This is a genomic window from Mycobacterium sp. MAC_080597_8934, assembly GCF_000523975.1.
Taxonomy (GTDB): Bacteria; Actinomycetota; Actinomycetes; order Mycobacteriales; family Mycobacteriaceae; genus Mycobacterium; species Mycobacterium avium.
Map to the genome: position 1 here is coordinate 226737 of NZ_JAOS01000031.1, position 55951 is coordinate 282687.

The following is a 55951-nucleotide window of genomic DNA, read 5'->3' on the forward strand; positions in this document are numbered from 1 at the left end:
TTGAGCGTCTTGCGGGAAAAGTTTTCCAGCAGACGGATTTTCGCCTCGTACGACGCCGGCAGTGCGACGCCGCCGTCGGCCAGCTCGGCCTCGGCGTCGCGGAAGAACTGCCGGGCCCGGTCCATCCGACCGCGGGTGCCCATCAGCACCGCGGCGCTGACCAGCTCGGGCCGGGCCAGCATGAGCTCCTGGGCGATGAAGGCGCCCATCGACATCCCGACGATGCGCGCCGGGGCCGCATTCAGCCCCTCGATCAGCGCCGCGGTGTCGGCGACCATGGTCTCCGTCGTGAATCCCTGCGCGTTCTCGGTGGCGCCGATGCCGCGGTTGTCGAAGGTGATGACGCGGTATCCGGCGGACAGGAAGGCCGGGACCTGATAGGGGTGCCAGGTCCGTCCGGCGCCGCCGTGGCCGGCGATAAAGACCACGGGCTCACCGGAGCCGCGGTCGTCGTAAGCCAGGTTGATCACCCGGACGACGGTACAAGCAGCCCGTGGCAGGCCGTGACCCGGTCGATCCACCACTGCCGCCGCTGCGGGGGCGCGGCCAGGGCCCGCAACCGGGCCGGGTCGGGGGTGACCGGCCCGACCGGCAGGGCGCCGTCGACGGGCGCGGCGACGTCGGCCACGTCCTCGACGAACAGCCCGCCGGTGCCCAGCCCGCACGCGTGACCCAACATCGGCAGCGCCGCCGCGGCGGTCAGCCCGGCCGCGATGCCGACGGCCGAATCCAGCGCGCTGGAGACCACGACCGGGATGTCGATGCGGGCGGCGATGTCCAGCAGGGCCGAAATCCCGCCCAGCGGAGCGACTTTGAGCACCGCGATGTCGGCGGCCCGGGCGCGGACCACGGCCAGCGGGTCGTCGGCCTTGCGGATGCTCTCGTCGGCGGCGATCGGCACCTCGGGCATGTCCGGCCGGCGGCGCAGCTCGGCGAGTTCTCCGACCGTCGCGCACGGCTGCTCCAGGTACTCCAACGGGCCGTCGGCGCTCAGCGCTCGAGCGGCGCGGGCGGCCTCGTCCACGCTCCAGCCGCCGTTGGCGTCCACCCGCACGGTGGGCACCAAATCGCGCACCGCATTCAGCCGGGCGACGTCGTCGGCCAGGGTTTGGCCGGGCTCGGCGACCTTGACCTTGGCGGTGCGGGCGCCGGGAAAACGGGCGAGCACGTCGGGAACCGCGGCGGCGGGGACGGCGGGCACGGTGGCGTTGATCGGGATCCGGTCGCGGCGCACCGGCGGCGCCGGCCGGTAGGCGGACTCGACGGCCGACGCCAGCCAGTGCGCGGCCTCGGGCGGCCCGTATTCGACGAACGCCCCGAACTCGCCCCAGCCGGCGGGGCCGTCGATCAGCGCGACCTCGCGGGTGGTGATGCCGCGGAATCGCACCCGCATCGGCAGCGCGACCACGTGCAGCCGGTCCAGCAGGTCCTGCAGCGGCGGGATCACTGTGGGTACACCCGGCGGCCGGCCAGATACGTCGCCCGCACCTGCAGGTCGGCGATCCGCTCGGGCGGCACCGCGCGCGGGTCGGCGGACAGCACCACCAGGTCGGCGTATTTGCCGACCTCGAGCGAGCCGATCACGTCGTCGGCGAACAGCTGCCAGGCCGCGTCGAGGGTCTGCGCCCGGATCGCCTGCTCGACCGTCAGCCGCTCCTCGGGCGCCAGCACCCGCCCACTGGGCGCCTTCCGGGTGGCGGCGACGCTGATGTTGCGCAGCGGCTCCTCCGGGGTGACCGGCGGGTCGTTGTGCAGCGAGATGCGCATGCCGGTGGCCACCGCGGAACCCGCTGGCATCCAACGGGATCCGCGTTCCTCGCCGAACAGGCCGTCGACGAGGACGTCGCCCCAGTAGTGGATCTGGTCGACGAAGATGCTGCAGGTGACGCCGAGGTCGGCGGCCCTTTGGAGTTGATCGGGCCGGATGGCGCCGACGTGCTCGAGCCGCAGCCGGTGGTCGTCGCGCGGATGGCGTTTGAGGGCCTCCTCGTACACGTCCAGGATCGTGTCGACGCCGGCGTCGCCCTGCACGTGGCAGGCCAGCTGCCAGCCCAGCGGGAAGTAGGCGCCGACGATCTCGTGCAACTGCTCCGTCGTGTAGTTGGCGCAGCCGCAGGAGCCGGGGATGACGCCGATGGTGCGGGTGGCCTCGGTGTCCAGGTAGGAGAACGACAGCGCGATGTTGCCGATCCAGGGCGAGCCGTCCACCCAGATCTTGATGCCGACCTGGCGCAACATGTCGTCGCCCTCGCCCGGGGTGGCGTCGGTGCGCAGCTGCGGGTTGGAGATCTCGTAGCTGCGCAGCCGCACCGTCAGCTGCCCGCGCAGTTGTTCGACCAGCGGCCGGAACCGCGGGTCGAACGCCATCTCCGAACAGGTGGTCAGCCCGGCCCGGTTCAGCCGCGCGCACTCGGCGTGCAGCATCCGCGGGTAGCCGGCGGTGTCGATGGCGCCGTCGAGTAGCGGAAACACCGCGCCGGTCTCCTCGGCGGTGCCGTCGAGTTCGCCGTCCGCGTCGCGGCCGTAGCGGGCGCCCTTGGGGTCGGGGGTATCGCGGTTCAGGCCGTGCCGCTGGGCGGCTCGGGAGTTGAAGAACGCCTTATGCCCGGAGTTGTGGATGATCACCAGCGGGCCGTCGGGCGCGATGTCGTCGAGCCAGGCCAGCGTCGGTTGCGGAAGTCCCTGCTGCAGCAGCGGATCCCAGCCGTTGAGGTAGGCACCGGCTTCGCCCCGCTTGCCGACCTCACTCTTGACGGCGGCGACGACGTCGTCCGCGTTGGCCAGGGTGACCGGGCGGATGTCCACGATGCGTTCCGACAGCGCGACCGCCTCCATCAGCGGATGCCCGTGCGCCTCAACGAATCCCGGCATCACGCAGCCGTCGCCGATGTCGACGGTTTGGGTGTGCGGGCCGACGTGCGCCGCGATTTCGGCGCGGGTTCCCACGGCGACGATGCGGCCGTCGGCGACGGCCAGCGCCTCGGCGGTCGGCCGCGCCTCGTCGACGGTCAGTACGGTTCCGGTGAGGACTAGATCTGCCTGCCCCATGTGCACGGATGCTATCGGTCCGAGGGTGCGGCTGACCGGAATTGCAACACGTTCTAGTCTGGCCCCATGAGTCGCGCCGGCGACGATGCAGAGCCAAGCGATGAGGAGGAGCCACGCCATGGGTGACGAGCTGCTGCGCCATCCCATTCATTCCGGACACCTGACCGTCGGTGCGCTCAAGCGCAACAAAGACAAGCCGGTGCTGCATCTCGGCGACACCACGCTGACCGGGGGTCAGCTCGCCGAGCGGATCAGCCAGTACATCCAGGCGTTCGAGGCGCTCGGCGCGGGCACCGGCGCCACCGTCGGGTTGCTGTCGCTGAACCGGCCCGAGGTGCTGATGATCATCGGCGCCGGCCAGACCCAGGGGTATCGGCGCGTGGCGCTGCACCCGCTGGGCTCGCTCGACGACCACGCCTACGTGCTGGACGACGCCGGCGTGACGTCGCTGATCATCGACCCGACCCCGGCATTCGTCGAGCGGGCGCTGGGCCTGCTGGAGAAGGTGCCCGGCCTCAAGCAGATCCTCACCATCGGTCCGGTGCCCGAGGCGTTGAGCGGTTCCGCGGTGGACCTGGTGGCCGAGGCCGCCAAGTATGCGCCGAAACCGTTGGTGGCGGCCGATCTTCCGCCCGATCACATCGGCGGGATGGCCTACACCGGCGGCACCACCGGCAAGCCCAAGGGTGTGCTGGGCACCGCGCAGTCGATCACCACGATGACCACGATCCAGCTCGCCGAATGGGAGTGGCCGGAGAACCCGCGCTTTTTGATGTGCACCCCGCTGTCGCATGCCGGGGCCGCGTTCTTCGTGCCGACCATCATCAAGGGCGGCGAGCTGGTGGTGCTGACCAAGTTCGACCCGGCCGAGGTGTTGCGGGTGATCGAGGAGCAGAAGATCACCGCGACCATGCTGGTGCCGTCGATGATCTACGCGCTGATGGACCACCCCGATTCGCACACCCGCGACCTGTCCTCGCTGGAGACGGTCTACTACGGCGCCTCGGCGATGAACCCGGTGCGGCTGGCCGAGGCCATTCGCCGCTTCGGGCCGATCTTCGCCCAGTACTACGGGCAGTCCGAGGCGCCGATGGTGATCTCGTACTTGGCCAAAAAAGACCACGACGAGAAGCGGCTCACCTCCTGTGGGCGGCCCACCCTGTTCGCCCGCTCCGCGCTGCTGGACGCCGACGGCAACCCGGTGCCGCAGGGCGAAGTCGGCGAGATCTGCGTGTCCGGGCCGCTTTTGAGCGGCGGGTACTGGAACCTGCCGGAGGAGACGGCCAAGACGTTCAAGGACGGCTGGCTGCACACCGGCGACATGGCCCGCGAGGACGAGGACGGCTTCTGGTTCATCGTCGACCGGGTCAAGGACATGATCGTCACCGGCGGCTTCAACGTGTTCCCGCGCGAGGTGGAGGACGTGGTCGCCGAGCACCCCGCCGTCGCGCAGGTCTGCGTGATCGGAACGCCGGACGAGAAGTGGGGCGAGGCCGTCACCGCCGTGATCGTGCTGCGGCCCGACCATCCCTCCGACGAGGAGTCGGTGGCGAAGGTGACGGCCGAGATCCAGGCGGCGGTCAAGGAGCGCAAGGGTTCGGTGCAATCGCCCAAGCAGGTGATCGTCGTCGACTCCGTGCCGGTGACCGCGCTGGGCAAGCCCGACAAGAAGGCCGTGCGCGCGCGGTTCTGGGAGGGCGCCGGCCGCGCCGTCGGCTAGGTGGCGTGTGGCGTGTGGGCTCGCCCGGGCTATCGCCCGGCGCCCGTCGCGCCGGCCCCGCCCGTCGCGCCGGCCCCGCCCCGCCCGCCGAGCGTGAAGTTAACTTCACGCTCGCGTGCGAACGTGAAACTAGCTTCACGTTCGGCAGGGGGACGCCGCGGGCGGGTAAGGCCGAGGCGGCTGAGGACGCCCGGCGAGTGGAAGTCAGCGCGTGACCCCGGCGACCAGCAGGTCGAGCATGCGTCCGGTCTGCTCCGGTGAACCGCTGACCAGGAAGATGCCGATCAGGCTGGACACCACGTCGTCGGCCTGCACGTCGGCGCGCAGGCTGGCATCGTCGGCGCCGGCGCGCAACAGCGTCTCGACGGCGCCGACGATGCCGTCGCGGGTCTGGCTCGGCACCAGAGCGCCGGACTCGAAGATCGCCTGCAGGGACTCGGCCATGCCGCGCTTGGTGGCGACGAAGGTCGCATAGCGGTCCATCCAGCGCCGCAGCGCGGTCTTGGGGGGATGACGTTGGAGCAGCTGCGCGGCGGCCGCGGCCACCTCGGCGAGCTCGGCGCGGTATACGGCCTCGACGAGGGCCTCCCGGTTGGGGAAATGGCGGTAGAGCGTGCCGATGCCCACCCCCGCGTCGCGGGCGATCGATTCGAGCGAGACCGATGCGCCGTGTGCCGTGAACGCCGCGGTGGCCGCCTCCAGCAGCCGCTGGCGATTGCGGCGCGCGTCCGACCTTCCAACCAAAGCGGAGGCTCCTCCGTTTCTGCTAGGCTGCGAATGCGGAGGATCCTCCGCTTTCTCCAGTGTCTCACCGCATCCTTCAGGAGCCACCATGACAGACAAACCACGCCCCGGCGGTATCGGCGATCTCGGCGGCCTGCCCGTCGCGCGCGTCGGCTACGGCGCCATGCAGCTGTTCGACACGTCGCCCGACGAGGCGGCCGCGGTGCTGCGCCGCGCCGTCGAACTCGGCGTCAACCACATCGACGCGGCGTCGTTCTACGGCCCCGGCGAGGTGAACCGGCGCATCCGCGCCGCGCTGGCCCCCTACCCCGACGACCTCGTCATCGTCAGCAAGGTCGGCGCCCGTTACACGGGCGAGCAGCCGATTCCGCTGGCCTCCGCGCAACGACCCGCCGAGCTGCGCGCCGCCGTCGAGGACGACCTGAGCCAGCTCGGCCTGGATCGCATCCCGGTGGTCAATCTGCGGCGGATGGACCTCGGCCCCAGCGCGGCCACCGACGGCGACCAGGACGTCGACCTCGACGACCAGCTCGCCGAGATGATCGCCCTGCGCGACGAGGGCAAGATCGGCGGCATCGGGATCAGCAGTGTGCCGCTCGAGGTGCTGCGGCGCGCCCTGCCCGCCGGCATCGTGTGCGTGCAGAACGCCTACAGCCTGCTGGACCGCTCCCAGGAGGCGATGGTCGACGTCTGCGCGGCCGAGGGGATCGCATGGGTTCCGTATTTCCCGCTGGGGTCGGCGTTCCCGGGTCTGCCGAAGGTCACCGACAACGCCGTCGTGGTGGACATCGCGGGCGAACTCGGGGTCACACCGGCACAAGTCGGGTTGGCCTGGATCCTGGCGCGCGCCCCCCACACGTTGCTGATCCCGGGCACTCGATCGATCACCCATCTCGAGGAGAACATGGGCGCGGCCGGCGTCACGCTGAGCGCCGAGGCGATCGCCCGGCTCGACGCCGTCGGCTCGGCGGCGGGCCATGACTACGCTGTCACGGGTGGGCACCAGTGAACACGTCCGGCCACCCTGGTGGCTGAAGCCGGCCAACAAGCTCTTCATCAGACTGTCGCGGCTGGGACTGAGTTTCGGCGGCGAGAGCCCGGTCGTGTTGACCGTGCCGGGCCGCAAATCCGGTGCGGCACGGTCGACCCCGGTGACGCCGCTGACCCTCGACGGCCGCCGCTACGTCGTGGCCGGCTTTCCCGGCGCCGACTGGGTGGCCAACGCCCGCGCCGCCAAACAGGCGACCATCGCGCGCGGCCGCCACGTCGAGCGGGTGCGGATGACCGAGCTGTCGGCGGCTGAGGCGCGGCCGGTCCTGCGCGCCTTCCCCACCGAGGTGCCCACCGGCGTCGGTTTCATGAAGCGGGCGGGACTGGTCACCGACGGGCGGCCCGAGGAGTTCGAGGCGCTGGCCGGCCGCTGCGCGGTGTTCCGGCTGGACCCCGCGTAATCCGATGAGCGACAACCCTTTTGATTCCGGCCAGTGGCAACCCGTGGCCGGCTTCGACGACCTGACCGACATCACCTATCACCGGCACGTCGACGACGCCACCGTGCGGGTGGCGTTCGACCGGCCCGAGGTGCGCAACGCGTTCCGGCCGCACACCGTCGACGAGCTCTACCGGGTGCTCGACCACGCCCGGATGTCCCCCGACGTCGGGGTGGTGCTGCTGACCGGCAACGGCCCCTCACCCAAGGACGGCGGCTGGGCGTTCTGCTCCGGCGGCGATCAGCGCATCCGCGGGCGCAGCGGATACCAGTACGCCTCCGGCGAGACGGCCGACACCGTCGACCCGGCGCGGGCCGGCCGGCTGCACATCCTCGAGGTGCAGCGGCTGATCCGGTTCATGCCCAAGGTGGTGATCTGTCTGGTCAACGGGTGGGCGGCCGGCGGCGGGCACAGCCTGCACGTGGTCTGCGACCTCACCCTGGCCAGCCGCGAGCACGCCCGCTTCAAGCAGACCGACGCCGACGTCGGCAGCTTCGACGGCGGCTACGGCAGCGCCTATCTGGCCCGCCAGGTCGGGCAGAAGTTCGCCCGCGAGATCTTCTTCCTGGGCCGCGAATACACCGCCGAGCAGATGCACCGCATGGGTGCGGTCAACGCCGTCGTCGAGCACGCCGAGCTGGAAAGGGCGGGCATCGAGTGGGCGCGCGAGATCAACGCGAAATCGCCTCAGGCGCAACGCATGCTGAAGTTCGCGTTCAACCTGCTCGACGACGGCCTGGTGGGCCAGCAGCTGTTCGCCGGCGAGGCCACCCGGCTGGCCTACATGACCGACGAGGCCGTCGAGGGCCGCGACGCCTTCCTGGAAAAGCGGCCGCCGGACTACAGCCGGTTCCCGCGCTACTTCTGAGGCGCCGCGCTGGCGCCGCGCTGGGGCCGCCGCGCCCGCGCGCCGCGCTCGGCGCCGAGCGTCACGCTGGCGTGACGCTCGGCGCCCGAGCGCGGCGCGCTGGCGTGACGCTCGGCGGCGTACGGGCCTCACGCTGGCACCGCCTAGACTCGCGTCCCGTGAGCAAGAGTCCGCTTCGCCGGTTCGCCGACCAGTTGGTGCTGGCCACCATGCGACCGCCCATGGCCCCGCAGGTGCTGGTCAACCGGCCGCTGATCAAGCCGGTCGAGCTGGCCGGCAAGCGCGTGCTGCTCACCGGCGCCTCGTCGGGGATCGGCGAGGCGGCGGCCGAACAGTTCGCCCGCGAGGGCGCCGGGTGGTCGTCGTCGCCCGCCGCAAGGACCTGCTGGACGCGCTGGCCGAGCGCATCACCTGGGCCGGCGGCGAGGCCATCGCGATGCCCTGCGACATCTCCGACCTGGACGCCGCCGACGCGCTGGTGGCCGACGTGCAACAGCGGCTCGGCGGCGTCGACATCCTGATCAACAACGCCGGCCGGTCCATCCGCCGCCCGCTGGCCGAGTCGCTGGAACGATGGCACGACGTCGAGCGGACCATGGTGCTCAACTACTACGCGCCGTTGCGGCTGATCCGCGGCATCGCCCCGGGCATGATCGAGCGCGGCGACGGCCACATCATCAACGTCTCGACGTGGGGGGTGCTCTCGGAGGCCTCGCCGCTGTTCGCGGTCTACAACGCCTCCAAGGCCGCGCTGTCCACCGTCAGCCGGGTCGTCGAAACCGAGTGGGGCGACAAGGGGGTGCACTCCAGCACGCTGTACTACCCGCTGGTGGCCACCCCGATGATCGCGCCGACCAAGGCCTACCAGGGGGTGCCGGCGCTGACGCCGGAGGAGGCGGGCCGGTGGATGATCACCGCCGCGCGCACCCGGCCGGTGCGCATCGCCCCGCGGATGGCGATCGCCGCCAAGGCGCTGGACACCTTCGGCCCGCGCTGGGTCAACGCCGTCATGCAGCGCCAGACCGTCCAGCCCAACCGCGAAGCCGGGGCCTGATTCGGCGCGTGTGATAGACACGAGGCTATGGAGATCCTGGCCAGCCGGATGCTGCTCCGGCCGGCGGACTATCAGCAGTCGTTGACGTTCTACCGCGACCGGATCGGCCTGGCGATAGCCCGCGAATACAGCGGCGGCACAGTCTTTTTCGCGGGGCAGTCGCTGCTGGAACTGGCCGGTTACGGCGCCCCGGACCACTCCGGCGGCCCGTTTCCCGGCGCGCTGTGGCTGCAGGTCCGCGACCTCGAGGCCACCCAGGCCGAGCTGCGCGGGCGCGGGGTGGCCATCGCCCGCGAGGCGCGCCAGGAGCCGTGGGGCCTGCACGAGATGCACGTCGTCGACCCGGACGGCATCACGCTCATCTTCATCCAGATCCCCGCAGATCACCCGCTGCGCCGCGACACCCGAGGTGAACGGCAAGCGAAGCCCGGTTAACTGAGAGGTAACATCTGGCGACGACTCAAGGTACACCCGCGTTTCGGGTCATGCCGCATTCGACAATGGATTGCCCCTACCACCAGAATCAGGCGCTGTGAACATCCAATTGTTCCTCTTGATCATTGTCGTAATCACGGCATTGGCTTTCGATTTCACCAACGGCTTCCATGACACGGGCAACGCGATGGCCACCTCGATCGCCAGCGGTGCGCTCAAGCCCAAGACCGCGGTCGCGCTCTCGGCGGTGCTGAATCTGGTGGGCGCCTTCATGTCCACCGCCGTCGCCGCCACCATCGCCAAGGGCCTGATCGACTCCAACATCGTCACGCTGGAGCTGGTGTTCGCCGGCCTGGTCGGCGGCGTGGTCTGGAACCTGCTGACCTGGCTGCTGGGTATCCCGTCGAGCTCGTCGCACGCACTGATCGGCGGCATCGTCGGCGCCACCATCGCCGCCGTCGGCGCGCACGGGGTGATCTGGAAGGGCGTGATCTCCAAGGCCATCATCCCGGCCATCGTCTCGGCGATCCTGGCCATCCTGGTCGGCGCGGTCGCCACCTGGCTGGTCTACCGGATCACCCGAGGCGTCCCGAAGAAGCGCACCGAGGCCGGTTTCCGACGCGGCCAGATCGGCTCGGCGTCGCTGGTCTCGCTGGCGCACGGCACCAACGACGCGCAGAAGACGATGGGCATCATCTTCCTGGCGCTGATCTCCTACGGCTCGGTCAGCAAGACCGCGGCCATGCCGCCGCTGTGGGTGATCGTCAGCTGCGCGCTGGCCATGGCGACCGGCACCTACCTGGGCGGCTGGCGGATCATCCGCACCCTGGGCAAGGGCCTGGTGGAGATCCAGTCGCCGCAGGGCATGGCGGCCGAGTCGTCGTCGGCCGCGGTGATTCTGCTGTCCGCCCACTTCGGCTACGCGCTGTCCACCACCCAGGTCTGCACGGGTTCGGTGCTGGGCAGCGGGCTGGGCAAGCCCGGCGGCGAGGTCCGCTGGGGCGTGGCCGGCCGGATGGGGGTGGCCTGGCTGGTCACCCTGCCGCTGGCCGGGCTGGTCGGCGCCGTCACCTACTGGATCGTGCACCTGATCGGCGGCTACCCGGGCGCGATCATCGGCTTCGCGTTGCTGGTCGCGGTGTCGGCCACCATCTACCTGCGCTCGCGCAAGGTGAAGGTGGACCACCACAACGTCAACGCCGAGTGGAAGGGCGACCTGACCACCGGGCTGGAAGGCGCCGACGACCACTCCCCGCCCCCGGATGCCGGGCCCCCGTTCGGCGGGCCGGGCGACCGGTACCAGTCCGACGACCCGACGCTCAAGGCGAGCGCGTCATGAGCCACATCGGCGACTGGTTCAACTACCAGGCCAGCCTGAAGATCCTGCTGTTCGCCATGCTGGCCGGCGCGGCGCTGCCGGGGCTGTTCGCCCTGGGCATCCGGCTGCAGTCGGCCGGGGCCGGTGACATCACCCTGGACGGCGCCGAGGGCGGGCCCGCGCGGCGCAACCCGCTGCTGACCGGGTTGGCGTGGGCGATCTACGCGCTGGTCATCGCGGTGATCACGCTGGCTTTGCTCTACATCGCCCGGGACTTCATCGCCCACCACACCGGCTACCCGTTCCTCGGAGCCAAAGCCAAGTAGCATCGATAGGTGCCCACCGAGTTGCTAAGCCACACACCGGGGGGTGTTGTCAGAGCGTGAACGGATTTCTCAGTTCGATCGTCTCCTGGCTCCGCGCGGGATATCCAGAGGGCGTGCCGCCGACCGACACCTTCCCGGTGCTCGCGTTGCTGGCGCGCCGGCTGTCCGGCGACGAGGTCAAAGACGTTGCCAGCGAGCTGATCCGGCGCGGAGAGTTCGACGACGTCGACATCGGCGTGCTGATCACCCAGATCACCGACGAGCTGCCCACCCCCGACGACGTCGAGCGGGTCCGGGTGCGGTTGGCCGCCCAGGGCTGGCCGTTCGACGACGCCGACCAGGCCGGGGACCCGGCATAGCCGCACTGCGCGCGCTGCACGTCCCGCCCGGCGCGGCGGTCCCGACGCTGCTGCCGGCCCTGCGGCGGGTGCTGGACGGGCGCGATCCCGCCCTGGTGGTGCTCGGCCCGCCCGGCGACCGCGAGTCCGCGACGCTTCGGGCGGGGCTGCGGGTCGGCGAACCCGTCGACGACGACGTGGCCCTGGTGGCGGCGACGTCGGGCACCACCGGTGCTCCCAAGGGTGCGATGCTGACCGCCGCCGCGCTGAGGGCGAGCGCGACGGCCACGCACGAGCGTCTGGGCGGGCCGGGCAGCTGGCTGCTGGCCCTGCCGGCACACCACATCGCCGGGGTGCAGGTGCTGGTGCGCAGCCTGCTGGCCGGCTCGACGCCCGTCGAACTCGACGTCTCCCGAGGCTTCGATGTCACCCAATTGCCCGCTGCGACAAGGGCATTGGGCACCGGCCGCCGGTACGCGTCGCTGGTGGCCGTGCAGCTGGCCAAGGCGCTGGGTGACCCGGCGGCCACGGCCGCGCTGGCCGAACTGGACGCCGTGTTGCTGGGCGGCGGGCCCGCGCCGCGGCCGGTGCTGCAGGCGGCCGCCGCCGCGGGCATCACGGTGGTGCGCAGCTACGGGATGAGCGAGACCGCCGGCGGGTGCGTGTACGACGGCGTCCCGCTGGACGGGGTGCGGGTGCGGGTGAGCGACGGGCGCATCGCGCTGGGCGGCGCGACGTTGGCCAAGGGCTACCGCAATCCGGTCGATCCCGATCCGTTCGCCGACCCCGGCTGGTTCCTCACCGACGATCTGGGCGCCGTCGACGACGACGGCGTGCTCACCGTGTTCGGCCGCGCCGACGACGCGATCAGCACCGGCGGGCTGACCGTGCTGCCGCAACCCGTCGAGGCGGCGCTGTGCACGCATCCCGCGGTGGCCGACTGCGCGGTGTTCGGGCTGCCCGACGACCGGCTGGGGCAGCGGGTGGTCGCCGCGATCGTGCTGCGCGACGGCCGCGCGGCGCCGAGCCCGGACGCGCTGCGCGCCCACCTGAGCCGCACCCTGGACGCCACCGCCGCGCCGCGCGAGGTACACGTTGTCGCCGCGCTGCCGCGCCGGGGCATCGGCAAGGTGGACCGGGCGGCGTTGGTGCGCCGATTCGCCGGGGGCGGCGAACAATAGGCTGTTGCTCCGTGAGAATCGCTCGGCGGGACGCGGTGGCGGCCGCGGTCGGGGCGGCGTTGGTGGCGGCGGCGTTCCTGCTGCCGCGGCTGAACCTCGGGGTGCGGCCGCGGCTGGACGTCGGCCCGGAGCGATTCGCCACCCACGCCGGGGCCGCGCCGATCTTCGGTGAGTGGCTGATCCACGCCGGCTGGGGAACCGGCCCGGCCGTCGCCCTCGCGGTCGCCGTCGTGGCCTGGGGACCCGTTCTGGCGCAACGGCTTTCGTGGCGGGCGTTGACGCTGGGCAGCTGGGCCGTCGCGGCCGGGTGGGCGTTCGCGCTGGCGATGATCGACGGCTGGCAGCGCGGCTTCGCCGGCCGGCTGACCACCCGGGACGAATACCTGTGGGAGGTGCCGGGGATCCACGACATCGCGGCGGCGGTGCGCACGTTTTCCAGCCGGATCGTCGACTACCAGCCGCACTCGTGGACCACGCACGTGTCCGGGCATCCGCCGGGCGCGCTGCTGACCTTCGTCTGGCTGGACCGGCTGGGGCTGCACGGCGGCGGCTGGGCCGGATTGCTGTGCCTGCTGGCCGGATCCAGCGCGGCCGCCGCGGTGCTGATCGGGGTGCGGGCGCTGGCCGACGAGCCGACCGCGCGGCGGGCCGCCCCGTTCGTCGCGCTGGCGCCCACCGCCATCTGGGTGGCGGTCTCGGCCGACGGGTACTTCGCCGGGGTGGCGGCGTGGGGCGGCGCGCTGCTGGCCGTGGCGGTGCACCGTCCGGTGCGGTTCCCGGCGCTGACCGCCGCCGGCGCCGGGCTGCTGCTGGGCTGGGGGGTGTTCTGCAACTACGGCCTGATGCTGATGGGACTGCCGGCGGCGGCGGTGCTGGCCGCGGCCCCCCGGCCGCCCCGCGACGGCTGGACGCAGTGGCGTGCGGCGCTGCGGGCGCTGGGCCCCGCGGCGCTGGCCGCGATCGCGGTGGCGGTCGCCTTCGCCGTCGCCGGGTTCTACTGGTTCGACGGCTATACCCTTGTGCAGCAACGCTATTGGCAAGGCATCGCCAAAGACCGGCCGTTCCAGTACTGGAGCTGGGCCAACCTGGCCTGCGTGGTGTGCGCGATCGGTTTGGGCGGCGTCGCGGGGGTCGGCCGGGTGTTCGACCGGGCCGCGATCCGCCGGCGCAGCGGTTTCCCGTTGCTGCTGCTGGCGGTGCTGGCCGCCGCCGCCTGCGCGGACCTGAGCATGCTCAGCAAGGCCGAGGTGGAACGCATCTGGCTGCCGTTCACCATCTGGCTCACCGCGGCCGCCGCGCTGCTGCCGGTGCGGACGCATCGAATCTGGTTGGCGCTCAACGCCGTCGGCGCCCTGGCGGTCAACACGATCATCCTCACGCACTGGTAGCGCCGTGCTTACAGGCCGGCCGCCCGGGTGGCCCGGGCGAACCGGCTGGCGGGCGGGCAGGCGTCGCGCACCACCGCGACATCGCCGACGACGTCGACGTCGGCCAGCGTCTGCACCGTGGCGACCTCGATGCCGTTGTCGCGCAACGCTTTCAGTGTCAGCTCGCCGGTGTCGGCGGCCGACATCGGCACGGCGCGCAGGCAGTCTGCCAGCGCCGGCGCGGCCACGCCGAGCAGCCACCAGCCGCCGTCGCGGGCCAGGCCCAGCACGGCCGGCGCGCCCAGCAGTCGACGCGCGCAGCCGGCCAACAGCTCGGCGGTCACCTGCGGGGTGTCCATCCCGATCTGCAGCACCGGCAACCCGTCCGCGGCGTCGGCGTGCGCGTTGGCCAGCCGGGCGCCGAAGTCGTTGCCGCGCTGGGCGATCACCGTGAACGACGCCAACCGCGCCCTGATCTCGGCGCCGCGCGCGGCGCCGTCCAGGTCGCCGGTCAGCGCCACCACCCGGGCCGCCACCGGCGCGGCGGCCACGGCGTCCAGCGTGTCCAGCAGGGCGGCGGCGGCGATCTCGGCGGCGGCCCGCTCCCCCACCGCCGCCGCGAGCCGCGTCTTGGCCCGGCCCGGCTCGGGGGCCTTGGCCACCACAAGCAGGGTCACCGGGATCACGAAATCACCTTCCAGAAGTCGAGGATCGCGGTGATGCTGCCCCGCAGCGAACCGCTGACCTTCGACTTGCCGCCGGTGCGGGGGCCGTAGCGGACGTCGAGTTCGACCACGCGCCAGCCGGCGGCCGCGGCGCGCACCAGCAGTTCCAGCGGGTAGCCCGAACGCCGGTCGGCCACGCCGAGCCCCAGCAGCGCGTCGCGGCGGGCCACCCGCATGGGCGCGATGTCGTGCACCGGCAGCCCGTGCCGGGTGCGCAGCCGCCAGCTCATCACCACGGTGCCCACCCGGGCCACCCACGGCCAGCGCAGCCCGGGCACCGGCCGGCGCCGGCCGGTGACCAGGTCGGCGCCCGCCTCCAGCGCGGCGACCAGCCGGGGCAGGTCGGCGCCGTCCATCGAGCCGTCGGCGTCGAGGACGGCCACGATGGGCGTCGTCGCCGCCAGCACGCCCGCGTGCACGGCCGCCCCGTATCCGGCCCGGGTCTCGGTGACCACTTGGGCGCCGTGCCTCCGCGCGACGCCGGCGGTGTCGTCGGTGCTGTTGTTGTCGACCACCACCACCCGGTAGCCGGGCGGGATGGTGGCCAGCACCCCCGGCAGCGACTCCTCTTCGTTGAGGCAGGGCAGGACCACCGTGACCCGACCGTCGGCGCCGGGCACGGGTCAGAACCCGCGGTGGGTGTGGGGCTCCTGCGGGAACAGCGGCTGCGAATGCGTGGGCGGCACGGTCTGCTGGGTGTGCGTGGGCAGCGGCGCCTCGGTGGTCGCCCGGGTGCTCGGCGGCTGGTACGTCGTGGTGGGTGGTTCGTGCGTGGTGGTGGGCGGCTGGTAGGTGGTGGTCGGCGGCTGGTAGGTGGTCGTCGGGGGCTGGTAGGTGGTCGTCGGGGGCTGGTAGGTGGTGGTCGGGGGTTGGTAGGTGGTCGTCGGCGGCTCGTACGTGGTGGTCGGCGGTGTGTAGGGCGTCGTCGGGTTGTAGGGCGGGGTGTACGGCGGGTTGTAGGGCGGGTTCCATCCCGGGATCGGAACGGGGATCGGGATGGGAACGGGCACAAGGGGATTCGGGTTGGGCGCCCAACCGGGGTTGGGATTGGGGACCACGCCGGGGTTGCTCGGCGCCTCGGGCGCGGGGTTGGCCGGCGCGGGAACCGCCGGCTGCGGGGCCGGGGCGTTGCTCGGGGCCTGGACGATGCCGCCCTGGAACCCGGCATTGGGCGCGTCGGCCGGGGGCGGCGGCAGCGGCGCCTGTTGCTGGCTGGGCAGGATCGGCATGAACTTGCCCGGGGTGCCGTTCTGCACCCCCACCACCGGCTGCCGGCTGGCGGTGGGCTCGACGGCGACGGCGATCGCGGTGGCCAGCGACGCCAACCCGATGACGGCGAAGGCGATGACGGCGTTGCCGATCACCAACGACCGCCGCGACAGCTTGGCCGGGGCGGCCTCTTCGGCGTCGTCATAGTCGGCGTCGTAGTCGTCGAATTCCGGGTCGTACTCGTCCATTTCGCCCGGATAGATGCCGGCGTCGTCGGCCATCGAGTAGGCCAGCTGCTGGTCCTGCGGTTCGGCGAGCTCCGGTGCCGGCACCACCGTCGTCTCGTCGCCGGTCAGCCCCGCGGCCGGCGCCATGGCCGTCGCGTCCCCCGCGGCCGGCGCCATCGCCGTCGCGTCCCCGGTCACCCCGACCGCGGGCGCCATCGCCGTCGCGTCCCCGGCGGCAAGGGCGGGCGCGGCGGCGATCGCCGCGCCCCGGGCGAGCGCGAAGGTGGGATCGTCGGCGACCTGCACCCGCATGGTCGACGCGTCGCGCAGCTGTTCGGCGACCCGGTCCAGGTCGGGCGAGGCGCCCACCAGATACACCTCCCCGGGCGCGTCCGGGTGGGCGCTCAGGTTCGCCATCATCGTCTGCAGCGCGGCGGTCACATCGCCGCCCACGGCCCCGCCCAGCGGCTGGCGGGCCAGCAGGGTCGGCGGCGCGTCCGGGTCGCCGGCGGCCGGGCTCACCATCGACAGGGTGCCCGTCGCGTCGTCCATCACCAGCGCGGCGCCGGGCTGGCCGGCCGCACGCATCAGCGCGGCCACCGCCTGCGACTCGGAGAGCACCGCGACGTTGTGCACCCCGGAATCCTCCAGCGCCCTGCGCAATTGGTCGGCCCGCGGGTGATCGGTCCAACACAGCCGGGTGCCGACCAGCCGGTGGTTCTCGCCGGCCAGCAGCCGATTGGTGCCGACCACCGTCTCGGTGAGGGTCTCGATCGGGTTGTCGGCCAGGTCGACGACGGACTGGTCGATCACGTCGGTGCCCCGCGAGCCGACCAGCGCCAAGCGGGCGACGGGGCCGGTGACCGCAACCCCCAAAACCACGTCCATCCCGGTTCTCCTTCACCCCGGCGACCCCGCAACCAGCATGTCCCGGCAGCACTACACTTGCGATACCGTTGGCAGTATCAGTCATTCGGGCGTCAAGCTTCGCCTACTAGCGCAGCGTAACCAGCTTTTCGAAGGACCGGACGGTCGCCGCGGAATCACCTCCGCTGCGCTGCCGGTCGCCCGCCACTGCCAGGGCACCCGAACGGAGAATATGTTCGCAAGCGAGCAGTGCACGGGGTTCGGCCGGGTACTTTCGGACCGAACACCCGAAACCGCGCCGACAGCATTCGTCCTTGAATTCCGGGGGGCATGGTGAGCCAGAGCAGCGACGACACCCCGACCGGCCCCATCGCCGGCCAGCCCCGGCAACCGGCGGCGCCCCGCATCATCCGGTCGCACGCCACCGGCGCCACGCCGTCGCCCGGCCCGGCGACCACCGGCCGGCGCGTCGCCGCCGACCTGACCGCGGTGGCGCTGCTGCTCGCCGCGATGTTGCTGCCGTGGAACCTCTACTTCGGCGTCGGCATCCCGGACAGCAACCCGATCGTGTTCGCGGTCCTGGTCGCGGTGACGGCGCTGGCGCTGGCCGCGGTCGCGGTGGCCGGTTCCTGGCGGGCGGGCGGCGCCCGGTTCGACCCGGACCGCGCGGCCCGGCTTCGGTTGGCGCTCAACGTCCCCTACCTGCTGTTGGTGCTCGCCTTCGTCGGGTTCGACGCCGTCCAGACGGTCCGTTTCGGCGGCACGGTCGACGTGCCGGGCGGGGTGGGGCCGGGCGCCTGGGTGGGCATCGCCGGCGCGCTGCTGAGCGCCCAGGCGGTGCCGGCCGGCACGGCGGCCGCGCCGGTGCCGGGCACCCCGGGCGGCGACGAGGCCACCGGTTGGCATCGGGCCGCGCGGATCATCGGCGCGCTGTCGATGCTCGCGGCGGTGCTCAGCTTCGGTTTCAACCTGTACTGGCGGGTGCGCTACGCGCTGCAGAGTTCCGGCGGCGCAGCGCAATTCGGCAAGGAGAACATCGCGGTCATCGCGACCGCGGTGGTGTACGGCGTGGTGGCGCTGGTCGCGGTGCTGGTCGCCTCCCGGTGGCTGCTGCGCTCCGACCGGGCGAGCCGGCTGACGACGATCGCGCTGGGCACGTCCACGCTGGCCGCCGGCATCCTGGTGTGGCTGTTGCCCGCCGGGCGGGACCTCGACGCCTTCCACGGCATCGCGCAGAACACCTCGACGGCCGGGGTGGGCTTCGAGGGCTACCTGGCCTGGGCCGCCGGCGCGGCGCTGTTCGCCCCCCGTACCCTGTTCGAACGCCGAACCCCTTCGCACACCGAGGAATCCGCGTGGCGGGCCACGGCCCGCAGCGGCCTGCTGCTGATCGCGGTGTGGGCGTTGGGGTCGATGGCGATGCGGATCACCGACCTGGCCGTCGCGGTGACGCTGAACTATCCGTTCTCCCGGTACGACAGCCTGGTGCTGGCCGCCTTCGACCTGGTGACCGCGGTGCTGGCGATCTGGCTACGGCGCCGGCTGGCCAACCTGGCCGCGCGACTGGTCACCTCGCTGTGCGGGCTGGTCGCCGCGCTCGCCGTCGCCCGCGTGGTGGTCGGCATGCAGCTGGCGCCGCGGTTCGCCGATACCCCCAATTCGCCTGTGCACCACCCGGTTTACGGCAACAACCTGGCCCAGCAGATCACCAGCGTGTTCGACGTGACGCTGTGCGGGCTGGCCCTGGGCATTCTGGTGGCCGCCGTGGTGGCCGGGCAGCTGGGCCGTCGGCGCCGGGCCGTCGCGCCGCCGCCGGCGCGCGGCGCAGGCGAACGCGGCGGCGCCGACGACGCGTATCCGGTGAGCCAGGGCGCCGCGCCGTCGGCCGCGGCGACCACCCGGATCGCCACCGGCGGCCCGGCGCGGACCACGAGCCGCCCACCACCGAGATCCCCCCGCTCGCCGGGTCGCCCCGGATCTTCCGCGGCGACGACTCCGGGACGCGGCAGATCCCGGTGCCCAAGCCCCAGATCTACCGGCCGCCGCAGCAGTAGCCGTCACCGCAGCGGCGCGAACGCGAATTCGCGCAGCCCGTCGCCGGGTTGGACGGCGGCGCGAAACCCCAGCAGCCGCGCGGCCCGCGACGGGTCGGCGACGATGTGGCGGACGTCGCCGCTGCGGTACTGGCCGGTGACCACCGGCGCGACCGCGCCGCCGCGGGCGTCGCACAGCGCGGTCGCCACCTGCAAGATCGAAATGGGTTGCCCTGAGCAGACATTCACCGCGGTGAAGCCGTCGCGGCAAGCCAGCGCCGCGAGGTTGGCGGCGGCCACGTCGTCGACGTGGACGAAGTCGCGCATCTGCCCGCCGTCCTCGAAAACCCTTGGCGGCTCACCCTTTTCCAGCGCCGAGCGGAAGATCGCCGCCACCCCGGAGTACGGGGTGTCGCGCGGCATGCCGGGGCCGTACACGTTGTGGTAGCGCAGCGCCACCACCGACCCGCCGGTGGCCTCCGACCAGGCCAGCGCGTAGTGCTCCTGGGCGGTCTTGCTGGCGGCGTACAGGCTGCGTGGCCGCAGGCAGGCGTCCTCGTCGACCAGCTGCCAGCGCAGCTCCTCACCGCCGATCGGGCACCGGTGCTCGAAGACCCCGGCGTCCAGGTCCGCACGCCGCCGCGGCAGCGGGTGCACCGGCCCGTGCCGCTCGCAGCGGTAACCGCCCTGCCCGTACACGACCATCGACGAGGCCAGCACCAGCCGGCGCACCCCGGCGGCGAACATCTGGGCCAGCAGCACCGTGGTGGCCAGGTCGTTGTGGCCGCCGTAGGCCGGGGCGTCGGCGGCGTCGACCCCCGCCCCCACCATCGCCGCCTGGTGGCACACCACGTCCACCCCGGCCAGCAGCGGGGCCAGCGCGTCGGCGTCGCGCACGTCGACGCGGTGACACCCGTTGGGCGGCAGCGGGTTCGGTCCGTGCGCGGCGGCCAGTAACGCGTCGACGGCGACGACGTCGTGGCCCGCCGCCCGCAGCGCGGCGGCCACCCGCGAGCCGATGAACCCGGCCGCCCCCGTCACCAGCACCCTCATGGCAGCTCGATCGGCAGGCTCACCCCGGCGTGCGGTGAGCACTGCGTACAGCTGCGCTCGGCGGCGACCCGGCCGATGGCGTCGCGCACCAGCTTCTTGAACGGCTCGATGTTCTTCTCGAACTCGGCGAACACCTCAACCGCCTTCACTCCCTCACCGGCGCTCACACCGGCGTCCAGATCCGTGACCAAAGCGATTGCCGCATAGCACATTTCGAGTTCCCGGGCGAGCACCGCCTCCGGGTAGCCGGTCATGTTCACCAGCGAGAACCCGGCCGAGGCGAACCACCGGCTCTCGGCGCGGGTGGAAAACCGCGGCCCCTGGATCACCACCATGGTGCCGCCATCGACCACCCCCGGCAGCCCGGTCACCGCCTCGCGCAGCGCCGGGCAGTACGGGTCGGCGAAGTCGACGTGCACGGCCCCGGAGTCGAAATAGGTGTCGGCGCGCCCGCGGGTGCGGTCGACCAGCTGGTCGGGCACCACGACGGCGCCCGGGCCGAGCTCGGGCACCAGGCTGCCGACCGCGCACGGCGCCAGCACCCGGCGCACACCGAGTTTGCGCAGCGCCCACAGGTTGGCCCGGTACGGCACGGTGTGCGCGGAGAATTCGTGCCGGGCGCCGTGCCGGGGCAGGAAGGCCACCCGGTGCCCGCCGACGGCGCCGACGGTGACCGGGGCGCTGGGCGGCCCGTACGGGGTGTCGACGGTGACGTCGTCGGCGTCGGATCCGAAGAAGGTGTAGAAGCCGCTGCCGCCGATGACTCCGAGCATCCGACCATTGTGGTGCATGAGCGCGGGCTGATCGCAGGGCCGGGCCGCGCATCCTGGCAGGATGTCGGTGTGGCCAATCTCGGGCAGTGGATCTCCGGTGCGCGGCCGCGCACGTTGCCCAACGCGCTGGCGCCGGTGGTCGCCGGCACCGGCGCGGCGGCGTGGCTGCACGCCGCGGTGTGGTGGAAGGCGCTGCTGGCGTTGGTCGTCGCGGTCGCGATGACGGTCGGCGTCAACTACGCCAACGACTACTCCGACGGCATCCGCGGCACCGACGACGACCGCGCCGGCCCGGTGCGGCTGGTCGGTTCGCGGCTGGCCGCCCCGCGCGCGGTGCTGGGCGCCGCGATCGTGAGCCTGACCGTCGGGGCGATCGCCGGGCTGGTCCTGGCGCTGTCCAGCGCGCCGTGGCTGATCGCGGTGGGGGCGGCCTGCATCGCCGGGGCGTGGCTGTACACCGGCGGGTCGAAACCCTACGGCTACACCGGTTTTGGCGAGGTCGCGGTGTTCGTGTTCTTCGGCCTGGTCGCCGTGCTGGGCACCGAGTACACCCAGGCGCTGCGGGTGGACTGGGTGGGCCTGGTGCTGGCGGTGGCGGTCGGGGCGCTGTCGTCGTCGGTGCTGGTGGCCAACAACCTGCGCGACATTCCCACCGACGCCCGGTCGGGCAAGATCACCCTGGCGGTGCGGCTGGGCGACGCCCGCACCCGGGTGTTGTACCAGGCGCTGCTTTCCGCCGCCGCCGCGTTGACCCTGGTGCTCGTCGCGGCCACGCCGTCGTGCGCCGCGGGATTGGTGGCCACGCCGCTGGCGCTGCGCGCGGCGACCCCGGTGCGGTCGGGGCGCGGCGGCGCCGAGCTGATCCCGGTGCTGCGCGACACCGGCCTGGCGATGGTGGTGTGGGCGGTCGCGGTGGCGGCGGCGTTGACGTGGGGTACCTGACAGTGCGAGCAGACGCAAAGGCGCCCGCGCACCGCGCTTTTGGGGTACTTTTGCGTCTGCTCGGGGGATAGCGAAGGACCGCAATGAAGCAGATTTCCGCGACCAGCGGGCCCACCAACATCGGCTTGCTCAGCGTCGGGTCGTACCGCCCGCAGCGCGTGGTGACCAACGACGAGCTGTGCCAGAACATCGACTCCTCCGATGAGTGGATCTATTCGCGCACCGGCATCAAGACGCGCCGATTCGCCGCGCGCGACGAGTCCACGGCCTCGATGGCGACCGAGGCCGGACGTGAGGCGATCGCCAAGGCCGGCCTGGAGGCGTCAGACATCGACTGCGTCGTGGTGGCCACCAGCACCCATTTCCTGCAGACCCCGGCGTGCGGCCCGGCGGTCGCGGCCGCGCTGGGCGCCACCGGCGTGCCCGCCTTCGACATCTCGGCCGGCTGCGCCGGCTTCGGCTACGCGCTGGGGGTGGCGGCCGACATGGTGCGCGGCGGCACGGCCGGCAAGGTGCTGGTGCTGGGGTCGGAGAAGCTGTCGCCCACGGTCGACATGACCGACCGCAGCAACTGCTTCATCTTCGCCGACGGCGCCGCGGGCGTGGTGGTGGGCGAGACGCCCACCCAGGGGATCGGGCCGACGGTGTGGGGCAGCGACGGCACCCAGGCCACCGCGATTCGCCAGGACATCGACTGGATGGACTACCTGGACCGGCCCACCGGGCCGCGCCCGTTCCTGCGGCTGGAGGGCAGCGCGGTATTCCGTTGGGCCGCATTCGAGATGGGCAAGGTCGGCCAGCAGGCGATGGACGCGGCGGGGGTGCGGCCCGACGAGATCGACGTGTTCCTGCCGCACCAGGCCAACAGCCGGATCAACGAGATCCTGGCCAAGAGCCTCGAGCTGCGGCCGGACGCGGTGATCGCCAACGACATCGAGCACACCGGCAACACCTCGGCGGCGTCGATACCGCTGGCCATGGCTGAGGTGCTGGCGACCGGGGCGGCCAAGGCCGGCGACTTGGCGCTGCTGATCGGCTACGGCGCGGGGTTGAGCTACGCCGCGCAGGTGGTGCGGCTGCCGCCGGGCTGAGCCGTCACCGTTCGGGGGGCACGTCCCCGTGCAGCCGGGCCTGCAACAACTCGCGCTCCCGGCGCCGCCGGGCGCCGGCGACGGCCAGCGCGGCGGTCGCGCGCCGGCGCAGCGGCCCGAACACCCAGATGCCCAGCGGCATGGCGATGACCAGCGCGAACAGCGCGGCCACCACGACGGGGAACTCGGTGATGCCGGCCAGCCGCGCGACGCCGTAGATCACGCCGGTGAGCACGACCGCCAGCAGCAGCCGCGCCGCCGCGTAGGCCAGGACCGGGACGACGGCGCCGCCCGGGCCCGGGGTGGATCCGTCGCTACCTTGTTGTGACACAGCCAAAGCCTACGGCGCGGGTATATTCGCGATGGAGGTCCCGAGGAGGTTTTGCGTGGTCTACCTGCTGCTCGTCCTGATTTTGGGGACGCTGATCTACGTCGGCTGGCGTGCGGCGCGGTCGCAGGCCGCCCGGCCCAAGACCCGCGTCATCGGGCCCGACGACGATCCGGATTTCCTGCGGCGGTTGGGCCACGGCGACAACAATCCCTTTTAGACCTTGTAGGACTATTTAGGCCCCGCTGCACCGGTTAACCGAGCACGCCCGGGTTGCGCTGCGCGCCGGGGAATCCGTCGGCGACGATGGCGGCCAGCTCGGTGAGCGCCTCGCGGGTGCCGCGGCGCAGCCGGTCCAGGTCGATCTCGGCGCCCTCCTCCAGATGCGGGTCGAAGGGCACCAGCTGGACCGCCCGGCAGCGCCGGGAGAAGTGGTCGATCACCTTGTTCATGTCGACCTTGCCCGGCCGCGGCCGCACCCCGTTGATCACCGCGATCGAATTGCGGACCAGGTCCTCGTGCCCGTGCGCGTCCAGCCAGTCCAGGGTGGCCGACGCGCTGCGCGCGCCGTCGATGGACGCCGAGCTGACCACCACCAGGGCATCGGCCTTGTCCAGCACCGACTTCATCACCGAGTGCAGCAGTCCGGGACCGCAGTCGGTGAGCACCAGGCCGTAGAAGCGCTCCAGGATGTCCAGGATCCGCACGTAGTCGTCGGCGCTGAACGCCTCCGAGACCGCGGGATCGGTCTCCGAGGCGAGCACCTCCAGCCCGCTGGGGCCCTTGGAGGTATAGCGGCGCACGTCGCTGTAGCGCTCGATGGTTCCGGCGTCGTGCAGCAGTTGGCGCACCGTCGCCGCCGTCTCCAGCGGGATCTTCTGGCTCAGCGTGCCGCGGTCGGGGTTGGCGTCCACCGCCACCACCCGGTCCCCGCGGATGGAGGCGAAGGTGGCGCCCAGCGTCGCCGCGATGGTGGTCTTGCCGACCCCACCCTTGAGCGACAGGAAGGCCACCCGGTAGGAACCCCGCAGCGGCCGGTTCACCTGGGCGACCAGGTTGTTGTACCGGGCGGCGCGGGGGCTTTCGCCCAGGTTGATCAGCCCGCCGGACAGCTTGTAGAGCAGCAGCCGCCAGCCCTCGGACGGCGGCGGCTGCACCGGGCGCAGCAGCATCCCGGTGGACAGCTCCGGGTACGGCGTGTGCGGCAGGTGCTCCTGACGCGGCGGCGGGCCCTGGATCTGGGTGGGCGGGGCGTCCGGGCCGGCGTAGTAGGCGCCGTACGCCGTCGGGTCGACGCGCGGGATGCCGGTGACCGGGGTGGAGTCCCACGGCGGCATGCCGGCGGGCCGCGGCGCGGTGGGTGGCGCCGGCTCCCGCTCCGGGGCGGGACCCGGCGTTCGGTGCGGAATCCGGCGAACGCCTTGGTCGGGGCTTCGCCGCCGGGCTCCGGCTGCGGTTCGGCGGCGTCTTTCTTCTCGTCGCCCGCTGCGGCGGCTGGGGGGATTTGCGTTGTCTGTTCTTCGGGCGCCCCCACGCCCGCCGTCGGATGCTCGGACACGGCACTCCCCCTTGTTGTGCGCTAGTTACCTCGGTTATCCAATGTCAACCCACGCCCGCATAGGAATGCAGACCCACGGTGACCAGGTTAACGAAGAACAAATTGAAGACCATGGCCACGAACCCCGCGACGTTGATCCAGGCGGCCTTGCGGTCCCGCCATCCGGCCGTCGACCTGGCATGCAGGTAGGCGGCGTAGATCACCCAGGCGACGAAGGACACCGTCTCCTTGGGGTCCCAGCCCCAGTACCGGCCCCAGGCTTCTTCGGCCCAGATGGCGCCGAAGATGACGCCGAAGCCGAACACCGGGAACGCGAAGATGGTGGTCCGGTAGGCGATGCGGTCCAGGGTCTGCGCGTCCGGGAACCGCCGCACCAGCCGGGCCGGCGCGCTGTCGTTGCCGGGGTCGCCCAGCGGCGAGGTGCGCAGCAGGAACAGGATGCTGGCGATGCCGGCGACCAGGAACACCCCGGAGCCCAGGCTGACCACCGACACGTGGATGGGCAGCCAGTAGGACTGCAGCGCGGGCATCACCGGCGCGGCGTTGGTGTAGAGCCAGCGCCCGGACACCGTGAGCAGGATCAGCACGGGCAGCAGCAGGAACACCCACAGCGGGCGGTACTGCGGGCGGCGCAGCACGATCGCCCCGGCGACCAACCCGCACAGGCAGGTCAAGTTGATGAACTCGTACATGTTGCCCCACGGCACCCGCAGGGTGGCCAGGCCGCGCAGCACCAGGCAGGCCAGCAGCAGGCCGGTGCCCAGGTACACCACGGCCAGGCCGGCGCGGCCGGCGCGCTCGTCGACGGGCCGGCGGGGCACCTCGTCCACCACCCCGGGTGTCGCCGAGTCGGCGCTGACCGCCCCGGCCAGCACCCGGGCCCGCGCATCGGCGCGGCGTCCGCCGGCGTAGGCGAGCTCGAAGGCCAGCAGCAGCAGCGCGATCACCAGCGCCACCACCGCCGACGTGAACGCCCAGTCGGAGTAGCGCGCCAGCTCGATGTTGACGTGCACGGTATTCATTTGACGTCCACCTCGGTACTCCTTTGGGACGCTCGGGACGCGGGCTCGGCCAGTCCGTCCAGCAGCCGCTGCGACAGCCGCTCGAACTCGTCCCCCCAACCGGAGTTGTCGGTGCGCGCCAGGCCGCCCAGTTCGACGTTCACCGTACCGGGCGCGCCGCCGGCGTCCGGTGTCAGACGGACCCACACCCGGCGGCGGCGCACCAGCAGCGACACCAGCAGGCCGGCCATCATCGTGACGGCGAACACCAGCACCCAGGTCTGGCCCGGGTCGTGGGAGACCTGCAGGTTGACGAACGGCACGGCGCCGTCGAAGCGGATCACGGTGCCCGCCGCGGGCCCCTGGTCGATGCGGACTGCCTGCCCGGCGCGCAGGTTGACCCGCTTCTCCTTGGTCAGCCGATGTTGCTCGATCAGCCGGGGATCCAGGGTGAACAGCGACTGCGGGCGACCGGTGTCCAGCCCGGTGTCGCCGCGGTAGATGTCGACGGCCACCGCCGGGGCGTTGAGCGCCGGGAACCGCGACGACAGCAGCGTGCCGTCCAGCTGCTCGGTGGGCGCCAGCAGGCCCTGGATGGCGATCTCGTGCTGGCGGCGCTCCGCGGCGGTGGGATAGCTGCCCGCGGGCGGGTCGATGCGCACCACCCCCGACGACAGCAGGGTTTGCGGGTTGTCGGGGCGCCACTGCACGGTCGCGGTGCGGATCTGCCCGTCCGGGAAGGTGACGCTGAAGGTGGGCGCGTAGCCGTGGCCCTGCAGGTAGACCCGGTCGCCGCCGAGCCGCAGCGGGTGGTTGACCTGCAGCCGGTAGTGCCGCCAGGTGTTGGCGACCAGGTCGGCGCCGGACTGGTAGTCGATGTTCGCGGCGAACGAGACGGCCTGGCCGGATGGCAGGTAGTGGGCGTCGAAGTCGTCGACCCGGATGCACAGCGGGTGCAGCGAGGTGCCGTCGACGGTGTTGCCGGCCCGGAACGAGTCGAACGCGGCCGGCGAGGCCGAGCAGAAGCCGGGGCCGCCGTCGGCGATGACGATGACGTTGCCCTCGTAGCCGAACAGCTTGCCGACGGCCACGGCGACCAGCAGGCCCAGCAGCGAGAAGTGGAACACGAGGTTGCCGAATTCGCGCAGGTAGCCCTTCTCGGCGGAGACCTCCACGGCGTCGGGGCCGGCGCCGTCGTGGTGGCGGATGGCGGTGCGCCAGCCGCGCAGCCGGCCGACAAGGGTGTTGGCCAGGGTGTTCAGGTCTTCGGCGTCGGCGGCGATGCGGTGGCCGGCGTACTTGGGCAGCCGGGCCAGGTTGCGCGGGGCGGCCACCGGGGTGGCGCGCAGGCTGCGGACGTGCTCGATCATCCGCGGGGTGAGGCAGCCGACCAGCGACACGAACAGCAGCACGTAGATGGCGGTGAACCAGAAGCTGGAGAACACGTTGAACGCCTGCAGCCGGTCCAGCCAGGGCCCGATCACCGGGTGGGCCTTCAGGTAGTCGTCGACCTTGCCGGCGTTGAGATTGCGCTGCGGCAGCAGGGCGCCGGGGATGGCGCCCAGCGCGAGCAGGAACAGCAGCACCAGCGCGGTGCCCATCGAGGTCAGCGCCCGCCAGGTGTTGCGGGCCGTGGCGCGAAGGGTGGCGAGCGCCATCAAATCGGCAGCCTCACGTCGGACACGAACGCGTCGCGCAGCCAGGAGACGAAGTCGTTCCACAGCCCGGTGACCAGCAGGGCGCCGACTGTGATCAGCAGCACGCCGCCGAAGATCTGGATGGCCCGGGTGTGCCGGCGCAGCCAGCCCAGGCCGGCTACCGCGCCCGCCGAGCCGAAGGCCAGCAGCACGAACGGGATGCCCAGGCCCAGGCAGTAGGCGATCACCAGCACGATGCCGCGCGCCACGCTGGCGCCGTCGGTGGCCGAGGCGACGGTGATCACGCCGGCCAGCGTCGGCCCCAGGCACGGCGTCCAGCCCAGCGCGAACACCGCGCCCAGCAGCGGCGCCCCGGCGACGGTGGTCAGCTGCCGCGGGCTGAACCGGGCCTGCCGCTGCAGGGCCGGGATCAGGCCGACGAACACCAGCCCCATCACGATGGTCAGCACGCCGCCGGCCCGCTGCAGCAGCAGCTGGTTGGTGATCAGCGTGGTCGTCATGCCCAGCACGGCCACGGTGCCCAGCACGAACACCGCGGTGAACCCGGCGACGAACAGCGCGGCCGAGCCGGCCACCCGCCAGCGGGCGCCCGGCGGGGCCTGCACCGCGCCGGCCTGCGGCTGCTCTTCCACCCCGACCAGGGCCGCCAGGTAGGACAGGTAGCCGGGCACCAACGGCACCACGCACGGGGAGGCGAACGACACCAAGCCCGCCAGCAGGCACACGCCGAGGGCCGCCAGCAGCGGGCCGGCGGCGGCGATCTGGGTCAGCCCGGTCACTGCTGGGCCACCCGCTGCACCACCGGCTGCAGGTCGGTTGCCAGCAGTTCGCGCAGAAAGACCGCCGCGACCCGGTGCTGGCGATCCAGCACCAGCGTGGACGGGATCACCGTGGTGGGGTACTTGCCGCCGAACGCGATCAGGGTGCGCATCGCCGGGTCGTAGATGGACGGGAACGTGACGTGACGGTCGTTGACGAAGTCCAGCGCCGCCTGCCGGTTGTTGTCCCGGACGTCGATGCCCAGGAAGGACGCGCCGGCGCCGCGGGTGGCGTCATACACCTGCTGCAGCTGGCTGACCTCGGACCGGCACGGTCCGCACCACTGCCCCCAGATGTTGATGACGACCACCCGGCCGGCGAAGATCGGGTCGTCCAGCGACAGCGTGTGCGCGGGGTCGGCCAGGTCCGGGCCGGACAGCGGGCCGGGGCGGCCGCGGCTGGACGGCGGGTCGTAGTAGATGTCGGTCTTGCCGCCGGGCGAGACGAATTCGAAGGTGCCGCCCTGGGCGACGGCATCGTGACCGGACGAGCAGCCGGTCAGCAACCCGGCCAGCACCGCCCCGGCCATCGCCAGCACCCGCGCGCTCAAGGCGCCGCCGGCTCCGAGTACTCGACGTCGACCAGCCGGTCGCCGTCGTAGACCAGGGTGGTGATCGAGCACAGCCCGCATTCCCGCTTGCGCGGGTCGTGCCACAGCCGCCGGCCGGTCAGGTGCAGCCGCAGCGTCCACACCGGCAGCTGGTGGCTGACGCACACCACCTCGTGGCCGGTGCCGCGGGCGCGGGCCTTGTCCACCGCCGTCTCCATCCGGGCCGCGATCTCGGTGTAGGGCTCACCCCAGGACGGCCGGAACGGGTTGCGCAGCTGCCACCACACCCTCGGGTCGCGCCAGGCGCCGTCGCCGGGGCTGATGCGCCGGCCCTCGAAGAAGTTGGCCGATTCGATCAGGTCCGGGTCGGTGTCCACGGCCAGGCCGTGCCGCGCGGCGATGGGCGCGGCGGTCTCCTGGGCCCGTTGCAGGGGTGAGGCGATCACCGCGACGATGTCGCGCGGCGCCAGCGCCTCGGCCACCGCGGCCGCCTGCGCCCGGCCCGCCTCGGACAGGTGAAACCCGGGCAGCCGCCCGTACAGCACGCCGTCGGGGTTGTGCACCTCGCCGTGCCGCACCACGTGCACCCGGGTCTGCTCGCCCATCAGGAATTCCCCTCGTCGGCGCCCGCGGCGGCGCGGGCCGCGGCGGGCAGGGCCGCCGCGATCCGGTCGAAGGCGTCGTCGTCCAGCGCGGTGGAGACGAACCACGTCTCGAAGGCGCTGCACGGCGGGTAGACGCCGGCGTCCAGCAGCGCGTGGAAGAACGGCGGATAGCGCCAGGTCTGGGTGGCCCGCGCGGAGGCGAAGTCGGTCACCGGGGTGTCGGTGAAGAACACGCTGAGCATGTTCCCGGCCCGCGGAATCTGGTGCGGCACACCGGCATTGGTCAACGCGTCGGACAGCAGCCGGGCCAGCCGATCGGCGTTGGCGTCCAGCGCGGCGTAGGCGGCGGCATCCGCGTGGCGCAGCGTGGCCAGCCCGGCGGCCACCGCGACCGGGTTTCCCGACAGGGTGCCGGCCTGATACACCGGGCCCAGCGGCGCCAGCCGTTCCATCACCTCGGCCCGGCCGCCGAACGCGGCCGCCGGCAGGCCGCCGCTCATCACCTTGCCGAAGGTGAACAGGTCGGCGTCCACCGGATCGATTCCGTACCAACCACTTCGGCTGACCCGGAAGCCCGTCATCACCTCGTCGACGATCAGCAGCGCGCCGTGCTCGGCGGTGAGCGCGCGCAGCGCCGCGTTGAAGCCGGGCGCCGGCGGCACCACCCCCATGTTGCCGGGGCTGGCCTCGGTGATCACCGCCGCGATCTGGTCGCCGAACTCCGCGAACGCCTGCCGCACGGCGTCGATGTCGTTGTAGGGCAACACGATCGTGTCGGCGGCCGTCGCGCCGGTGACGCCCGGCGAGGACGGCAGCCCCAGGGTGGCCACCCCGGAGCCGGCGTCGGCGAGCAGCGCGTCCACGTGGCCGTGGTAGCAGCCGGAGAACTTGACGATCTTGGCGCGCCCGGTGAAGCCGCGGGCCAACCGCACCGCGCTCATGGTGGCCTCGGTGCCGGAGTTGACCAGCCGGATCCGCTCGACCGGCGCCACCCGGGCGATCATCTCGGCGGCCAGCTCGCTCTCCGCCGGGGTGGGCGCCCCGAAGGACAGCCCGGACGCGGCGGCCTTGGCGACGGCCTCGACGACGGCCGGGTGCGCGTGCCCCAGGATCATCGGCCCCCATGAGCACACCAGGTCCACGTAGTGGTTGCCGTCGGCGTCGGTCAGCCGGCAGCCGCGCGCGGCGGTGATGAACGGCGGCGTCCCGCCCACCGCGGTGAACGCCCGCACGGGTGAGTTCACCCCGCCGGGGATGACGGCGCAGGCGTCGTCGAACAACCGCGCCGAGGCAGCCTGGGCCCTGGCGTGCGCGGTCGCCTGATCACTGCTTCCCATGACGACCAGTGTCCCAGCCTTCGCCACCCCTCCAACTACAGGGTGTAGCAGAAGGGTGCTAGTCGGCGTCGTAGGAGTTGGCTTGCTGGGCCGCCATGAAGTTGCGCCGGGCGGCCTCGCGTTCCCGGTCCGCGGCCCGTTGGTGCGCGGCGACGTCGCCGAGGCCCTCGGCGACGGCCCTGTCCTCGACCTCGGCGACCCGCTCGTGGGCGATGGCCGCCTGATAGTGGCGGTGCTCGTCGCGGCGGTGCGCATCCAGGTCACGCTGACGGGACGTCTCGGCGCGCTCGGCGGCGCACTGCACGTCGGCCGCGGTGATGACCTTCCCGGCGGCCAGGTCCCGGCCCCGGCGCGACAGCTCCGAGCCGCGACGGCCCGCCGCGATTCCCGGTGTGTCGCCCATCACCTGACCTTAGTCGCTGCGGCGGGGAAAAGATCGGGTTGATGTCGCCCGGCGCCTGCGAGTTGGATGGCGGTATGCAACTCCCACAAGGGCTTGCCCGGTTCAACCGTCACGTCACCAACCCGATTCAGCGGATGTGGGCCGGTTGGCTCCCGCCGTTCGGCATCGTAGAGCACGTGGGACGGCGTTCGGGCAAGCCGTACCGCACCCCCGTCAACCTGTTCAGCGCCGACGTCGACGGCAAGCCCGGGGTGGCCATCCTGCTGACCTACGGCCCGGACCGGGACTGGCTGAAGAACCTGACCGCGGCGGGCGGCGGCCGGATTCGCAGCCGGGGCAAGACGTTCGGCGTCGCCGATCCGCGCGTGGTCAGCAAGGCCGAGGCGGCGTCGCACCTGCGGCCCGGGGTGCGCGGCGTGTTCGCCCGGCTGCCGTTCGAGCAGGCGGTGTTGCTCACCCGGACGCCCTGAACCCCCGTTGGTGCGGATCACCGGGATCGTCGAGCGGGCGGTTCGTCTCGACGCGCCCGGCCGCGGCGGGCCGGCCAATGCGGTGGTCGACTTCTCCGGCCACACGGTCTCGCTGGTGGCGGTGCTCACCGACGCGGTGCGGCGCGGGCGGCCGGTGGCGGGCGTGGCGTTCGACTCGATCGGGCGGTTCGCCCAGAGCGGAATCCTGCGCGACCGGCTGATCCCGCGGGTGCTGGCCGCCGCCCCCGACGCGCTGCTGGACGGCTCCGGGTTCCTCGACCCGGCCGCGGTGGCGGCGTGCGCGCTCACCGACGAGAAACCCGGCGGCCACGGCGACCGGGCGGCGGCGGTGGCCGCGCTGGAGCTGGCGTGCTGGGATTTGAACGCCAAGCTGCGCGACGAACCCGCCTGCGTGACCATCGCCCGGCACGCCGGGCGGCAGCCCGCGCCGGCGGTGCCGGTGTACGCCGCCGGCGGCTACTACCGCCCGGCGGGCGGCGTTGATGCGTTGCGCCGGGAGATGGGCGAGTATCTCGAGCTGGGCTATCGGGCGGTCAAGATGAAGATCGGCGGCGCCGCGCTGGGCGAGGACCTGGCCCGGGTCGAGGCCGTCATCGACGTCGTCGGCGACGCCGGACGGGTCGCGGTCGACGCGAACGGCAGGTTCGGCCGGGCCGAGGCCATCCGGTGGGCGGGCGCGCTGGCCGGCTACGGCCTGCGCTGGTTCGAGGAGCCGGGCGACCCGCTGGATTACGCGCTGCACCGCGCGGTGACGGACTGCTATGACGGCCCGGTGGCCACCGGCGAGAACCTGTTTTCGGTGCCCGACGTGACCAACCTGGTCCGCTACGGCGGCATGCGGCCGGATCACGATGTGTTCCAGATGGATCCGGGCCTGAGCTACGGGTTGTCCGAGTACCTGCGGATGCTCGACGTGCTGGCGGATCATGGTTTCGGCCGCGGCTGCGCGTTCCCGCACGGCGGGCATCTGATCAACCTGCACGTCGCGGCCGGGCTGGGGCTGGGTGGCTGCGAGGCCTACCCGGGGGTGTTCGCGCCGTTCGGCGGCTATCCGGACGGCTGCGTCGTCTCATCGGGCATGATCGCGCCGCCGGACGCCGCCGGGTTCGGGCTGGAGCAGAAACCCGGCCTGGCCGAACTGATCGCCGAGCTGACGGGAGAACGCCGATGAAGATCGTGGTAATCGGTTGCGGCGCAATGGGTTCGATCTACGCCGCGAAGCTGGCCGCCGCGGGCGAGCAGGTGCTGGCGGTCGACCGGCACCGGCCCAGCGTGGAGCGGATCAACCGGCACGGGCTGCGCGTCACCGGCCCCGGCTGCGACCAGGTGGTGCCGCTGCGGGCCAGCACCGGCGCGGTCGACGAGACGATGGACCTGGTGGTGCTGGCGGTCAAGGCGGCCGACGTGGAAGCCGCTGCGCGCCAAGCACTTCCGATGCTGGGGCCGGATACCGCGGTGCTGACCATCCAGAACGGCCTGGGGTCGGCGGAGACCGTCGCCGGCGTCGTCGGTGCACAGCGGGTCGCGGTCGGGATCGCCAGCGGGTTCGGCGCGTCCCGGGTGGCGCCGGGCCATGTCCACCACAACGCCATGCGGGCGATGCGCTTCGGCCCCTACTCGTCGCTGCCGCACGCGAGGGTGGAATCGATCGCCCGGACCTGGGCACACGCCGGGTTCGACGCGGCCGCGGTCACCGACATCGCCGCGATGCAGTGGGAGAAGCTGATCTGCAACGTCGCCTACAGCGCGCCGTGCGCGCTGACCGGCATGACGGTCGGCCAGGTGATGGACGACGCCGAGATGGGTCCGGTCAGCCGGGCGGCGGCCACCGAGGCGTGGTCGGTGGCGCGCGCGTCCGGTGTCGCGATCGCCGTCGCCGACGCGGTCGAGCATGTCCGCGCGTTCGGGGCGCAGATGCCCGATGCGAAACCCTCGGCGCTGCTGGATCACGAGGCCCGCCGGGTCAGCGAGATCGACGTCATCAACGGCGCGGTGCCGCGGCAGGGCGCGCGGGTCGGCGTCGACGCGCCGGTGAATGCGACGCTGACGGCCGTGGTCAAGTCCATTGAACGGCGGTGGCGCTGACCGGGCTCCGCTAGAACGGGCCGGCGCGGGTATACGGCACCGCGCCGGCGCGCACACCGGCTGAGCGCGGTCACCGCGCGGCGACCCGGCCGCGCGAGCGCGCCACGAGGTACAGCGCCACCACCACCGCCCAGGACAACAGGCTGAGCCACAACTGGCTGCGCGCCGTGGCGTCGAAGGCCATCTGCACCAGCACCGCGGAGATGCCGGCCAGGGTGAGAACCGACAGCACCGGGAAGAACCACATCTTCACGCTCAGCCGCTCGGCCGGCGTCCGACGGCGAAGGACGATCTGCGACAACGCAATCAACCAGTACACGAACAGGATGATGGCGCCCGAGGAGTTGAGCAGGAACAGGAACACGGTGTTGGGTGCGACCCGGGCCATGACGACGCAGCCGAAGCCGACCGCCGAGGAGCACAGGATGGCGATGTGGGGAACGCCGCGCCCGCTCAGCCGCACCAACCGGGCGGGTGCCTCGCCCCGCCCGGCGAGGACGAACAACATGCGTGACGCGGTGTACAGCCCGGAGTTCAGGCAGGACAACACCGCGGTGAGTACGACCGCGTTCATCACCTGATCGGCTCCCGCCAGGCCCAGGTGTTTGAGCGCGGCCACATACGGCGAGGCGCCGAGTTCCACCGAGTCCCACGGCAGGATCGCCACGAGCAGAAACACCGAGCCGACGAAGAAGATCCCGATCCGGGTGACGACCGATCTGGTCGCCTTCTGCACCGCCCGCCGCGGGTCGCGGCTTTCCGCGGCGGCGACGGTGACGATCTCGGCGCCGACCATGGAGAAGATCACCACCACGATGGCGGCGAACACCGCGCCCACCCCGCGGGGAAAGAACCCGCCGTGCGACACCAGGTTGGTCAGGCGGTCGTGATGCCCCGGCACCAATCCGACGACATAGGCCGCGCTTACCACCAGGAAGATGACGATGGTGGCGACTTTGATTCCGGCGAACCAGAATTCGAACTCGCCGAACGACGACACCGAGAACAGGTTGGTCGCGGTCATCAACAGCATCAGGCCCAGCGAAAGCACCCACAGTGGGGCGTGGAACCAGTAGTTGAGCACCTTGCCGCCGGCGACCGCCTCGAAGCCGACCACGATCACCCAGAAGTACCAATACAGCCAGGCGACCGAGAATCCGGCCCAGCGGCCCAGCGCCGCGGCCGCGTAGTCGGCGAACGATCCGGTGGACGGGTTCGCGGCCGCCATCTCGCCGAGCATCCGCATCACCAGCACGATGAGCAGGCCGCACAGGGCGTAGGTGAGGAACGCGGCCGGCCCGGTGTCCTTGATCACCACGCCGGACCCGACGAACAAGCCGGCGCCGATCACCCCGCCCAGAGCGATCATGCTCAGTTGCCGCTGCGACAGCCCTTGGCGCAGTTGCGAAGTGCCCGCCATGAGCATCAACCACAGCACATCGGGATCGGCAGCGCCAGCCGAGGGCCGCGCTTGGCGCGGCTAGAGGTACAGATCGCGATCGCGGATCAGCGCGGTCGCCAGCACGCTGATGACCGCGGTGGCCACCAGGTAGCCGCACGCCAGCCACGGCGCGCCGCCCAGCGCGGCGATCAGCGCGGTCAGGATCATCGGGGTGACCCCGGAGGCGTAGACACCGGAGAACTGGTAGACGAACGACAGCCCGGTGTAGCGGGTGTTGGTCGGGTACGGCGCGGAATACAGGGTGCCCTGGGCACCGTAGAACAGCGCGTGCACGACGCCGAACACGATGACCATCGCCAGCCCGAACCACAGCAGCTTCTTGGTGCCGAACAACGCGAAGGCCGGAAACGCGGCCAGGCCGTAGCAGGCGATGCCGGCCAGATACACCCGGCGGGCACCGAATCGGTCGGTCAGGACGCCGGACACCGGCAGCAGCACTGCCATCAGCAATGCGGCGATGGTCACCGCGATCAGCACTGAGACCCGGTTGAGTCCCAGCGCCCCGGTGGCGTAGCTGATGGCGAACACGCCCCAGGTGTTGAACGCCGAGCCCTCGGCCCACCGGGACAGCAGCCCCAGCACCGTGTTACGCCGGGAACGCCGCTCGCGCAGGATGTCCCGGATCGGCACGGTGGACGCGGCCTGCAGGTCCTGCAGTTCCCGGAACGCCGGTGTCTCTTCCACCCGCAACCGCACCACGATGCCGATCGCCACCAGCAGCACGCTCAACAGGAACCCGATGCGCCAGCCGTAGGACAGGAACCGGGCCGGGCCCAGCACGATCTGCAGGAAAGCGAATATGCCTGTGCCCAAAGCCAATCCGAGTGCCAGCCCGACCTGCGGCACCGCCCCGTAGCGGCCGCGCCGGTCGCCCGGGCTGTGTTCGACGGCCAGCAGCACCGCCCCGCCCCACTCGCCGCCGAGCGCGAACCCCTGCAGCACCCGCAACACCAGCAGCAGCACCGGCGCCCAGGCCCCGATCTGCGCGGCCGTCGGCAACACCCCGATCAGCGCGGTCGCGCCGCCCATGATGAGCATGGTCAGCGCCAGGCTGCGCTTGCGGCCGATCCGATCGCCGATGTGGCCGAACACTAGGCCCCCGATGGGCCGCATGACGAATCCGACGGCGAACGTCGCGAACGCCAATAGCGTTCCCACCAAAGAACTTTCGTTCGGGAAGAACACCTTGTTGAAGACCAGCCCGGCCGCCGTGGCGTACAGGAAGAAGTCGTACCACTCGACGGTGGTGCCCAGCAGGCTGGCGGCCACCACGATGCGCAGTCGGCGGCGCTGCTGCTCGGCGGATTCGTCGACCGGATGGCCGTCGGCGAGCCCGGCGGGCGCCGGCGCGGGCAAGGTGGCTGCCATGGCCGTCAGTGCGCCGAGGCCACCGCGAACGGCGTCGTCGCCGCCGGACGCGACCGACGATTGGGGTGCCGCCACAACCCCATCCGCTCCAGCAACGGCAGCACGCCCTCGCCGAACCAGTAGGCCTCTTCCAGATGCGGATACCCCGACAGGATGAAGTGGGTGATGCCCAGTTTGGCGTATTCGGCCAGCCGCTCGGCGACCTCGGCGTGCGAGCCGACCAGGGCGGTGCCCGCTCCCCCGCGCACCAGGCCGACCCCGGCCCACAGGTTCGGGCCGACAAGCAGTTTGCCGCTGTCGCCGCCGTGCAGCTCCCGCATCCGGCGCTGGCCCTCGGACTCGCTGCGCGCCAGGCTGGCCTGCACCCGCTCGATGTCGGCCGGGTCGATCGCCGACAGCAGCCGGTCGGCCTCGGCCCACGCCGCGTCCGAGGTGTCGCGGCTGATCACGTGAATCCGCAAGCCGTACTGCAGGATTCGCCCGGCGTCGACGGCCAGCCCGCGGACCCAGTCCAGCTTCTTGGCGACCGCGGTCAGCGGTTCGCCCCAGGTGAGATAGACGTCGGAGTGCTTGGCGGCCACCGGCCCGGCCGACGCCGAGGAGCCGCCGAAGAACACCGCGGGTATCGGGTCGGGTGGGTTGTTCAGTTGCGCGCCCTCGACCCGGATGTGTTCTCCCGCAAAGGTGACCGGCTGTGGCGAGGTCCACAGTTGCCGCACCACGTGCAGGAATTCGGCGGTGCGCGCGTACCGCGCCTCCTTGTCCAGGAAGTCGCCGTAGGCGCGCTGCTCGTGTGGTTCGCCGCCGGTGACCACGTTGAGCAGCAGCCGTCCCTGCGAGTGCCGCTGGAAGGTGCCGGCCATCTGCGCGGCCAGCGTCGGGCTCAACAGCCCGGGACGGAACGCGACCAGAAACTTCAGCGTCTCGGTCGATTCGACCAGCATCGCCGTCGTCAACCACGCGTCCTCACACCACAATCCCGTCGGCGTGAGGACGGCCTCGAAGCCGTTGTCCTCGGCGGCCGAGCAGATCTGGTGCAGGTACCGCAGCGTGGCCGGCCGGTCACCGGACATCGGCGTGCCGTGCCCGCCCGCGACCAGGTTCCGCGAATCGCCGTAGGTCGGCAGAAACCAGTGAAACGCCAGACTCAATTCACAATCCTCTTCGTTGCGCGTTCGCCCCCGTGCACAGGGGCTCCATCCTGGTCGCGGTGCCGCCGGCGGGCCAGGGTTGAAACCTTCGAGATTGCATCCCCACGCGCCGCCGCGATCAGCGCCGGCATCGGGGCGCGCCAGCGGCGGCGACGACGGCCGGGGTCCCGGCGCGGCGGCGGGACCGGAGGCGGCCGCCGCCGCGCCAGAAGCCAAGCGCGACTGCGCGTTTTGCCGCGCGGCACGCGGGGGGCGCGCCGGAACATGCGGACCCGCGGAAAGTGACGGCGGCCACCGCGCGGGGCGCTAGGATGACTACGGCCGACCGCGCAAATCGAGCGTCGCTCGCGGCGAATGATCACCGGTTCGTGACCGCAAGGTCACGCCAGATCACACAATGCTTGCAATACGGCGTGGCTCGGCGGGTTATGCCCGCCGAGCGCGGCATTATTGCGATCATGCCTGACCTCACACGCCGGGCGGTGCTCCGGATGGGCGCCGGTGCCAGCCTCGGCGCCGCCGGCGTGTTCGCGCTCAGCGCCCTGCTGGATCCGGGCACCGCGCGCGCCGCCACCCTGCCGCAGGCCCCGGCGCCGTTCGAGCCGCCGACGGCGGGCAAGACGCTGCCGACCCGGCTCACCGGATCGTTCGTGTCGGCGGCCCGCGGCGGCATCAAGACCAACTACGTGATCGCCATCCCGCCCGGGCAGACCGGGATGCTGCGTCCGGTGATCGCGCTGCACGGCGTGGACGGCGACGCCAACCAGATGCTCGACATGGGCGTGCCCGACGGGCTGGCCCAGCTGGTCAAGGCCGGCAAGCCGCCGTTCGCGGTGGTGGGTGTCGACGGCGGCAACACCTATTGGCACAAAAGGACTTCCGGCGAGGACTCGGGTGCGATGGTGCTCGACGAGCTGCTGCCGATGCTGTCCACCATGGGCTTCGACACCTCCCGGGTCGGGTTCATGGGGTGGTCGATGGGCGGCTACGGGGCGCTTCGCCTGGGCGCCAAGCTGGGCCCGTCGCGCACCGCCGGCATCTGCGCGATCAGCCCGGCGCTGTACACCTCGTACGCCACCAGTGCGCCCGGGGCGTTCGACAGCAACGAGGACTTCGTGCAGAACAGCGTGTTGGGCCTGCCCGCGCTGAATTCGATTCCGCTGCGGGTGGATTGCGGCAACTTCGACCGCTTCTATTTCGCCACAAAGCAATTCGTCTACCAGTTGAAGACACCACCGGCGGGCAGCTTCTCCCTCGGCGGACACGATATCGCCTTCTGGCGCAGTCAACTCCCCGCCGAACTGGCCTGGATGGCGACCTAGCCCACGCAGATGACACTCCGGCCGGAATTGCTCGCCAGCAGCCCACAGCCCGTGGAGCGGCGGGGCTTCCGAAGGGGATTCCGGCCCGACATCGAGGGACTGCGCGCCGTCGCGGTGATCGCCGTGGTGCTCTACCACGCCGGCATTCCCGGGATCGGCGGCGGCTACATCGGCGTGGACATCTTCTTCGTCATCTCCGGCTTCCTCATCACCGGCCTGCTCTTCCGGGAAGCGTCCACCACCAATACCGTTGCGCTGGGCCGGTTTTACGGTGCGCGGGCCCGTCGCCTGCTGCCGGCCGCGGCCATCGTCGGCACCGTCACCGCCATCGGCGCGGCCGCGGTGCTGCCGCCGCTGCAGGCCCGCAGTGTGTTCCTGGACGGCGTCGCCAGCGCCCTGTACGTCGGCAACTACCGGTTCGCGCTGCGCGGCACCGACTACCTGACCGCCGACGCGCCGTCGCCCTTCCAGCACTACTGGTCACTGGGGGTGGAGGAGCAGTTCTATCTGGTGTGGCCGCTGCTCATCATCGCCATCACGGCGTCGGTGCGGCGTGTCCGGCCGCTGCGGGCGACGCCGCGCCCGGTGCCGTACGCGGTGGTGCTGGCGCTGATCGGGGCGGCGTCGTTGGTCGCGGGCGTGCTGTGGACCCGCACCTCGCCGTCGTGGGCGTTCTTCTCGCTGCCCACCCGGGCCTGGGAGCTGGCGGCCGGCGGCCTGGTGGCCCTGTCGATCCAGCAGTGGCGCCGGCTGTCGCTGCGAACGGCGTCGATCGCCGGCTGGGGCGGTCTGGCATTGATCCTGCTGACCTGCACCCAGCTCAACGCCCATACCCCGTATCCCGGCACCGAGGCGCTGCTGCCGGTGCTGGGCACCGCGCTGATCATCGGTGGCGGCGCCGTCACCGGCGGGCTCGGGCCGGGCCGGCTGCTGTGCCGCCCGGCGATGCGCGCGATCGGCCGGATCTCCTATTCCTGGTACCTGTGGCACTGGCCGGTGCTGTTGCTGATGCCCGCGCTGCTCGGCGAGCCCGCGGGGCTGCCGGCCCGGCTGAGCGCGACGGCGGTGTCGGCCGGATTGGCCGTGCTCACCCTGCATCTGGTGGAGAATCCCGGCCGCTTCGCCGCCGCGCTGCGCTGCTCGGCGAGAGTCAGCCTGGTGGTCGCGGGCGGCGCGAGTGCCGCCACCGCGTGCGCATGCCTGGTGCTGCTCAACGTGATACCGGCCCCGGTGGGGCACGGCGTGGCCGCTCCCCGCGCGAACATCATCGCGACGCCCCGTCCAACGTCCCGCCATCAGCGCGCAGGAGGCCGCGGTTCGTCAGGCCTTCGCGCAGGCCCGGGTCATCCTCGCGGCCGCCGCCGGCGTGCGGGCCGTCCCGTCGAACCTGGACCCGCCGCTGGCCCAGGCACCCGCCGACAAGGCCGCGGTGTTCGTCAACGGCTGCGTGCGGTCCTGGCGCGACGTCGGCCAGAGCGAGTGCGCGACCGGCGACACCGCCTCGCCGACCACCGTGGCCCTGATCGGCGACTCGCACGCCGCCATGTGGAATCCGGCCTTCGAGCAGCTCGCCGAGCAACGGCACTGGCGGCTGGAAACCCTGGCGAAGGTGACCTGCCCACTGGCCGAGCTGCACATCGTCAGCCCGTATCTGGGCCGCGAGTACACCGAATGCGAGCAGTGGCGCGCCCAGATCATGGCCCGGATGAACGCCGAACACCCGCGGCTGGTCGTGCTGGACATGAGCCGGCGCTACGGCGCCGACTTCGGGTTCACCTCCTACGACCCGGCCTGGATCGACACCCTGGGCCGCACCGTGGCGCAGCTGCGCGGCACCGGCGCGACCGTGCTGGTGCTGGGGCCCGCGCCCGACCCGCATTCGTCGGCACCGGTCTGCCTGTCCGCTCATCTCGACGATGTAACCGCTTGTGCGCCAACCAGATCCGCGGCGATCGACGGCGACGGCGTCGCCGCCGAGCAGGCGGCGACGCTGGGCAACGGCGGTCACTACGCCGATTTGTCCGATTTGTTCTGCACGCCCGACCGGTGCCCGCTGATCGTCGGCAACACCCTGGTGTTCCGCGACGACAACCATGTGACGACCGAGTATGCGCGGCTGCTGGCGCCGGTGCTGGGCGCGCTGGCCGACCGCGCCCTGGCGGACGGGTGAGTGCGATGAACCGCTCGGCGCCGTCGAACGTCAGATCAGTGAAGGGTTATTGGAGGTTGTAGGACATGTCTCCGCTGCTGCTGGTCTGTGTGGCCGTCGCCGCACCCTTCGCCGGAATCGGCCTGCTGCAGCTGCAGGCCCGGCTGGAACGCTGGGACTACGAGCGGCACGCCGACGACTGACGCCCCGGTCAGGTCGACAGCTGGGTGCGGATCAGCGGTGCGATCTTGTCCGCCATGTATTGGTGCCCCGCGTCATTCGGGTGCACCCCGTCCGCGCCGATCAGGTCGGGCCGGCCGACGAACCAGTGTTCGGCGATCGGGTCGATGAACGTCGCCCCGGCCGCCCCGGCCGCGCCGCCGAGGATGTCGCGGATCAGGTACATCGACGGCGGCACGTCGGCGGTCGGCCACGGCGGTCCGATCACCAGCAGGCGCGCGGCCGGCGCCAGCCGGCGGGCCAGATCCAAAGCGGCGTGCGTCTTTTCGATCAGCAGCCCGGGATCGACCCCCTGGTCGTTGCGGGAGCCGAAGAACACCACCAGCGCGTCATCGGACTGCACCGCGCGGGCGGTCAGATCCTCGAAGATGCTGCCGTGGTCGCCGGTCACGGCGTAACCGGCCCTGCCCTCGGCCGCCACGTCGGCCGACACCCGTGACCCGCGCGCGCTGAGCACCTGCCACGCGCGCGACGGCCACGACCTGGCGCCCAGGCCGCCCTCGTTGGTCCCGGTGGTGTACGAATCCCCAATCACTGCCACATGATTCAGCCGGAAGTCCAGCGTCAGCGTCTCGTACGTGCGCAGCTGCGCCGGGTATGCCACAAGGCCCACGCCCAGCAGAAGACTCACCCCGATGAGAAAGGTGGCCAGACGACTCACTCCTACCTCCACTGTCAACGGCATGGTCGGGCGCCGCCGCGTTCTCACCGAATACTGCCAGTAGGTCGCGGCCGGCCGCTAAGGCAGCCATCACACCGCGCGGGCCGAAATCGCTTCCAGCGGACGGTCGATCGGATGCAGCTTGGTGTTGGCCGGTTCGCCGGGGTCGCTTCTCGCGCTGACGGCTCGCACGTCGACCATCTTGCGCATCCACCGGCGGGCGGGCTCTTCCACGCCGTGATACAAGACGACCGCGCCGGCCAGGGCGATCGCGAGCAGGCCGATGACGTTCCATTTCCACGGGTTGTCCTGGGTCACCAGCTCGAACTGCTCGACCGCCCATCCCCACGAGGTGTGCACCAGCTCGTGCACCATGTACAGGCAGAACGAGATCTTGCCGCCGTAGACCATCGCCCGGGCCGACAACACCCGCGGCAGGCTGCCCAGCCCGACGGCCAGCGAGATGACCAGCGGGACGAACAACACGTCGACGACGCCGCCGCTGTCGTTCTCGACCACACCCGATATCGGGTGTGCGCCAAACCAATACAGCACGCCCACCATGGCGGCCAGCAGCAGCAGCGAGATGTAGCCCGCGATCCGGCGGCCCCGGTCGGTCAGCCGCAACCTGCGCACCGCCGCGCACGCCAGCGCGCCGGCGGTGAACTGCGTGACGATGCGCGGCAACCAGCTCCACGGCGTGTAGAAGTGGCCGCTGGCCAGCAGCATCACCACCGGCGGCAGCGACGCCGCGAACGCCAGCACCATCAGGCTGCGCGCCCGGGTCGCCTGCTTCATCCTCAGCAGCACCAGCACCAGCCCGGCGAACAGCACGTAGGCCAGCCATTCGGCGCTGATCGACCAGGCCGGGCCGTCCCAGCTGGAATCGTCGAAGAACGGCACAAACCACAACTGCACCAACAGGATCTGGCGCACGTAGCTGATCGCGGTCAGCGACGCGGCGTCCGGCGACGGCACGTGCCCGACGTGCAGCGTGAAGATCACCCACAGCGCGGCCAGGTGCAACGTGACCAGGTACACCGGCCACACCCGCGCCAGCCGCAGCCACAGGAAATGCAGCGTGGCCCGCGTCGAGAAGGACCGGCCCATCCGGTCGAGATAGTTGTACGTCAGCACGAATCCGCTGAGGATGAAGAACAGGTCGACGCCCTGCGCGCCGCAATTGAGCACCGGTGCCAGCGCGTCGCGCAGATCGGGTGAGGCATCGCCGAGCATGGGCCGGAAGTGAAACAGCACCACCCACAGCGCGGCGACGATACGGAGTCCCGTCAGGGCCTTGATCTCGCCCCTGATCTCTCCGCCCCGCACGTTGCTCTTTCCCGTCTGGATCCTGCTGTTGCGTTCTCGTGCCGCCCGGCTGAGCGGGCGCGGCGGCCGTCTCACCAGCCCCCGACCGGCAACCGGCAGCCATGGCAGCCTAGCAGCGCAATCGCCCCGATGGGTGGACGGTTGTGGTGTGCCACACCGCGTTCACCCGGGCCTTTGGCCGGGCGGCGTTTGCTCGGGTTTCGCTGGGCCGGGGCCGTCGCGGCGGCCTCAGCGGCTTCTTAGCAAAGAGTTAGACGCGGCTACCGGTCTCCTTAGGCTTGCGGCCTAGCGTTTGAGGCAGCTTCGGTGGGTGTGGAGGCGCCCTTCGAAGGCAGCGCGAGCGCCACGGCGAGTGAGGGGTCCTCATGACGATCGCAGGTACCGAGACGCGCCACGACAACTGCGTGTTTGACTGCGACGGCGCTCAGGTCCGGGCACATCACCGTCACCTGGCGACCGTGGTGCACATCCGCGGCGTGATCGACGACGCCAACGTGGACCGGATCAGCCACCACATTCGGCGTTTCACCCTCGGCGAAAACCCGGTGGTGCTCGACGTCGCCGATGTCTCCCAATTTGCTGAGGCCGGCATCTCGCTGCTGTACGCCTTCGACGCCGATTGTCGCGCCGCCGAGGTGGAGTGGACGCTGGTCGCCAGCTCGGCGGTCACCGCGGTGCTCGACGACACCGGTCACGACGCCAGCTTCCCGATCATGCGCTCGGTGCACGAGGTGCTGCGGGATCGGGCCGACGCCATCGCGGTCCGCCGCCGGATGGCGTTGCCGCTGGTCAAGAAGACGTCGTAGCGGCCGAACGGGCGCGCCGCAGTCGGGTGATCCCGACCACGGCCAACACCCCGGCACTCGTCAACAACACCAGTGTGAGCAGCAGCAGCTGCGGGTCGTACACCACCGACGTGGTGAACGGCTGCCCGTCGGCGATGGGCGCGACGGCCACGCTGTGATGCGAGCGCACCCAGCTCACCGCCGACCCGGCCAGCGCGGCGACGGCCAGGACGAGTTCGACGACCGCGCGGGAGCCGGCGATCATTGCGCCGTCCCGGCGTCGTCGTCGGGATCGCGGTCCAGCACGTCCGTGCGGCTCGGTTCCACCCGCTCCTGCACCAGCGGGGTCAGCGCGGCGCGCAGCTGGCGATGACGGCGTGCCCACGCCTGGGCGGTGCGGCCGTTGGTCAGCTTGAGGCCGATGCCGATCCGCCCGCGCGGCACCCCGACCAGCTCGCCCAGCGCCCGCGCCGACTGCCAGCGCGCCAGCTCCTTGCCGGAGGCCTCGTTGTTTTCGGCCTCCGGGTACACCTTGACGATTTCGCGCACCAGGATCGTCTCGGTGCCCTGGCGCAACGCCTCCTCGGTGAGCTCGACCGAGACGTGGATGCGCGCCGCCTTCACCTGCAAGCCCACGAACGCCGACACCAGCACCAAAAAGATCGCGGGCACCACCAGCGACACCTTGGCGCCGCTCCAGATTTCGATCAGCACCATGGCCGCCGCGGACGCCGGCCCGCAGGCCACCCACCACCAGCTGGCCCCCGGCTCGTAGAACAACCGCTTCGGCTGGACGTCGTCCCCGGTCGTGTCTGATGTCAACGCAAGCCCCGTCTCACGACAGCCACCCTGCCGCATCCGCGGCCCAATAGCTCAGAACGATATCGGCTCCGGCGCGTCGGATGCTGGTCAGCGACTCCAGCGCCGCGGCGCGCTCGTCGATCCAATTGTTCGCGGCTGCAGCACAAATCATCGCGTACTCCCCCGACACCTGGTAGGCGGCCACCGGGACCGGCGAGACCTCCGCCGCAGCGGCCACCACGTCCAGATAGCTCATCGCCGGCTTGACCATCACGATGTCGGCGCCCTCGTCCAGGTCCAGCCGGATCTCGCGCAGCGCCTCGCGGGAGTTACCGGTCTCCTGCTGATAGGTGCGCCGATCCCCGGACAGGCTGGAGCTGACCGCCTCCCGGAACGGGCCGTAGAACGCCGAGGCGAACTTGGCGGCGTAGGCCAGGATCACCACGTCGGTGAAGCCGGCGGCGTCCAGTCCGTCGCGAATCGCGCCCACCTGACCGTCCATCATCCCGCTCGGCCCGACCACGTGGGCGCCCGACTCCGCTTGCGCCACAGCGAGATTCACGTAGCGCGCCACCGTGGCGTCGTTGTCCACCCGGCCCCGGTCATCCAGCACACCGCAGTGCCCGTGGTCGGTGAACTCGTCCAGGCAGGTGTCGGCCATCAGCACGGTGGCATCGCCGAGGTCCTTGGCCAGATCGCGCAGCGCGACGTTGAGGATGCCGTCGGGGTCGGTGCCGGCCGAACCGATCGGATCCTTGTCCTCGTCGCGCGGCACACCGAACAGCATCAGACCGCCCACCCCGGCGGCGACGGCGCTGGCGGCGGCGGCGCGCAGCGAGTCGCGGGTGTGCTGCACCACCTTCGGCATCGAGGCGATCGGGCGCGGCTCGTCGATACCGTCGGCGACAAACATCGGCAGCACCAAATGCCTTGGCTCCAAGGAGGTTTGGGCCACCAGGCGGCGCAGCGCCGGGGTCGAGCGAAGCCGGCGCGGACGCTGCCGCGGGTAAGCCATGAGACGCTAGCGCCTGCGGCTCTTCTTGCGCGGCGGTGGCAGCGCCCCCTCGGCGCGCAACCGCGCGGCGTGTTCGGCCAGAGCGTCGACCAGCGGGCCCACCGCCGCGGTCTCGGGCTGGACATCCACCCGCAGGCCGAACTCGGCGGCGGTCTCGGCGGTCTTGGGACCGATGCAGGCGATGATCGTCCGGGCGTGCGGCTTGCCGGCGATGCCGACCAGGTTGCGCACCGTGGAGCTGGACGTGAAGCACACCGCGTCGAAGCCGCCGGTCTTGATCATCTCCCGGGTCTCCGCCGGCGGCGGCGCGGCCCGCACCGTCCGGTAGGCCGTGACATCCTCGATCTCCCAACCCCGTTCGCGCAGCCCCTCGGCCAGCGTCTCGGTGGCGATGTCGGCCCGCGGCAACAGCACCCGGTTCACCGGGTCGAAAACGCTGTCGTAGGGCGGGAAGTCGTCGAGCAGACCCAGCGAGGACTGCTCGCCCGCCGGCACCAGCTCGGGGCTGATCCCGAACGCCCGCACCCGGTCGGCCGTCGACTCGCCCACACAGGCGATCTTGACCCCGGAGAACGCCCGCGCGTCCAGACCGAACTCGCCGAACTTCTCCCACACCGCGCGCACCGCGTTGGTGGAGGTGAACACCACCCACTGGAAGCGGCCGTCGACCAATCCCTTGACGGCACGCTCCATCTGCGCGGGGCTGCGCGGCGGCTCGACGGCAATGGTCGGCACCTCGATCGGCAGCGCGCCGTACGACGTCAGCCGCTCGCTCATCTCGCCGGCCTGGTCCTTGGTGCGGGGCACCAGCACGGTCCAGCCGTACAGGGCGCGGCTCTCCCACCAGTTCAGCTTGGCCCGGGCGCTCACCGTCTTGCCGATGGTCACCACCAGCGGACCGGTCAGCGGGCCGGCGGGGTCGGTGCCGCCCAGCACCGCCGAGTCGGTCAGCCCCTGCAGCGTGGTCTCGATGGAGCGCTGTTGGCAGGTGGTGCCGTGCGCGGTGACCACGCACGGGGTGTTCTCGGCCAGTTCGTGTTCGATCAGGGTGCGCGCCGCGTCGGCCAGGTGCGACGCGGTGGCCTGTAGGATCAGCGGGCCGGGCGCGGCGGCCAGCGCCTCCCAGTCCACGTCACCGCGCACGTCGGCCATGGTGTGCGAGGAGCCCAGCGGCAGGCCCGCGTAGGTCGGGACGGCGTTGGTGGGCGCCAGCCCGGGCACGATCTCGATGTGCAGGTGGCTGCGGGCGATGGCGTTGACCTCGGTGATGACGGCGTCGACGGTCAGCGGGTCACCGGCCACCAGCCGCACCACGTCGGCGCCGGTGCGCGCCTCGGCGGTCAGCGTCTTGGCCACCTCGGCCGGATCACCCAGCGCCGGTCGGATGTCCGGGCCACCGGAGATCACCGCCGGCTGCGCCTGCCCCTGCTCGGAGCCGGCGCCCTCGCCGTTGGACGCCGGCTCGGCCGGCGCCGGGCCGGACACCGGCGGCAGGTCCTTGCCGATCAGCGCCAGCACCGGCTCGGGCACGTCGGGGTCGGTGAACACCAGCGCGGCGTTCGCCAGCACCGTCGCGGCCCGGGCCGTCAACAGTCCCGGGTCACCCGGGCCGGAGCCCACGTACGTGATGCGGCCGGGTGTCGGCTTACGCCCTCGCGTCGTCATTGTCGCTCCCAGGTAACTCGCACTTAATTTCCTCGCGCCGGGTCGTGCCGCGCTCCGCTCATCAACTCGCGCGCGCCCAGCTCGAGCAGCTCGGCGGCGACCGAAAGCCCCAGCTCTCGGGCCCGACCGGGAGTGCCGATGCCGGACGCGCGGATCACGTCGGACCCGTCCAGCGCCGCCACGCAACCGCGCAGCGACAGCTCTTCGAAGATCCGGCCGTCCTCATCGATGGACTCGACCACTTCGGCGATCGCGCCCACCGGTGCGGAGCAACCGGCCTCCAGTTCGGCCAGCAGGGCTCGCTCCGCGGTGACCGACGCGCGCGTGTCGGCATCGTCCAGCTCCGCCAGCACCGCGGCCAACCGGCTGTCCCCGGCTCGGCATTCGACGGCGAGCGCGCCCTGAGCCGGTGCCGGCAACATCTGCACCGGCTCGAGCGTCTCGGTGACATCCCCGAGGCGACCCAGCCGGGCCAGACCCGCCCGGGCTACCACGATCGCGTCCAGATCACCACTGCTAACCCTGTTCAACCTGGTATCTAGGTTGCCTCGTAGGGGGCGGATTTCCAAACCGAGACCCAATGCTCTAAGCTGCGCGGCCCGTCGCGGCGAGGAGGTGCCCACCAGCGAACCGGGCGGCAACTCGGCGAGCACCAGGCCGTCGCGGGCCACCACCGCGTCCCGTGGGTCGTTGCGGGCGGGGATGGCGGCCACAGCAAACCGTGGATCGTCGGCGGTCGGCAGGTCCTTGTGGGAGTGCACGGCGGCGTCCACCCGGCCCTCCTCGATGGCCTCGCGCAGGGCGGTGGTGAACACTCCCACCCCGAGCGACTCGATGGGCCCCGACGACCGGTCCCCCGCGGTGGTGATGGTGACCAGTTCCGCCGGGTGCCCGCGGGCGATCAGGGCGTCCCTGACGCCCCCGGCCTGGGTGGTGGCCAGCAGGCTGCCCCGGGTTCCTATCCGGATCACATTCGCCAATCGGCTACTCGGTGGGTTGTTGCGGCGCACCCGCGTCGAATCCGGTTGCTATGACCGGCAATTCGCCCGCGGCGACGGCGTCGACGGCGGTCTGGTCGAGTTCGAAGAGCTCACGCAACGCCTCGGCGTAGCTGTCCCCGCCGGGGGCGCTGGCGAGCTGTTTGATCCGCACCGTCGGGGCGTGCAGCAGCTTGTCCACCACCCGACGCACGGTGCGGGCCACCTCTTCACGGTGGGCGCTGTCGAGGCCGGGCAGCCGGTTGTCCAGCCGCAGCAGCTCGGCCTCGACGACGTCGGCCGCGCGCTGGCGCAGCGCCGTCACCGTCGGCGTGACCTCGGCCATCCGCTGCCCGGCCAGGTAGGCGGCGACTTCGGTGGCCACGATAGTGCGGGCGGCGTCGACGTCGGCGGCCGCGGCGTGCGCCGAGGGCTCGTGCTGCACGCGGTCCACGTCGACCACCCAGACGCCGGGCAGCCCGGCCACCGCCGGGTCGACGTCGCGCGGCATGCCCAGATCGCAGATCACCAGGGGTGGGCGGTCTCGTCGGCGGCCGAGCGGCCGGCGGCGGCCAGCGCGTGGTGCACGTCGGCCAGCGAGACCACCGGACTGACCGCGCCGGTGCAGCTGACCACGACGTCGGCCCCGGCCAGCGCGTCGGCCAGGTGCTCCAGCGGCAGCGCGTCGGCCCGCACCCCGGTTTCGCGGATCTTGCGGACCAGCCGTTGGCCCGCGACAGCGACCGGTTGAGCACGTGGACCTGCCCGATGCCGGCGCGGGACAGGTGCGCGGCGGCCAGGGCGCCCATCGCTCCGGCGCCTACCAGGACGGCGGTCTTGCCGGCCAGCCCGCCCAGCCGGCGGTCGGCCATGTCCAGGGCGACCGACACCACCGAGGCGCCGGCGGCGTCGATGGCGGTCTCGGAGTGCACCCGCTTGCCCACCGACAGCGCGCGCTGGGCCAGTTCGTGCAGCACCCGGCCCACGGTGCGGTTGGTTTCGGCGGTGGCGTACGCGCGGCGGACCTGGCCGAGCACCTGCTGCTCGCCGATCACCGCCGAGTCCAGGCCGCTGGCCACCGCGAACAGGTGCTCGACGGCGGCCTCGCTGTACCGGACGTAGGCGTATTTGGTGAGGTCGGACATCGACATCCCGGAGTGGTCCGACAGCACCTGCCCGATCACGGCCAACCCGCCGTGGAACGCGTCCACCACCGCGTAGACCTCGACCCGGTTGCATGTCGACAGCACCATCGCCTCGGTCACCAGCGGGGACTGCAACACCCGGTCGACGATCTTGCCGTGATCGGATTCGTCGATACTGAGTTGTTCCAGGACGGAGACCGGCGCACTACGGTGCGAAACCCCGAAGAGCAAGACGCTCACGGCAGCATCACCTGGCCAGCTCCCTTGCTTCCTCCAGTAACTGAACTGCTGTCCACGGTAAACGTTTATCAGCTGGGCTACCAAATAATCGTTTGGCAGCCGGCCCGAGCTCAGCGGGCGAGATCGGCGCGCAGCCGTGGCTCGTCGATGTCCCAGTAGCTGTGTTCGCGACCGTCGAGCAGGATCACCGGCAACCGGTCGCCGAATTCGGCGCGCAGCCCCGGATTGCCCGCCGCCGCGGCGGCGTCGACGTCGGTCGTCGACAGCTCGAAGCCCAATTCCGCGGCGAGTTCGACCAGCCGGGCGTGGATGCGCTCGCAGATGGTGCACCCGTCCCGGGTGAGCAGCTCCACCTGCGGCCGCGGGGTGGCTGACGTCATGGCGACCAGTGTCGCATCGGTGACTTGTGGGGCGGGTTACCAGGCATTACGTTCCGGCTATGAGCGACAAAACGGTGCGGGTCGACCCTGTGGTGATGCAGGGCGCCGCCGCATCGCTCAGCGGTGCGGCCGAGCATCTTTCGGCACAGCTGGGCCAGCTCGACGACCAGGTCGGTCAGATGCTGGGCGGGTGGCAGGGCGCGTCGGGCAGCGCGTACGCCGCGGCGTGGGAGCTGTGGCATCGCGGCGCTCGCGAAGTGCAGCTCGGGTTGGCGATGCTGGCCCGCCTGGTCGGCCAGGCCGGCGAGGCCTATGCGAGCAACGAGGCCGGCGCCGCCCAGGCCGAACGGGCGGTGCGCGGTGGCTGAGGCGTTCCGGGTGGACCCGGAGGCGCTGGCCGACGCCGTGCAGCGGATGGCCGAATTCCAGCGCTACGCCGAGGACATGATCGCCGAAATCGATTCTCGCGTAACGCGTTTGCACCAGACGTGGACCGGTGAGGGCGCCGCGGCGCATGCCGAGGCGCATCAGCATTGGGTGCGCGGCGAGGCGATGATGCGCGAGGCGCTGGCGCAGCTCGGCAAGGCAGCCTCGACCGCGCACGGCAACTACACCGGGGCGATGTCGAAGAATCTCGGCATGTGGTCGTGACCCGATGGCGCCGCTGGCGTGTGATCCCACCGCCCTAGACCACGCCGGCGCCACCGTGGTGGCTGCCGGTGAGTCGTTGGGTTCGGTGATCTCGACCTTGACGGCGGCGCTGGCCGGCACCTCCGGGATGGCCGGTGACGATCCGGTGGGCGCCGCGCTCGGCCGTCGCTACGACGGCGCGGCGGCCAAGTTGATCCAGGCGATGGCCGACACGCGGAATGGGTTGTGCAGCATCGGCGATGGGGTGCGGATGTCGGCGCACAACTACGCGGTGGCCGAGGCGATGTCGGACCTGGCGGGCCGGGCCTCCGCCCTGCCGGCACCCCAGGTGACCGGGCCGTTGACGGTCGGGGCGCCGCCGTCGGCGGTGGGTCACGGCAGCGGCGCCCCGGCCGGCTGGGGCTGGGTGGCCCCGTATATCGGGATGATCTGGCCCACCGGCGATTCGGCGAAATTGCGGGCCGCCGCGGCGGCCTGGGCCACCGCCGGCGCCAACTTCATGGCCGCCGAGACCGCGGCCGGCGGCGGAACGATGGCCGCCATTGGCGCACAACAGATTCCGGAGGGCGCCGCGATCAACAAGGCGCTGGCCGACGCCTCCAGCGCCACGGCCGACGTGGCGCGGCAATGCCAGACGATCGCCGCGCAGCTCAACAGCTATGCGGCCAAGGTCGACCAGGTGCACGCGGCGATCCTGGATCTGTTGTCGCGCATCTGCGATCCGCTGACCGGGATCAAAGAGGCCTGGGATCTGCTGACCGACGAAGACGAAGACGAGATCAAGAAGATCGCCGACGACATTCGCACGGTGGTCGACAACTTCGGCCGGGAGGCCGAAACGCTGGGCGGCCAGATCGAGGCCACGGTGTCCGCGGTTGCCGCGGCCACAGAGAACATGAGCCATTGGGCCGGTAAGGAGTGGGACCACTTCTTGCACGGGACGCCGGTCGGCAGGGCGCTCAACCAGGTCGGCCAGGCCTTCAAAGGCGTCGGTGAGGAAGGCTGGGGATTTCTCAAAGGGCTGTACGAGGTCAGCCCCAACCGGATGCTGCTGGATCCCGTGGGTTACGGCAAAACCATGGCCGGCATGGTTGAAGGAGCCGGGACGCTCGTCGGCCTGGGGCCCGACGGCGTGCCGGGAGCGTTCGACGCGTGGAAGGCGCTGGGCAAGGACGTCACGCATTGGGACGAGTGGGGCTCGAATCCGGCCGAGGCCCTCGGGAAGTCCACTTTCGACGTGGCGACGTTGGCCTTGCCCGGCGGGCCGCTGTCCAAGCTGGGCAAATTCGGGCACACCGCCGCCGATGCGCTGAAAGGGCTGAAGAAACCGCCCGGGGTTCCCAAGCCTCCAGAGGTCAAGCCCCCGGCCGCGCCCAAAGCACCGGACTCGGGCCAGCCCGCGCCTTCGGGAAAGCCGGGGCCGGTCGCGCCCTCGGGGAAGCCGGCGCCCGGGCCGGCCGACGGTCCGCTGCCGCACAGCCCGACCGAGTCCAAGCCGCCGGTTGGCGGGACACCTCCGGCCGCCGAGCCGCCCAAGCCGACCGCCGCACCGCACGGCGGCGAACCGAAACCCATTGCGACGCCACCGGAATCGGTCGGCAAGCCAGTGACGCCCCCGCCGGCCGGAGACGGCGAACCTCCGGCAGTCCCTGCCGCCGCTGCTGGCCTGCCCGTTGAATCGACAGCCGCCGCTGCGACTCACCTTCCCACTCCGCCGTCGCTCCCGATGGGTGGCGGTGCGCCACCCGAAGCACCCTCCGGCCTGGGAGAGGTACCCCACGCCGGGGAACCGAGTGCTCCTCCAACCGAGCCCCACGGCGGTGGCGCCCACCCGCCGGGAGACGGCACCGGGCCGCCCCACTCGCCCGGCGACGGTGGTCCACATCCGCCGGGAGACGGCAATGGGCCGCACGACTCCCATCCGGGCGATGGCGGTCCACATTCCCCAGGAGACGGCAACGGACCGCATGACTCCCATCCCGGCGATGACAGCGATATGCCTGGCGATCATCATCCTGTGGACGGCAGCCACAATGGCCCGCCTAGAGCGAGGGATGTTTTCCCTGACGCGAAGGAATTTGGTGAACTTTCCGAAACCGAATACCGCGAACTATTTGAAGACGAAAACGGTAGATTGCGATACCCCGACGTTAACGATCCAGCGAAGCCATACGCGATTCCGGGGACCGTCCGCGATCTTACGCCTGCCGAAATTTCGGCATTGCATGGCCAATGGCTAGACCGAATCGGCCGTCCAGGCGGGCGGTGGCTGGCTTTTGAAGGCACGCCATACGAGGGGCGTGCACTTCCTCACACAAGCCTCGAAGAACCGTACCACGCGTATAAAGTCGATGCATCCGCCGGCCTTCCACCGGGGTGGAAAATAGAATTCTCTTTGGCAGCACCATGGTTCGGACATCCCGGCGGTCAACCTCAACTTCTTATAATCGCCCCCGAAGGCGAGCGCGTGAGTGTCCAAGCCCTGATAGACAGATACTTTCTCAACCCACCTGAGAACCTGAGGAGCCGCGGTGACTGACTACAATGTCGATCTGAGCAAATTCCCGTCATTCCTGCATAGAATCGTTAAGTACTGGTACGCGTGGCAAGAGATCGCCCTGCGCAGTCGAGGTCGCCTTCCCGGACAAGTCCAGCGCGAACCCCGACTACACGAAACGCCCGAACAGATCTACTGGGGTGCCCGCCCACCCGAGATGACGAACAGCCGAGAGCTTGCTTTCATCGACGACGCTGATATTTCTTACTATCTGACATGGGGAGATGGGAATTTCTATATTGATAGCCAAGAACGAGGCTTGCGAGAAACATATTGGATGTTCAGAAGGTTCGACGATGCTGAGAAATATCTTGCATTTCTAATCAGCCAATCGGCCCGCCCAGGTCAATACACGGAGAGCCCCGCCTACCGCTGGTATCAGGAAGGTATTGATCCACGCGTCACCCTGAGCAAGCCAGACCCGGTCAATTTTCCCGGGCGTGTCAGTTTACGGATCGATCAGGAACCCACTGATCGAGGATGGATGGGCGAGACTGACGCCCCCGCGGCGTCGCACGTGTTGGTTCTCAGCTTCGAGGAGCTTGATTCCATTCTGCGACAAGGGATTCCGAAGGATTGGTTCACGGTCAACATCCGGCCGGCATAACCAACGTCACAAGTTGGCAGGACGCCCGGCAATCCGCCCGCCGAGCCGCCCAAGCCGACCGCCGCACCGCACAGCGGCGAACCGAAACCCATTGCGACGCCGCCGGAATCGGTCGGCAAACCAGTGATGCCGACGCCGGCCGGAGACGGCACCCACCCCAAATCGCCCGAGCCCGTTCCCGCCCACGCGCCGGCGTCCCCCGGCGAACCTCCGGCCGCGCCGGCTCCCGCTGCGACGGTACCCGCAGTTGCGGCGGCGCCTGCGTCCGCTCCAGCACCCGCGGCCGCGGCGGCGGCGCCCGTTCCATCGGCGTCCTCGGTCCCGATGGGCGGCGGCGCGCCTGCCGAAACACCTTCCGGTCTAGGTGATGTGCCTCATGGCGGGGAGCCGGGCGCTCATCCCGTCGAGCCGCAGCAAGATGGCGCTCCCCACGTGCCCGGCGGCGGAGATGGGCCATACCATCCTGGTGATGGCGGTCCCCATGGACCCGGCGACGGACATCCCCTGGCCGATGGCAGCGGGCCGCATCAACCTGGCGGTCATCACCCGCCTGGCGACGGCGATCGACCGTCCGGATCGCACCCGCCACACGACGGCGCGCCTCCCGATGAACCCGCCGACGGACATCCGCCAGAAATCCCCACCCCATCGGATTTACCGCCTTGGTACCAGGCGCAACTTGCGCTCGTGGAATCACCTGAGAAACTCGTCAAGGATCTCATAGAGCACGGCTGCCCTCGAGAACTTGCCGAATCAGCCGGGGCGAATAGCCCTTATGCGGGAATGACCGCCCAAGAAATTTTGAATATATGGTGGGGCCCTGCAACTGGGACGTGGGACTGCCCAAAGTGGAAGGGTTCGCCGACGGCATATACAAAACGGCTCGCAGTATTCCCAAAGACGTGGCTCGACAGGATGGGAGAGGTCAGCGACGCTAAAGGTGATTTCATGGGCGCTGTCGGTGATAGCTATCCGCACCGCGGCGTGGCACCTGGTTCATCTGGCGATTACAATCGGTTCCACGGCACAGGTAAAGAATTGCCCGAAGGTTGGGAAGTCAGATACGGCGAAGTTGGCGACGCATTTGGCCAGCCCGGTGCGGCACACAATGAGTAGTAATTGACAAAAACAAGAAGACTGTGCTGATAAAGTGGTTAATCGAGAACGGCTACCTGGATTGGGGATGGTGGGCGAGCACAGAGAGGTCCTGCAGAGTTGGCTATGAATCTCGATGCAGAAGTTGGATTCGCTGATGCAATCAAGCATTACAGCTTCTGGCGCAAAATTGCCAACGAGGCCTGCCGAGGATCGTACGACGAACCCGACAGACAAAACGACCGCATGTACTTTCGTTCCGATTACTCCGAAAAGCTCAAAAAGTGGCCAGAGTGGGCGGAGTCAGGCGACTGGGGAGCTTGGATCATCGACCGGGTGCCGGATTATTTCTGCGTATTGAGTTCCCTAAAGCATGAACGAGCGGCACAACGAGACGAGAGCATCAAGGTCTTCTTCTCAAAGTTCTCAGACGCTGCCAAGTATGTCATTATGCGGATCGGAGATAGCGTCCGCGTCGACCTTCGTTTAACGTCGCAGTTCGTTAAATGGGACGACCGCGGCCCCAGCCCGCGCATACTAGTTGAACCCGCGGATCGGCAAGCCATAAGTTTCATGAAGACCGAATCCCCCACTCCCCAGGATGGCTTTATCGAGGAACATCTGAAACGCTACACATTCGAAGAAGACCGCAGCTCCTACGGATACGCATTCCCCGAAGACCAACCCAGGATGGAAGTCCTTGCGCT

General features: G+C 71.1%; 52 protein-coding genes and 5 pseudogenes (1 of these 57 running past the window's edge). 27 read left to right on the forward strand and 30 right to left on the reverse strand.

The genetic code is table 11. The annotated features are described in order from the left end of the window. The 3 genes in view from NF20_RS19420 to NF20_RS19430 are tightly spaced (each overlapping or abutting the next) and all read right to left on the reverse strand, a layout consistent with a single transcriptional unit that may run on beyond the window. Positions 1-470, reverse strand: partial view of an alpha/beta fold hydrolase gene (locus tag NF20_RS19420; RefSeq protein ID WP_019734331.1) — the 5' portion only. It extends 316 nt beyond the left edge of the window; the window shows 470 of its 786 coding nt (coding positions 1-470); the start codon lies at positions 468-470; its stop codon lies beyond the left edge, outside the window. Further along, positions 467-1447, reverse strand: coding sequence for an o-succinylbenzoate synthase (locus NF20_RS19425; protein ID WP_033711464.1), 981 nt, complete (start codon positions 1445-1447; stop codon positions 467-469). Before NF20_RS19425 ends, NF20_RS19420 begins: the two co-directional genes overlap by 4 nt. Then, positions 1444-3048 carry an amidohydrolase gene (locus tag NF20_RS19430; RefSeq protein ID WP_033711463.1) on the reverse strand — a complete coding sequence of 535 codons (1605 nt, stop codon included), beginning with the start codon at positions 3046-3048 and terminating at the stop codon, positions 1444-1446. Before NF20_RS19430 ends, NF20_RS19425 begins: the two co-directional genes overlap by 4 nt. 85 nt (positions 3049-3133) lie before the next feature. Between NF20_RS19430 and fadD8 the strand changes: the two genes are divergently transcribed. After that, positions 3134-4768: a fatty-acid--CoA ligase FadD8 gene (gene fadD8 / locus NF20_RS19435; protein WP_369798116.1), complete on the forward strand. Its 1635-nt coding sequence runs from the start codon at positions 3134-3136 to the stop codon at positions 4766-4768. A gap of 204 nt (positions 4769-4972) precedes the next feature. Here fadD8 and NF20_RS19440 read toward each other — a convergent pair whose 3' ends face one another. Continuing rightward, positions 4973-5512: a TetR/AcrR family transcriptional regulator gene (locus NF20_RS19440; protein ID WP_033711461.1), complete on the reverse strand. Its 540-nt coding sequence runs from the start codon at positions 5510-5512 to the stop codon at positions 4973-4975. 88 nt (positions 5513-5600) lie between these two features. Here NF20_RS19440 and NF20_RS19445 point away from each other — a divergent pair, with 88 nt between their 5' ends. The 10 genes and pseudogenes from NF20_RS19445 (at position 5601) to NF20_RS19490 (ending at position 13910) form a co-directional block, all read left to right on the forward strand. Continuing rightward, positions 5601-6521 (forward strand): aldo/keto reductase, encoded by a 921-nt coding sequence (locus tag NF20_RS19445; protein WP_019734164.1) that lies wholly within the window; start codon positions 5601-5603, stop codon positions 6519-6521. Continuing rightward, positions 6508-6963 carry a nitroreductase family deazaflavin-dependent oxidoreductase gene (locus NF20_RS19450; RefSeq protein ID WP_003879345.1) on the forward strand — a complete coding sequence of 152 codons (456 nt, stop codon included), beginning with the start codon at positions 6508-6510 and terminating at the stop codon, positions 6961-6963. The genes NF20_RS19445 and NF20_RS19450 overlap by 14 nt, the downstream gene beginning before the upstream one ends. Before the next feature lie 4 nt (positions 6964-6967). Continuing rightward, the gene (locus NF20_RS19455) at positions 6968-7870 is read left to right on the forward strand and encodes a 1,4-dihydroxy-2-naphthoyl-CoA synthase (RefSeq protein WP_023895869.1); all 903 of its coding nucleotides are present in this window, start codon (positions 6968-6970) and stop codon (positions 7868-7870) included. 158 nt (positions 7871-8028) lie between these two features. Beyond that, positions 8029-8924, forward strand: a pseudogene (locus tag NF20_RS19460) (SDR family oxidoreductase). Between the two features lie 27 nt (positions 8925-8951). After that, the gene (locus tag NF20_RS19465; RefSeq protein WP_003873642.1) at positions 8952-9359 is read left to right on the forward strand and encodes a VOC family protein; all 408 of its coding nucleotides are present in this window, start codon (positions 8952-8954) and stop codon (positions 9357-9359) included. 97 nt (positions 9360-9456) lie between these two features. Beyond that, entirely contained in the window at positions 9457-10698 is a 1242-nt protein-coding gene (locus NF20_RS19470) for an inorganic phosphate transporter (RefSeq protein ID WP_003879342.1), read from the forward strand. Then, positions 10695-11003: a hypothetical protein gene (locus NF20_RS19475; RefSeq protein ID WP_009979238.1), complete on the forward strand. Its 309-nt coding sequence runs from the start codon at positions 10695-10697 to the stop codon at positions 11001-11003. Before NF20_RS19470 ends, NF20_RS19475 begins: the two co-directional genes overlap by 4 nt. Positions 11004-11059: 56 nt before the next feature. After that, a complete protein-coding gene (locus NF20_RS19480; RefSeq protein WP_003873645.1) occupies positions 11060-11362 on the forward strand; it encodes a DUF3349 domain-containing protein in 303 nt (100 codons plus the stop codon). A 68-nt stretch (positions 11363-11430) separates the two neighbouring features. Beyond that, the gene (gene menE / locus NF20_RS19485; RefSeq protein ID WP_033712424.1) at positions 11431-12522 is read left to right on the forward strand and encodes an o-succinylbenzoate--CoA ligase; all 1092 of its coding nucleotides are present in this window, start codon (positions 11431-11433) and stop codon (positions 12520-12522) included. Positions 12523-12533: 11 nt separating this feature from the next. Beyond that, entirely contained in the window at positions 12534-13910 is a 1377-nt protein-coding gene (locus NF20_RS19490) for a hypothetical protein (protein ID WP_033717392.1), read from the forward strand. An 8-nt stretch (positions 13911-13918) separates the two neighbouring features. On the opposite strand, the gene NF20_RS19495 is transcribed toward NF20_RS19490, so the two are convergent. Genes NF20_RS19495 through NF20_RS19505 form a run of 3 tightly spaced genes read right to left on the reverse strand, consistent with a single transcriptional unit; the run spans position 13919 to position 16938 of the window. Beyond that, entirely contained in the window at positions 13919-14575 is a 657-nt protein-coding gene (locus NF20_RS19495) for a TIGR04282 family arsenosugar biosynthesis glycosyltransferase (protein WP_033717394.1), read from the reverse strand. Then, positions 14572-15234 carry a glycosyltransferase family 2 protein gene (locus NF20_RS19500; RefSeq protein WP_033712421.1) on the reverse strand — a complete coding sequence of 221 codons (663 nt, stop codon included), beginning with the start codon at positions 15232-15234 and terminating at the stop codon, positions 14572-14574. The genes NF20_RS19495 and NF20_RS19500 overlap by 4 nt, the downstream gene beginning before the upstream one ends. A gap of 3 nt (positions 15235-15237) precedes the next feature. Then, the gene (locus NF20_RS19505) at positions 15238-16938 is read right to left on the reverse strand and encodes a hypothetical protein (RefSeq protein ID WP_033712419.1); all 1701 of its coding nucleotides are present in this window, start codon (positions 16936-16938) and stop codon (positions 15238-15240) included. A 387-nt stretch (positions 16939-17325) separates the two neighbouring features. On the opposite strand from NF20_RS19505, the pseudogene NF20_RS19510 reads away from it, so the two are divergent. After that, positions 17326-18729 (forward strand): annotated as a pseudogene (locus NF20_RS19510) (hypothetical protein); the annotation flags it as partial. Positions 18730-18974: 245 nt separating this feature from the next. Here NF20_RS19510 and NF20_RS19515 read toward each other — a convergent pair. After that, on the reverse strand, positions 18975-20003 hold the full coding sequence (locus NF20_RS19515; RefSeq protein ID WP_003873653.1) for an NAD-dependent epimerase/dehydratase family protein: 1029 nt from the start codon (positions 20001-20003) through the stop codon (positions 18975-18977). Continuing rightward, positions 20000-20776 carry an S-methyl-5'-thioadenosine phosphorylase gene (locus NF20_RS19520; protein ID WP_033712415.1) on the reverse strand — a complete coding sequence of 259 codons (777 nt, stop codon included), beginning with the start codon at positions 20774-20776 and terminating at the stop codon, positions 20000-20002. Before NF20_RS19520 ends, NF20_RS19515 begins: the two co-directional genes overlap by 4 nt. Before the next feature lie 69 nt (positions 20777-20845). On the opposite strand from NF20_RS19520, the gene NF20_RS19525 reads away from it, so the two are divergent. Together NF20_RS19525 and NF20_RS19530 are read left to right on the forward strand one after the other, a co-directional pair. Further along, positions 20846-21718 (forward strand): 1,4-dihydroxy-2-naphthoate polyprenyltransferase, encoded by an 873-nt coding sequence (locus NF20_RS19525; protein WP_031348243.1) that lies wholly within the window; start codon positions 20846-20848, stop codon positions 21716-21718. Positions 21719-21801: 83 nt separating this feature from the next. Beyond that, complete coding sequence (locus tag NF20_RS19530) at positions 21802-22809, forward strand: beta-ketoacyl-ACP synthase III (RefSeq protein ID WP_019734332.1); 1008 nt, start codon at positions 21802-21804, stop codon at positions 22807-22809. Positions 22810-22813: 4 nt separating this feature from the next. Here NF20_RS19530 and NF20_RS19535 read toward each other — a convergent pair whose 3' ends face one another. After that, positions 22814-23140 (reverse strand): DUF4229 domain-containing protein, encoded by a 327-nt coding sequence (locus NF20_RS19535; protein WP_033712413.1) that lies wholly within the window; start codon positions 23138-23140, stop codon positions 22814-22816. Positions 23141-23195: 55 nt separating this feature from the next. On the opposite strand from NF20_RS19535, the gene NF20_RS27340 reads away from it, so the two are divergent. Next, positions 23196-23357, forward strand: a complete 162-nt coding sequence (locus NF20_RS27340) for a hypothetical protein (RefSeq protein ID WP_003873658.1) — start codon at positions 23196-23198, stop codon at positions 23355-23357. Positions 23358-23391: 34 nt separating this feature from the next. Here the strand turns inward: NF20_RS27340 and NF20_RS19540 are convergent. The 8 genes and pseudogenes from NF20_RS19540 to NF20_RS19575 form a co-directional block, all read right to left on the reverse strand. After that, positions 23392-24695, reverse strand: a pseudogene (locus NF20_RS19540) (MinD/ParA family ATP-binding protein). A 44-nt stretch (positions 24696-24739) separates the two neighbouring features. Then, entirely contained in the window at positions 24740-25717 is a 978-nt protein-coding gene (gene ccsB / locus NF20_RS19545; RefSeq protein ID WP_009979267.1) for a c-type cytochrome biogenesis protein CcsB, read from the reverse strand. After that, a complete protein-coding gene (resB, locus tag NF20_RS19550; RefSeq protein WP_009979268.1) occupies positions 25714-27354 on the reverse strand; it encodes a cytochrome c biogenesis protein ResB in 1641 nt (546 codons plus the stop codon). Before resB ends, ccsB begins: the two co-directional genes overlap by 4 nt. After that, positions 27354-28133: a cytochrome c biogenesis CcdA family protein gene (locus NF20_RS19555; protein WP_003873662.1), complete on the reverse strand. Its 780-nt coding sequence runs from the start codon at positions 28131-28133 to the stop codon at positions 27354-27356. Before NF20_RS19555 ends, resB begins: the two co-directional genes overlap by 1 nt. Further along, a complete protein-coding gene (locus tag NF20_RS19560; protein ID WP_003873663.1) occupies positions 28130-28702 on the reverse strand; it encodes a TlpA disulfide reductase family protein in 573 nt (190 codons plus the stop codon). The genes NF20_RS19555 and NF20_RS19560 overlap by 4 nt, the downstream gene beginning before the upstream one ends. A gap of 17 nt (positions 28703-28719) precedes the next feature. After that, positions 28720-29328, reverse strand: coding sequence for a histidine phosphatase family protein (locus NF20_RS19565; RefSeq protein WP_003873664.1), 609 nt, complete (start codon positions 29326-29328; stop codon positions 28720-28722). After that, positions 29328-30665, reverse strand: a complete 1338-nt coding sequence (hemL, locus tag NF20_RS19570) for a glutamate-1-semialdehyde 2,1-aminomutase (protein ID WP_009979274.1) — start codon at positions 30663-30665, stop codon at positions 29328-29330. Before hemL ends, NF20_RS19565 begins: the two co-directional genes overlap by 1 nt. Positions 30666-30723: 58 nt before the next feature. Then, complete coding sequence (locus NF20_RS19575; RefSeq protein ID WP_009979275.1) at positions 30724-31068, reverse strand: hypothetical protein; 345 nt, start codon at positions 31066-31068, stop codon at positions 30724-30726. Positions 31069-31142: 74 nt separating this feature from the next. Between NF20_RS19575 and NF20_RS19580 the strand changes: the two genes are divergently transcribed. The 3 genes from NF20_RS19580 to NF20_RS19590 are packed head-to-tail and all read left to right on the forward strand — an operon-like array spanning position 31143 to position 33644. Next, positions 31143-31538, forward strand: coding sequence for a nitroreductase family deazaflavin-dependent oxidoreductase (locus NF20_RS19580; protein ID WP_003873669.1), 396 nt, complete (start codon positions 31143-31145; stop codon positions 31536-31538). Between the two features lie 7 nt (positions 31539-31545). Continuing rightward, positions 31546-32730 carry a mandelate racemase/muconate lactonizing enzyme family protein gene (locus NF20_RS19585; RefSeq protein ID WP_033712408.1) on the forward strand — a complete coding sequence of 395 codons (1185 nt, stop codon included), beginning with the start codon at positions 31546-31548 and terminating at the stop codon, positions 32728-32730. Next, complete coding sequence (locus tag NF20_RS19590; RefSeq protein ID WP_033712407.1) at positions 32727-33644, forward strand: ketopantoate reductase family protein; 918 nt, start codon at positions 32727-32729, stop codon at positions 33642-33644. Before NF20_RS19585 ends, NF20_RS19590 begins: the two co-directional genes overlap by 4 nt. Before the next feature lie 70 nt (positions 33645-33714). Here NF20_RS19590 and NF20_RS19595 read toward each other — a convergent pair whose 3' ends face one another. The 3 genes from NF20_RS19595 to NF20_RS19605 are packed head-to-tail and all read right to left on the reverse strand — an operon-like array spanning position 33715 to position 37625. Beyond that, positions 33715-35064, reverse strand: coding sequence for an amino acid permease (locus tag NF20_RS19595; protein WP_033712430.1), 1350 nt, complete (start codon positions 35062-35064; stop codon positions 33715-33717). A gap of 60 nt (positions 35065-35124) precedes the next feature. After that, on the reverse strand, positions 35125-36474 hold the full coding sequence (locus NF20_RS19600; RefSeq protein WP_033712429.1) for an MFS transporter: 1350 nt from the start codon (positions 36472-36474) through the stop codon (positions 35125-35127). 5 nt (positions 36475-36479) lie between these two features. Continuing rightward, positions 36480-37625 (reverse strand): LLM class flavin-dependent oxidoreductase, encoded by a 1146-nt coding sequence (locus NF20_RS19605; RefSeq protein WP_009979281.1) that lies wholly within the window; start codon positions 37623-37625, stop codon positions 36480-36482. 458 nt (positions 37626-38083) lie between these two features. On the opposite strand from NF20_RS19605, the gene NF20_RS19615 reads away from it, so the two are divergent. Further along, the gene (locus NF20_RS19615) at positions 38084-38947 is read left to right on the forward strand and encodes an alpha/beta hydrolase (RefSeq protein ID WP_100226200.1); all 864 of its coding nucleotides are present in this window, start codon (positions 38084-38086) and stop codon (positions 38945-38947) included. Between the two features lie 51 nt (positions 38948-38998). Continuing rightward, positions 38999-41117 (forward strand): annotated as a pseudogene (locus NF20_RS19620) (acyltransferase family protein). A 190-nt stretch (positions 41118-41307) separates the two neighbouring features. Here NF20_RS19620 and NF20_RS19625 read toward each other — a convergent pair. Both NF20_RS19625 and NF20_RS19630 read right to left on the reverse strand, forming a co-directional pair. Further along, entirely contained in the window at positions 41308-41997 is a 690-nt protein-coding gene (locus NF20_RS19625; RefSeq protein WP_003873686.1) for an Rv0518 family GDSL lipase, read from the reverse strand. 90 nt (positions 41998-42087) lie between these two features. Further along, positions 42088-43326, reverse strand: coding sequence for an acyltransferase family protein (locus tag NF20_RS19630; RefSeq protein ID WP_003873687.1), 1239 nt, complete (start codon positions 43324-43326; stop codon positions 42088-42090). Positions 43327-43691: 365 nt separating this feature from the next. Here NF20_RS19630 and NF20_RS19635 point away from each other — a divergent pair, with 365 nt between their 5' ends. Then, a complete protein-coding gene (locus NF20_RS19635) occupies positions 43692-44132 on the forward strand; it encodes an STAS domain-containing protein (protein WP_009979287.1) in 441 nt (146 codons plus the stop codon). Here NF20_RS19635 and NF20_RS19640 read toward each other — a convergent pair. From NF20_RS19640 to NF20_RS19670, 7 genes and pseudogenes are all read right to left on the reverse strand, one after another. Beyond that, positions 44116-44376, reverse strand: a complete 261-nt coding sequence (locus NF20_RS19640) for a hypothetical protein (protein ID WP_003873689.1) — start codon at positions 44374-44376, stop codon at positions 44116-44118. The two genes, NF20_RS19635 and NF20_RS19640, sit on opposite strands and share 17 nt — an antisense overlap. Continuing rightward, positions 44373-44891 carry a DUF3093 family protein gene (locus tag NF20_RS19645; RefSeq protein WP_003879326.1) on the reverse strand — a complete coding sequence of 173 codons (519 nt, stop codon included), beginning with the start codon at positions 44889-44891 and terminating at the stop codon, positions 44373-44375. The genes NF20_RS19640 and NF20_RS19645 overlap by 4 nt, the downstream gene beginning before the upstream one ends. Positions 44892-44946: 55 nt before the next feature. Beyond that, positions 44947-45927, reverse strand: a complete 981-nt coding sequence (gene hemB, locus NF20_RS19650) for a porphobilinogen synthase (RefSeq protein ID WP_010950200.1) — start codon at positions 45925-45927, stop codon at positions 44947-44949. A 6-nt stretch (positions 45928-45933) separates the two neighbouring features. After that, on the reverse strand, positions 45934-47592 hold the full coding sequence (locus NF20_RS19655) for a uroporphyrinogen-III synthase (protein ID WP_023870073.1): 1659 nt from the start codon (positions 47590-47592) through the stop codon (positions 45934-45936). A 23-nt stretch (positions 47593-47615) separates the two neighbouring features. Further along, a complete protein-coding gene (gene hemC / locus NF20_RS19660; RefSeq protein ID WP_031354337.1) occupies positions 47616-48563 on the reverse strand; it encodes a hydroxymethylbilane synthase in 948 nt (315 codons plus the stop codon). 13 nt (positions 48564-48576) lie between these two features. Beyond that, a pseudogene (locus NF20_RS19665) lies at positions 48577-49954 on the reverse strand (glutamyl-tRNA reductase). 110 nt (positions 49955-50064) lie between these two features. Continuing rightward, on the reverse strand, positions 50065-50334 hold the full coding sequence (locus NF20_RS19670; RefSeq protein WP_009979292.1) for a glutaredoxin family protein: 270 nt from the start codon (positions 50332-50334) through the stop codon (positions 50065-50067). A 59-nt stretch (positions 50335-50393) separates the two neighbouring features. Between NF20_RS19670 and NF20_RS19675 the strand changes: the two genes are divergently transcribed. From NF20_RS19675 to NF20_RS28750, 6 genes are all read left to right on the forward strand, one after another. Continuing rightward, complete coding sequence (locus tag NF20_RS19675) at positions 50394-50702, forward strand: WXG100 family type VII secretion target (protein ID WP_033712402.1); 309 nt, start codon at positions 50394-50396, stop codon at positions 50700-50702. Then, on the forward strand, positions 50695-50985 hold the full coding sequence (locus NF20_RS19680; RefSeq protein ID WP_023870070.1) for a WXG100 family type VII secretion target: 291 nt from the start codon (positions 50695-50697) through the stop codon (positions 50983-50985). The genes NF20_RS19675 and NF20_RS19680 overlap by 8 nt, the downstream gene beginning before the upstream one ends. 4 nt (positions 50986-50989) lie before the next feature. Then, complete coding sequence (locus NF20_RS19685; protein WP_033712399.1) at positions 50990-53524, forward strand: glycohydrolase toxin TNT-related protein; 2535 nt, start codon at positions 50990-50992, stop codon at positions 53522-53524. Continuing rightward, the gene (locus NF20_RS27345) at positions 53517-54149 is read left to right on the forward strand and encodes a hypothetical protein (RefSeq protein ID WP_155947472.1); all 633 of its coding nucleotides are present in this window, start codon (positions 53517-53519) and stop codon (positions 54147-54149) included. The genes NF20_RS19685 and NF20_RS27345 overlap by 8 nt, the downstream gene beginning before the upstream one ends. A gap of 687 nt (positions 54150-54836) precedes the next feature. Further along, on the forward strand, positions 54837-55265 hold the full coding sequence (locus NF20_RS28330) for a glycohydrolase toxin TNT-related protein (protein WP_225520539.1): 429 nt from the start codon (positions 54837-54839) through the stop codon (positions 55263-55265). Between the two features lie 336 nt (positions 55266-55601). Continuing rightward, the coding region (locus NF20_RS28750) for a hypothetical protein (RefSeq protein ID WP_081759546.1) at positions 55602-55951 on the forward strand (350 nt) is incomplete at its 3' end.

What these genes read in the sequence shown, in the direction of transcription:
- NF20_RS19430 (WP_033711463.1), bottom strand. Translation starts at nt 3,048, where the DNA reads ATGGGGCAGGCAGATCTAGTCCTCACCGGAACCGTACTGACCGTCGAC.
- fadD8 (WP_369798116.1), top strand. Translation starts at nt 3,134, where the DNA reads ATGCAGAGCCAAGCGATGAGGAGGAGCCACGCCATGGGTGACGAGCTG.
- NF20_RS19445 (WP_019734164.1), top strand. Translation starts at nt 5,601, where the DNA reads ATGACAGACAAACCACGCCCCGGCGGTATCGGCGATCTCGGCGGCCTG.
- NF20_RS19455 (WP_023895869.1), top strand. Translation starts at nt 6,968, where the DNA reads ATGAGCGACAACCCTTTTGATTCCGGCCAGTGGCAACCCGTGGCCGGC.
- NF20_RS19465 (WP_003873642.1), top strand. Translation starts at nt 8,952, where the DNA reads ATGGAGATCCTGGCCAGCCGGATGCTGCTCCGGCCGGCGGACTATCAG.
- NF20_RS19475 (WP_009979238.1), top strand. Translation starts at nt 10,695, where the DNA reads ATGAGCCACATCGGCGACTGGTTCAACTACCAGGCCAGCCTGAAGATC.
- NF20_RS19505 (WP_033712419.1), bottom strand. Translation starts at nt 16,938, where the DNA reads ATGGACGTGGTTTTGGGGGTTGCGGTCACCGGCCCCGTCGCCCGCTTG.
- NF20_RS19515 (WP_003873653.1), bottom strand. Translation starts at nt 20,003, where the DNA reads ATGAGGGTGCTGGTGACGGGGGCGGCCGGGTTCATCGGCTCGCGGGTG.
- NF20_RS19520 (WP_033712415.1), bottom strand. Translation starts at nt 20,776, where the DNA reads ATGCTCGGAGTCATCGGCGGCAGCGGCTTCTACACCTTCTTCGGATCC.
- NF20_RS19530 (WP_019734332.1), top strand. Translation starts at nt 21,802, where the DNA reads ATGAAGCAGATTTCCGCGACCAGCGGGCCCACCAACATCGGCTTGCTC.
- ccsB (WP_009979267.1), bottom strand. Translation starts at nt 25,717, where the DNA reads ATGAATACCGTGCACGTCAACATCGAGCTGGCGCGCTACTCCGACTGG.
- resB (WP_009979268.1), bottom strand. Translation starts at nt 27,354, where the DNA reads ATGGCGCTCGCCACCCTTCGCGCCACGGCCCGCAACACCTGGCGGGCG.
- NF20_RS19560 (WP_003873663.1), bottom strand. Translation starts at nt 28,702, where the DNA reads ATGGCCGGGGCGGTGCTGGCCGGGTTGCTGACCGGCTGCTCGTCCGGT.
- NF20_RS19565 (WP_003873664.1), bottom strand. Translation starts at nt 29,328, where the DNA reads ATGGGCGAGCAGACCCGGGTGCACGTGGTGCGGCACGGCGAGGTGCAC.
- hemL (WP_009979274.1), bottom strand. Translation starts at nt 30,665, where the DNA reads ATGGGAAGCAGTGATCAGGCGACCGCGCACGCCAGGGCCCAGGCTGCC.
- NF20_RS19575 (WP_009979275.1), bottom strand. Translation starts at nt 31,068, where the DNA reads ATGGGCGACACACCGGGAATCGCGGCGGGCCGTCGCGGCTCGGAGCTG.
- NF20_RS19580 (WP_003873669.1), top strand. Translation starts at nt 31,143, where the DNA reads ATGCAACTCCCACAAGGGCTTGCCCGGTTCAACCGTCACGTCACCAAC.
- NF20_RS19590 (WP_033712407.1), top strand. Translation starts at nt 32,727, where the DNA reads ATGAAGATCGTGGTAATCGGTTGCGGCGCAATGGGTTCGATCTACGCC.
- NF20_RS19595 (WP_033712430.1), bottom strand. Translation starts at nt 35,064, where the DNA reads ATGGCGGGCACTTCGCAACTGCGCCAAGGGCTGTCGCAGCGGCAACTG.
- NF20_RS19600 (WP_033712429.1), bottom strand. Translation starts at nt 36,474, where the DNA reads ATGGCAGCCACCTTGCCCGCGCCGGCGCCCGCCGGGCTCGCCGACGGC.
- NF20_RS19615 (WP_100226200.1), top strand. Translation starts at nt 38,084, where the DNA reads ATGCCTGACCTCACACGCCGGGCGGTGCTCCGGATGGGCGCCGGTGCC.
- NF20_RS19635 (WP_009979287.1), top strand. Translation starts at nt 43,692, where the DNA reads ATGACGATCGCAGGTACCGAGACGCGCCACGACAACTGCGTGTTTGAC.
- NF20_RS19640 (WP_003873689.1), bottom strand. Translation starts at nt 44,376, where the DNA reads ATGATCGCCGGCTCCCGCGCGGTCGTCGAACTCGTCCTGGCCGTCGCC.
- hemB (WP_010950200.1), bottom strand. Translation starts at nt 45,927, where the DNA reads ATGGCTTACCCGCGGCAGCGTCCGCGCCGGCTTCGCTCGACCCCGGCG.
- NF20_RS19655 (WP_023870073.1), bottom strand. Translation starts at nt 47,592, where the DNA reads ATGACGACGCGAGGGCGTAAGCCGACACCCGGCCGCATCACGTACGTG.
- NF20_RS19670 (WP_009979292.1), bottom strand. Translation starts at nt 50,334, where the DNA reads ATGACGTCAGCCACCCCGCGGCCGCAGGTGGAGCTGCTCACCCGGGAC.
- NF20_RS19675 (WP_033712402.1), top strand. Translation starts at nt 50,394, where the DNA reads ATGAGCGACAAAACGGTGCGGGTCGACCCTGTGGTGATGCAGGGCGCC.
- NF20_RS19685 (WP_033712399.1), top strand. Translation starts at nt 50,990, where the DNA reads ATGGCGCCGCTGGCGTGTGATCCCACCGCCCTAGACCACGCCGGCGCC.